This window comes from Nocardia sp. NPDC051030 (genome assembly GCF_040683015.1).
In the GTDB taxonomy this organism is placed as follows: Bacteria; Actinomycetota; Actinomycetes; order Mycobacteriales; family Mycobacteriaceae; genus Nocardia.
The window spans coordinates 784541-839460 of the sequence record NZ_JBFBCD010000003.1; the positions used below are offsets into that span (position 1 = coordinate 784541).

A 54920-nucleotide genomic window follows, 5' to 3' on the forward strand; every position below is an offset into this window, starting at 1 on the left:
ATCGGTTCGCGGCTTTCGTCATCGGCAACACCTGGGCATGGCCGAAATCCGACCTCGACACTCAGCTGTTCTCCCGGATTCTCGGCGGCCCGATCGGCGGCTACCTGATCCGCCGCCGCAACTTCTTCGTCGAGCGTATCGTCCCCAGCCTGGTCAAACGCAAAACGCTTCCCGAACAAGTCATGGACGCCTACCGCGGCCCGTTCCCCACCCCCGAATCCCGTCGGCCCATGCAGGTGCTGCCTCGCGAACTTCTTTCCAGCAGACCATTTCTCGCCGAGATCGCCACAGCGCTGCCCCGCGTGGCAGACCGGCCGGCACTGATCGTCTGGGCCGACCAAGACATCGCCTTCCGTGACACCGAACGCCGACGGTGGGAGGCCATCTTCCGCGAACACCGCACCGTCCCCCTCCACCGCACCGGTCACTACCTCCAGGAGGACGCGCCCGTCGACGTCGTCGCCGCGATCCGCGACTGGCGAACCGCAAACACCCCGACAATCGAAAGCTCACACGAACCGAGCGCACCAGATCAATAAGAGCAACGACCGACTTGCAGTGTGGTCCTCGTGCGCTATCGTTTGCGGCCGACTCCGCCGACTATGCAGTGGCGCACCGCGCTGAGCGTGCGTAGGCGCGGGCCGTCCTGCCGCCAGTCGTCGCACAGCACCAAGCCGGGTTCGATCATCTCCAGATCGCCGAACATGGCCTGGATTTCGTCGCGGGTGCGGAAACGACCGCTGCCCATCGGGCTGTGGATGAACTTATCTTCCATCTTCGCTGCGAGCTCGCTGAGCTCAGGCTCTTGCGGATCCTGCGGGTCGAAGAAGTGCGAGATCGCCACGAACGATCCGGCCGGCAGCGCGTCGATGTAGGTCTGCATCAGCGCGGCCGAGTCCTCGCCGAGGTAGTGGTGCAGCGTCCCGATTTGCAGCAGGGCCAGCGGGCGGGTGAAATCCAGGTGCTCGAGAATCGATGCGTCTTTGAGCACTTCCAATGGTTGGAAGATGTCGCAGGTGCAGATCGTGGCGTTCTTGTTCTCGGCCAGCAGCGCCCGGCCGTGCGCGAGGACCATCGGATCGTTGTCCACGTACACCACACGGGCGTCGGGGTTGATGCGCTGCACCACTTGGTGGGTGTTCTCGGCCGTTGGCAATCCGGAACCGAGGTCGAGGAACTGGTCGATTCCCGCGTCGCGCGCCAGAGAGCGGCACACTCGGATCAGAAACTCACGGTTGGCCCAGGCCAGGTCGGTAGCCTGCGGTGCGACGGTTTGCACCCGTGCGAGCACCTCGCGGTCGACCGCGAAGTTGTCCTTCCCGTTGAGAAAGGCGTCGTAGACCCGCGCGATGCTGGCGCGGGTGGTGTCCACCCCGACCGGCACCGAACTCGGGTAGTCGGACTCGGGCATCGCAGACTCCTGAGTGTGGTGTGTCCAGATCGCCACAAGTATGCAGCACGGAGACGGCAGATATCGTGCGAATGCGCTGATCACCAATGGCTTTGGATACGGGTGCGGACGCTGAACTCGTGCCCCACCTGGCAGGACCCCGATACCGGGCGGCGGGTCAGGGCCCGTCGACAGAATGTGCCAGGTGAGCCGCAGCACGCTCACGTCGTTCTTCTACCGAATTGCTGACGCGAGAACGGCTCACTTCTCGAGGGTGAGGCCGGCGGGGTCGGCGGTGATGCGCCCGGAATCGGTGTCGTAGTCGTAGAGTTCGCCGTAGCGGCCCCAGTCGACGGCTAGTTCCAGTTGGCGGTGGGCGTCTTCGTCGGAGAAGCCTCGTTCGAGGAGGTCTTGGAAGAAGTCGGCTCGGACGCTGCCGTCGGCGCTGCCTATGAGGGCGCTGCAGATGGTGCGGACCAAGGGGGCTCGGCGGCGGGCTTGGGTGGCGAAGATCTTTTTGCTGGATTGGATGTCGGCGTTGGTGAAGTTTGCGCCGACGTTGGTGAGGATGACGTCGCCGGAGTCGACGAGGAGGAAGCCGAGGAGGGCGGCGGCGTCGACCAGGGGCATGAGATCGTCGAGTTCGAAGTTGAGGTCGTCGGCGATTACCGGGAGGTCGGCGCGGCCGTCGCTGCCGTAGACCATTTCCAGCAGGCCCGCGATTCCGCCGACGGAGGCGTCCGGCAGGGGAGTGGCGAAGGGGGTGCTCGAATCCGGGTGTGCGGCAACGAGGGCGGTGTCGCGGCCGGTGAGCAGGCCGTAGATTTGATCGACCAGGGCGGCGAAGCCGGGGGCGCGGCGATTGCGTGGGCGCGGTTGATCGACCGTGATTTCGGCGATGATGCGGCCTGGATTCGCACCCAGCACCATCACGCGATCGGCGAGCTGGACCGCCTCTTCGATATTGTGGGTGACGATGCAGACGCATTTGGTGGGGAAATCGGCTGTGGCCCAGAGGGTTACGAGTTCGGTGCGCAGGTTTTCCGCGGTCAGTACGTCCAGGGCGGAGAAGGGTTCGTCCATCAGCAGCAGGTCCGGTTCCAGGACCAGGGCGCGGGCGAAGCCGACGCGCTGGCGCATGCCGCCGGAAAGCTCTTTGGGATAGGCGGTTTCGAAGCCGTCCAGGCCGATGCGGTCGATCGCGTCCAGGGCCTGGCGGCGGCGCTGGGCGGGGGCGACACCGCGTGCGGCCAGACCGAGCTCGACATTGTCCTGCACGGTCAGCCACGGCATCAGCGCGAAGGATTGAAATACCAGGGCCGCACCGGGATTGGTGCCGGTCAACGGTTCGCCGCGGTAGCTGACCTGGCCGCTGGTGGGGGCGAGCAGTCCGGCGATGGCGCGCAAGAGCGTCGACTTGCCGGAGCCGGAGCGGCCCAGCAACGCGACGATCTCCCCGTCGCGCAGTTGCAGATTCACGTTCTCCAGGACATTGAGCCGTTCCCCGGACGCGCCGGTGAAGGACATGCCGACATCCTCGAGGTCGATGAGAACCTCACCGGTGGACACCGTGTCGGTCATGGTTGCCTCCTGATCAGAGCGAGTAGCGGCGTTGGGCCAGCGCATAGAGCCGCCGCCAGAAGATTCGGTTGATGCCGACGACATAGGCGCTCATGACGAGCACGCCGACCAGGATTTCGGGACTGTTCCCGTCGCGGGTGGCCTCGGTGATGTAGGCGCCCAGACCGGTTGCCACGAGTGTGGTGTCACCGAAGCGCACGATCTCCGCGACGATCGAGGCATTCCACGCACCGCCCGCCGCGGTGATCGCGCCGGTGACGAAGCTGGGGAAGATGGCGGGCAGAATCAGCTTGCGCCACCACAGGATTCGCGGCAGCCGCAGGCTCGCCGCCGCCTCGCGCAGGTCATTGGGGACCGCCGACGCTCCGGCGATCACATTGAACAGGATGTACCACTGCGCGCCCAGGGCCATGAGCAGAATGCCCGCCCATTGCAGGCTCGCCCCGGTCGCCACCAGGACCGCGCCCACGAGCGGGAACAGGAAGTTGGCGGGGAAGCTCGCCAGGACCTGCACGACCGGCTGCGCGAGGCGAGAGACCTTGGGGTTCAACCCGATCCAGACGCCGATCGGCACCCAGATCACGCTGGCGAAGATCAACAGCACGATCACCCGCAGCAGCGTGAAGAAACCCAGGCCCGCCGCATGAGCGATCTCCTCGAACCCGACGGTGTCGTGGATATAGCGCAGCATGAGGAAACACCCCACCGCCAGCGCCACCGCGACCACGACCGCGAAGACCAGATCGGCGGCGCGCCGACGTGCGGGCGGGACGTAGAGCGGATGCTCGGCCAGCCCGAACACGCGCATGCCGCGATCGATCGGGTACACCAGCGGCCCGAACGCCCGCCCCAGCAGGCCCGGAATGTGTGAGCGGCGCAACAGATCCCGCACCAGACTGCGCGGCGCATCGGCGGATTCGGTGTCCTCCACCCGGAATCGTTCCGCCCACACCGTGATCGGCCGCCAGAACAGCACATTCAGCCCGACGACCATCACGATCATGACCACGATGGCCAGCAGCACCTTGCCGGTATCGCTGTCGGCGGTCGCGGTGGCGACGTAGGAACCGATGCCCGGCAGCGCGTATTCGCGATTGTTGACGCTGATCGCCTCGGCCGCGGTGAGGAAGAACCAGCCGCCGCCGAAGCTCATCATGGCGTTCCAGACCAGCGGGAACATGCCCGAGGGCACATCCATGCGCCAGAATCGCTGCCAGCGCGATAGGCGCAGATTGCGCGCGGCCTCGTCGAGTTCGCGCGGCTGCGAGACCAGGCTGTGGTGAAAGGCGAAGGTCATGTTCCAGGCCTGCGAGGTGAAGATCGCGAAGATGGACGCGCACTCCAGGCCCAGCGAGGAGCCCTGGAACAGGGCGATGAACCCGGTGATGGTCACCGACAGGAAGCCCAGGATCGGCACCGATTGCAGGATGTCCAGGGCCGGGAGCATGACCTTCTCCGCGCGCGGCAGCCGGGCCGCGGCGGTGGCGTAGACGAAGGTGAACAGGATCGAGAGCCCGAGCGCGGCGAACATGCGCAGCAGCGACCGTGCCGCGTAGTAGGGCAGTTCCAGCGGATCGGTGGAAACCGTTGACGGGGCGGTGCTTTGGTCGAAGGGCACGTTCATGCCCGCCGACACCCGTACCGCGATCCAGATCAACACCGCCGCGGCCAGGAATACCGCCACGTCCGCCCATCGCGAGCGCGGCCGATCCAGAACGCCGCGCGTGGGATACGAGCGCAGCGAGCCGGTCACTCCTCGGCCTCCGTCACCTGCACGGTGCGCCACGCGACGCTGGTCACCGACGGTTCCAGGCTCAACCGGCTCACCGCGGTCTCCATCTGCCGGTCGTCGCGGCGATCACCGGTGAGCTCGGCGCGCACCTGCACCTTGCCGGGCATGGTGTCGTGGCTCGAGATCGACACGAGACGGAAGTCCGTGCGGGTCAGCGACTGCACCAGCAATGCCCGCACATGCGCCTCGTGCGCGTCATCGGTGTCGGCGGTGAACGAGTACAGCGCTTCTTGCGCCGCGCCGTCGTGCAGCGGGCGATCCACCGCGCGCGCCGCGGTGCGCAGCGCGGTGTTCACGACCACCACCGCGACCGTGCCCGCCGCGGCGGTCGTGTACATCCCCGCACCGGCCAGGGACCCGACCGCCGCCGAACACCACAGCGTGGCAGCGGTATTGAGCCCGCGAATATTGAACCCGTCGCGCAGGATCACACCCGCGCCCAGGAATCCGATACCCGAAACGATCTGTGCCGCAACGCGGGTCGGGTCGGCATCGCTGCCGCTGAACCCGTGCGCGGACAGCAGCACGAACAGGGTGGCTCCGGCCGCGACGAGCGCGTTCGTGCGCAACCCGGCCATGCGGGCCCGGTACTGCCGTTCGAACCCGATCACCGCACCGAGCCCGACACCCGCGCCCAGGCGCAGCAACATCTCCAACGTGGTCATGACGCCCTCTCAATAGAGGTCGGCGCACTCGAAATCGCACGCTACATGCACACAAGTAGCTCGCAGTGGATTGCGGGAGTGTCGCCTGGTGAACGATTGGCTAACGGAACTCTGTCCGATCCATCGGGCACGACAACCACCTCCTCGAACCATGCGCACGCGCCAGGGGAGTGGTACCGGCAGACCCGCCGGATAGGTGACCACCCCTCGTAAGACCTTCAGCACTCCACGGCGTAAACCCACTTCAGGGTGGGAGCCGGTCGGGGTGTCCCCTTAACTCGGGGAGACCTGTCCTGACCCGGGGCGTCTCTCGACGTTCGGGGTCGCCGGCCTATATCCGTGAAGGAGCCTCAGCTAACGACGGCACCTTGCCCGAGCGAGTAAACACCTGTACTACCGATCTGGCAACCCGATGCACCGGCCGTCTCCTCGACCGCCTGCCGCGCCGAGGACTCGCCGACACTGCAATTGGGAGGCACGCCGTAAGCCGTAGACCAGACGCATCTGCGGACGTACGATCGGACGTATGGCGAAGATGACGGTCGTATTTCCGGACGAGCTAGTACCCATCTTGAAGGCCCATGCGGGCGAAGGGAAGGCGAGCGAGTACATCACCCGGGCTGTGCGCCGGGCCATCCTCGAGGAAGAGTTGAAGGTGCTCAACGAGTTCGAGAGACTGAACCCGCCCGATCCGGAGTTCTATCGCTACAGCGACGCCATCGCCGAGGAGGTTCTCTTCGGTGATGCCGAGTAGGCCGGTGCAGCAGGGCCAGGTATGGGTCTCGGAGAGCCGGATCTCCGGACGTAAGAGCCGAATAGTGGTCGTCGATGGCGATACGATCGCCAACCTCCGCCAACGGCTGATCGTGGCACCGATCCGTGAAGGGCGTGAGGTGCCGAACCAATTCCAACTGTTGTCGGTTCCGCTTCCCGGCACTTCGGAGATCATCGCGGTGTACGACCTGCTTCTGATCGACAAGGAGTCATTCACCGAATACGAGGGCTCGGTGTCATCCGAGACGCTCGAGCGGATCAAAACCAGCGGTCTTGGTGCACGTTTCGACCTTTAACGCACGTCACCCACTCTTCCTGGTCTTCACTCACGCGATTGCGGGGTGAAGACCGGGAAAAATGGGTGAAGTCAGGTGGTGGGGCGAACGGTCAGGCGTGGGTGGGGGACAAGGTATTTCGGAGGGAGTCGGTGTGGTGGTAGATGGAGGTGGGTGGGCCGTCTCCGGCGGGGTGGATTTCGAGTTTGCCGGTGTCGTCGAGCAGGATTCGGCGGCCGGGGTAGGTGCGTTGGGCCGCTTCCACGTCTCGGGGGGTGAAGGAGTCTCGGCCGATGAATACCAGGACGCCGTCGTGGAGTTCGGTGGCATAGACGCTCGCGGGCCAGCGGTGCAGCCAGTCGTCGAGGGTGAATGGTTTGTCCGGTTTGGGCAGGTCAGGGCCAGCCATCATGTCCGGGATGGTAGTCCGGGCCACAGCGCAGGGGAAGAGTAAACGCCGGAGGTAATACGGCTTTTGTTGCGAGGCAACGGTTAGCGGTACATCGAGCGGTAGGCGGCGATCGCCTGGACCAGGTGGTCGATGATCTGTTCTCGGGTGGCGCGCAGGGTGCCATTGAGCCAGGCGGAGAACATGCCCGCATTGCCGCTGGCCATGGTGACCGCGGCCAGGCGACGGCGGACCGGATCGTCGATGTGCGCGAACAGGTGGTCCTGCATGAGGCGGGTGAAGGCGGGCATGACCGCGATGGTGGTCTGGCCCAGGCCCGTCGAGGAGTAGGGCTCGACCAGGAACAACCGCGATTTGCGAGGGTCTTCGAGGACCTTGTCGACGAGTAGCTCCGACAGGGCGCGGTCGCGGCCGGGATCGTCGGCGACGGCGAAGGCGGTCATCGGGTCGAGAAATTCGTCGGCGATCTGGCGGTAGAGCACGTCGAGGAGTTCGTCTCGGCTGCTGAAGGATTCGTAGAAATAGCGGTCGGTGAGAGTGGCCCGCCGGCACACCGCCCGCATGGTGACCGCGCCCGCCCCGGATTCGCCGATCAGATCCAGCGCCGCCTCGAGCAGCGACGCGCGCCGCGCCTCACGGCGTTCGGTGAGGGTCGTGCCACCCCAGATGCGGGGTTCGGCGTCGGAGTTGGGCTGGTCGGTCTGCACCGCCTCAAGGGTAGTGCCCGGTGCCGGGGGATCGTGCACGCCCGGCACCGGGCCGTCGCCGGGGCGTCTGCTACCCGGTCACCACGCACGCGCTGCCGAGGTTGATGCCCGTGCCGACCTGGAAGGAGTCGGTGGCGGCCGCGCCGTAATAGGAGTCGGCGTAGATGCGGTGCCAGCCGCTGGCCTGCGGCGTCCAGCTGGTGGTGGCCTGACCGTTGGAGCCGATGGTCACGCTCTGCGGGCTGAAGGTGCCGTACGCGCCGGTGTCGTAGAACCAGGCGGTATCGCCCGAGCGGCCTTCGACGGTGACGGTGTAGGAGCAGCCGGACCCGTACTGCGAGCTGCCGAGTCCGATGGAGCTACCCGAGGCCACGCTCACGCGCCAGACCTGGGCGTCGGCGCTGGGTGCGATGAGCACCGCGGCGGCGGCCAGGGCGGCGAAGGTGGTGGCGGTGGTGGCGAGAGCAGATTTTCTGAACCGGATCATCAAGATCATCCCCTCGAGAAGTACCGGTTGGGTGGTATGTGCCGAATTCGGCCCATACACGCAGTCTTCGCCCCGATTTGTGGCGACACGCGAGTAACGAACTACTTGTTCGGTAATCCCTTGCCGCACCGGCAAACCCGAGGGATGAAAGCTACTGGACAGCTAACCCAGCGGTTCGTCTAACCCAGCAGTTCGTCGAGATAGCACCAGCGCCAGGATTCGCCGGGCTCCACACTGCGCATGACCGGATGGCCGGTGTTGTTGAAATGCTTGGTGGCGTGATTGCCGGGGGAGGAGTCGCAGCAGGCCACATGCCCGCAGTCCAGGCACATCCGCAGATGCACCCAGACCAGGCCCTCTTCGAGGCATTCGTCGCAGGCGTCGGGGTGATCGGGCACCACCACGCAGGGCGCGTCGCGCAGATGCTCGCAGCCGCCGGTGATGGCCGCCCGCAAGGGTTCTCCGCTGTTGTCGGCCTCGGCGATCCGGTCGATGGTGGATTCCTCCAGGTCGATGGTGGCCATGACGGCCTGCAACACCTCCTGATCGATCACCCCCGAATCCCGGACGTCCAGCACGGTGTCACGTTCGGCGGCCAGCATGGCCAGGCGCAATCGCCGGTATTCGCCACTCGGGGTGACGCGCTGGGATTCGGAGCGGCCCAGCAGCTCCCAGGCGGAGCTGGCCCGGCGCGTGACGCGCGTGCGCAGCGCGTCCACGATCTCGGGCGGGGTCTCCTCGGAGATATTGGCCTCCAGCGCGGCCAGCCCCGCCGCAGTGGCCTGCTGGAGCAGATTCGCTTCCTGCAGTAGGTCTTCGGCGTGACTGGGACCGCGCAACTTCAGTGTCCGCACCAGCCACGGCAGCGAGAGTCCTTGCAGCAGCAATGTTCCGGCCACCACCACGACCGCGAGCAGGGTGAGCGTCGCCAGTTCGGGCGTGTCGAGCGGCAGCAGCAGCGCCGCGGCGAGGGTCACCACCCCGCGCATCCCGGCCCAGGCCACCACGGCAGGTCCGGTCCAATGCGGTTTCGGTTTGCCGAGCCGCCGGCCCTCGACCTGCCAGGCGAAGTAGGTCGCCGGATACACCCAGATCGGCCGGACGACGATCACCGTGAGCAGCACCGCCGCACAGGCGATCAACAGCGTCGAATGCGGCAGATCGCTGTGCCAGGCCGCTTCCACGATATGACGGAACTGCAAACCGACCAGCAGGAAAACCGCACTCTCCAACAGGAATTGGATGGTGCGCCAGTTGGTGTGCTCGGAAATGCGCGAGGCCGCGCTCTGCCAGCGCGGCGCCCCGTGCCCGAGGATCAGGCCACAGGTGACCACCGCGATCACCCCGGAAGCATGCAACTTCTCGGCGGGCAGGTACGCGATCCACGGCACCAGCAATGACACGCTGGTGTCCAGCACCGGATCATTGATGCGCCGCCGCAGGACCGCCAGCACCATGGCCACGGCCCCGCCGATCAGCGCACCGCCACCGGCCGCGCCGACGAAATCCGCCCCCGCCTCCCACATGGTGATGCTGCCCGCCATGGCCGCCACGGCCGTACGCAGGGTGACCAGCGCGGTCGCATCATTGAACAGCGACTCCCCCTCGAGCAGCGTCACGATCCGTCGCGGCATCCCCACCCGCCGCGCCACCGCCGTCGCGGCCACCGCGTCCGGCGGTGCCACGATCGCCCCGATCGCCACCGCCGCCGAGAACGGCACCGGCAGCAGCCAATACACCACCCCGCCCACCGCGAACGCGGTGAACAGCACCAACCCCACCGACAACAGCGTGATCGACACCTTCTTGGGCCGGAAATCAACCAGCGAGGTCCGAATAGCGGTGGTGTACAGCAACGGTGGCAGCAACCCCAGCAACACCAGCTCGGGTTCGATATCGAACTCCGGCACAAACGGCAGATACGACGCAATGACCCCGGCAATGGTGAGCACAAACGGCTCACCCATCCCAACCCGCCGAGCCCCGGCCGCCAGCGCGACCGCCACCGCCAACAGCACCACCAGTCCCAACGCCCACTCCACGCTGCTCATCGTGCCAGCCCGGGCCCTCAGCCCACGCATCGGCTCGCGCACAGCGAACGGATCAGATTGCGGGCTGCCGTTAGGATCGCCCGGGTACTCGAGGATCTTTCATTAGGGGGACGGCATGATCCTTTCGATCTGCATCTTGGTCGGCGTCGCGGCACTGATCATCTTTCTGAGCCGCAATCAGCGAAAGGTCAATGCGGAGTTCAGGGAGGAACTCGAGCGCCGCTTGGGCGGGAATACAGGTTGGCCGACCGAGCTCTGGGAGCAGGAGCACCGAAAGCTGTTGCATCCGCATTTGGTTCGTGGCGACACCAGCTTTCCTGTCACTGGCACCGTCGCGGGCCATCCCGTCGTCAGCTTTCGCTGCGAGCACTCCAAGGAAAAGACTCGGCCGACGGTCACGCTAGGACTCAAGACCACCACCACAACATGGAGTTACACGGGCGCGGCCGTGCTCGATGTCGACCCCACGGTGCCCTACCTGGATATCTTCCGACCCGGCTCGATCTGGGAAGCCGGGTTCCAGGGCAAGTCGATCGAACCGCTGCAATTCCCTTGCGGTGACGCGAATATCGAGCAGTACTTCGCCACCTACTCCGACGAGACGGCCCGTGCGAGCCGCCTGATCACCCCGGCATTCAAAAGTGCCCTGTTCGATCTACACAACCTGGATCCGGAAGGACAGCCGTCGCCCCGTATCCGCATCAAGGATGGGGTTCTGATGTGCTGGGTCGGCGGTGTAGACACTCGCCAGGGAAAATTCTCCGAGCTTCTCGAACTCCTGGCAGCACTGACCGACGCCGTCAATGCTGCCGTGCGAGCTGACCGACGCACCGCTGGATGATTCGGCGTGGAACTGGATCCACGGTTCACCGGCGGGTTCACTCTCACTGGTCATTCACTGTTTGCTCACTGCGCAGCGCGGTAGATGGAAACGGTTGTGGGTCAGTTGTTCTCGCCAACGATCGTGATCGCCACCCAGCTTTTCCTCGCATGGAGCCCGACCGAACGATAGTGGTTCGCGCGCCAACGGTCCAAGATGTGATCGGGCCGTTAATCTTCGGGCATGGTTGAGGAGCTCGAGCGAATCACCGAACAGCAGGACCGGACAGCGACGTTCGAGTTGATTCAGAGGCTGACCGATCCCGGTATCGGCGCATCGGAGCGGGAGCGGATCGTTTATGGGCTCGCGCAGCTCGCAGACCCGCGCGCGGTGGTGCCGCTGGCCGAGATCGGGCGTGACCTCGGCCGCCCGACCGATGTGCGACAGGCGGCGCTGCGGGTGTTGGAGGACTCGTCGCTGTGCCCGGAGGGCGCCGATCTGCGCGCTTGGTGGGATACCGGGGATGGCCTGGTCCGCGCGTGCGTGCTGCGGCAGGCCACCCGCAGCGAGGCCGACCTGCTCGAACCGATTGCGCGCGCCCCGCATCACCCGCTACACCGGCACGCGCTGACCGGAATCGAGTTCACTTTCGAGGAACCACACTGGCAGCAGTACAAGATCACCGGACTCGCTCACCCAGACCCCGCGGTGCGGCGGATCGCGGCCGACGTCCTGTGCTGGGACGAACCGGTGGCCGCCGAATCAGCTCTGCATCGCGCCGCCACAGACAGCGCGACAGAGGTCGCCTGCGCCGCGATCGACACGCTGCGTTACTACCCGAGCCGCGCCACGCTGCGGCTGTTGCACGAGATCGCCCAGGGCGGCGGCGCGCGAGCGGAGGCGGCGCGCGCTGCCGAGGCCGATCTGCTCGTCGATTTCGCGGATGAGCAGTCGCGAATCGGGCATTGGCTCACACCGGTCGCCGATCTGCTCGGCCCGACCGAACACGACACCGCGCCGTCGCCGACACCGCCGGTACGATGCCGAGCCAAACCGCCGGTGCCAACGGCAGCGGAAGTCTTCGCCGTGTACTCCGATCTCGACGGCCCATGGGCGGAGAAACTGGCCGCACTGCGCGGCAACGACTGGAGTCGTGTGCCTGCCTCCGACCGCCCCGTTCTGACCGCGCTGCTGTCCGGTCATCCGGATCCGCAAGTCCGCGACCTGTGTTGCTCGGCGCTGGCGAGTTGGCATGAGGTCGATGCGTTGCTGTCGCTGGCCCATGATCCGGAATTCGGTGTGCGTAAATCCGCGGTCTACAGCCTGCGATTCGTGCCACCGTCACAGGAGATCGCGACGCTCACATGGAATCTGATTGCATCCGGCAAGGTCGCCAGTACCGGCGGATACGAGGCGCTGGCTACCTGCGCTGCCCACACGCCGCCTGGGGAACTCGACGACCGGTTGATCGATTTGGCGCGCAGCGATCTTCGAGAGAGCATCCGCGCCGAGGCGGTGTCGCTGCTGGGCGAACAGGTCGAACCGCTGCTGTTCCTGCTCTCCGAACCGCCCCTGCGGACCTGGGCGGTGCACATCCGATTACTGACGGCCTGCCGCGACTCGGGGGTGACATTGCCTGCCGCTACCGCCTTGTACACCGTCGACAACCTCCATGTAGCGGCTGCCCTCGCCGACCTATAACTCACCCTTTCGGCATCTGCTGCTCGAGCCGTCGAGCTCGGCGATGGTCGAGAGTTATTGGCGGGGGGCGGACTCCATGGGCTTGCCGCTGTCGCGCCAGGCTCCGATTCCGCCCGCAAGACTGGTTGCGTCGTAGCCGGAGCGGCGGGCCAGGGCGGCGAAACGCAGAGACAGCTCGCCGACCGGGCAGACGAAAACCAGTGGGCGCGAGCGGGAGAACGGGATGCCCTGGGTGAACATGTCGTCGAGTTGATCGTCTCGGATGTTCAGCGCGCCTGGGACGTGGGCTATGCGGTAGGCCATGGCGCCTCGGGTGTCGACGATGGTCGGGCGGGCGGTGCGGTCCAATTCCTCCAGTTCATCGGGTGAGAGGGTCGGGGTGGCGGCGAGTTCCTGTGTGGTGGGCGGGAGTGCGCGTGCGGCCTTGCCGAAGAGTTCGGGGCGGCGTTTGCGGATGTAGGACAGGTACGGTTCGATGCGGTCGCAGACGATGAATACCGCCACGATCGGGTGGTCGGGGTCGGTGGACGAAAGGTCCAGGGAGCCCAGGAATTCTCGGGCCGCGGCGTAGGTGGCTCCGCTGGTCGGACCGGCCAGGACTCCGTGGCCGGTGGCTAGTTCGAGGGTGGCGTCCACGGCGTGCCCGGCCTCCACGGGGATGATGCGGTCGTAGAAGTCGGGTTGGAACAGGCCCACATCCCACATTTCGGTTTCCGAGCGGATTCCGGGGATGAAGTCGGTGCGTTCGGATACCACGGCGATGGTTCGCAGTTCGGGGTTGTGTTTGCGCAGGAAAGTGGCTGTGCCGCGGGTGGATCCGGTGGTGCCGAGGCCGCCGATCAGGTAGTCGACGCGGGTGATGCCGTCGCGGGCGAGGTCCTCGTGGATTTCGCGGCCGGTGCCCTCGTAGTGGGCCTCGATGTTCTTCTCGCTCGTGTATTGCGAGGGGTGATGCCAGGCGCCGGGGGATTTGGCCATGGTCGATTCGATGACCGAGTACACGTCGTTGGGTGCGGTCGGGTCGGGGCATTCGGACAGGCCGGGTAGTTCCTCGATGTCGGTGCCGAAGAGCTGCAAGAGTTCCCGGACCTCGGCGACCTTGATGCGGTTGGTGACCGCCCGCAGGCCGATGCCGTGCATGGCCCCCAGAATGCGCAGGGCCTTGGCGGTATTGCCGCTGGACGCCTCGATCAGGGTCTGTTTGTTGGTGATGATGTCGTCGAGTTCCTCGCGGATCATGCCCCAGGCGACGCGGTCCTTGACCGAGCCGAAGGGGTTGTAGAACTCGAGTTTCGCGTACAGCTCCACGTGTGGCAGTGCGTGCACCGCCGGATCCAGGCGCAGCAGGGGCGTATTGCCGATGAGTTCGGTGATGTGGTCGTAGCGCATCATTGCACCCCGTGCCGTCCGGAGCCGTGGGCTCGTCGCAGGGTGTCCGCGGCGAGTCCCGGTTCGTAGTCGCCGTCCCGGCACACCTCGAAACCGCCCGGTTGGTGTGTGACAGCGAGTTTGGGTGGCACCGGGTGCATGGATGCACTCGCTGCCGACAAATCCATGTGGTACGCAGCGGTATTGGGGAACACCACCAGATCCCCGGGCCGCGGCCGATGCGGCAGCCACACCTTGTGATTGCTGATCAGATCCCGTTCCAGGCACAGCCGTCCGGCCAGGAACACCCCCACCGCGGCCGAATCCACGCCGCGATGCGCCGCGCTGGGCAGCAGCACCGGATCCACCATCACTTCCTGATCCGCGGGAGTGACGGTGTCGCGGCTGACATCCAGATTCACCAGCGTGCTGCCGTCGGAGGTCTCCTTCACGAATTCCACCCGCGCCGCGGTGATTCCGGCGTGATCGACCAGCGCCTTGCCCGGCTCGAGCCACACGTCCAGGAGGTTTTCCTCGGCGACATGCGCGAAGCTGCGTCCACCGTGCTGCTCGAGCCCGGTGTCCAGGAGATCGGCGAGCATGCGATCCGCGGACACCGTATTGGCGTATTTATGGAATACCGGCGTCCCGTGCACCGCGCCGCCGTCGATGTGGAAGCCGAAGGTATTGCCGCCCCAGGTCATCGGCTCGCCGCGCCCCAGCAGGGATTCGCGCAGCGCGAGCACGTAGGCGTCGAAGGCATCGGCGTCGGCGGTGAACACCTGCCGGAAGCCGCCGCCGATATTGAGCACGGTCGGCGCGAGCTCGTACGCGTAGGCGCGTTCGGTCAGCGCCAGGCAGCTTTCCACGGCCCGCACCCGTTCGGCGGGTTCTCCGGAATCGAGGTGGAAGGCGAACCCGCGGAAGGTGAGCCGCCCGCGGTGTGTCGAGAGCAGGTCCAGCACCTCGTCGATGCGGCGCAGCGGGACGCCGAACCGGCTCACCGGCGTCCCGGGAAACCCGCAGATCCGCACCAGCACCGGCACGCGCGCGCGTTCGCCCGCGAGTTCGGCGAGCCGTCGCAACTCCCACAGATTGTCGACATTGACGGTGGCCCCGGTGTCGACGAGTTCGCGCAGGAACCCTTCCCCCTTGGGGCCGGTCACCTCGATGCGCATGGACCCGAATCCCGCGCCGACCGCGCTGGCCAGCTCGGCCTCCGAGGCCACGTCGATGCCGATTCCGGCGTGCTCGGCGGTGCGCACGAAGGCCCGCGATTGATTCACCTTGTGCGCGTAGCAGATCCGATACCGCGACAGCTGCCCCGCCAAAACCTCCCGCAAGCGGTCCAAATTGTCGGTGAACACCTGCGGGAACAGCAGATGCGCGGGCGAGCCGAAGCGGATCAGCGCATCCTCCACCGCCCCGGGCTCATCCAGGAAGGCGCGCACCAGCGGATGGATTCGGCCCGGGAGTGCGGGCGGGGCGGGCGCGTTCATCAGGTCTCCTCGAGCCGGGCGGAGTGAGTCCGGGCGGGCAATCGTCTGCGAGGCAGGTGACCCCGCCCCCGGGGAATTACCTCTGCTGCGGGCGGGATCTCGTGCGGGGAGCCGTCACACAGCGGTTTCCGTGGTCGCGTGCGCGGGTAGCTCGACGGTCGGGTTGTAGCCGCTGTCGCGGAGCGATTCGAACGCGCGATGCCGATTGCGCGGACTGCGGAATTCGGCGACCACCCGTTTGCTGATCAGATCGATGTCCCGCACACCGATATTCATCGATTCCAGGACCCCGGTGATGGTGCGCACGCAGTGCTTGCAGTTCATGTCCGGCACATAGAAGACGTGATCCTCGGCGGCGAGTTCGCCTGTCGCGGCACCGGTGTCGGCGGGTACCTCGGCAATGGTCAGTCGCGTGACGATGGTGGTGAACAGCTCGGTGAACCGATCCACCACCAGGGGCAGCAGGCTGTAATGCGCGCCGTCGAGTTGGTGCGGCATGGCGGCCAGACAGGCCGGGCGGGTGCCCGGCGGCAGCAGCGCGTACTGGCGGGAGATCAGATCCAGCTCGTCGTGATATTTGGCGATCGCCTCGGGCACGCTCAGGCCCTCGACATTGGTGGCGCGCCGCATGATCCGGTGCGCGTCCTCGATGGTGGCGTCCTTCATCGCGCGCAGGGTGTGCACGGTTTCGGCGGTGTAGCGCAGCGTGCCGTCGGGCTGGGTGGCCAGGATGACCGCGATCATGCCGCGCCGATAGCTCGAGGCCTGCAATTCCCAATACCAGCGGGTGGCGACCGCCCCGTAGATGCCGGAATCGCGCATGCCGAGCGCGAATTCGACGGGCGTGCGATAGGGCGTCCAGCGCGCCAGCAGAGCATGCTGGGCCAGGGCCCGCCCGCACGCCTCGATCCCGACCCGGAAGATGTCGAGGGGTTCGTGATCGGTGGTGGTGCCTTCCAGGACCGCGGCATCACGTGCACTCAATGCCGAGATGCGTTGCGCGAAAGCGGTGTCGCTTTCGAGCGCATGCCACAGCGTCAGCACCGTCTCGCGCATGGCGATGGGCACCAGCGGCCCCAATCCGCCCGAGTGGAAGTGCCCGGTATTCGGTATGCCGTCGCTGTCGGTCCACGCGATGCGATGGGTCGCGCTGGTGACCTGCTCGGCCCGGCACGGCGACATGAACCGTTCCAGGTACAGCCGCTGCGAGAGCGTCAGATGCGAGCCGGGTTCGGGTCGCAGTGGCGCACAGGTGTATTCGATGCGCTGCGCCGGTGGCGCGGTGGCCCCGGTGCTTATTGCGGGCCGGGCCAAGACCGCCAGCACACGGGAGGCGGCGCGGCGTTCGTAGCGCGGTTCGGGTCCGTTCGTCATCAAGTGACCTCCTCGGCAATCGTGGCGACACACTCGGTGAACCGGTCGATCTCGTCGAAGGTGTTGTAGATGTGGGTGCTCACGCGCACCGAGTCCTCATCGGTCGGCGCATCATCGACGGGCACGCAGTGTGCGCCGGTGCGGACCAGGAAGCCCAGTTCGCTGAGCACGAAACCCAGATCGGTGGCGGTGATGCCGTGCACGGTGAACGAGAGGATGCCGTAACCGGTTTCGCAGGGCGCGTAGGCCGGGCCGGGCAGGAATTCCACGCCCGGCACGCGGCGCAGGCCGGTGATCATGCGCTGGGTCAGGGTGCGATTGTGGTCGTGGATGGCGTCGAGTCCGAGGTCGCCGAGCACTCCCACAGCCGCGCCGAGCGCGAGGATCCCCGGAATATTGTGGGTGCCGCCCTCGAGCAGGTGCGGCATCTCACCCGCGAGGAGCCCCGATCGGCCCAGTGACACAGCCGAATTACCGCCCGGCAGGAATGGCGTGAGCTCCGAATGTCGGCGGCGGCGGCAATACAGCACGCCGGTGCCGGGGGAGCCGAACATCTTGTGCGCGGCGAAGACCGCGAAATCGGCGTCCAGTTCGCGCACCCGCACCGGCAGATGCCCGCCGCTCTGGCTGCAGTCGAAGCACAGGGCGATGTCCGGATCGATGCGCCCGCGCAGCTCTTCCAGGGTGCTCAGCGAGCCGAACACGTGATGCAGGTGCGAGACGGTGATCATCCGGGTGCGCGGGGTGATCTTGCCGAGGATGTCGTCGATATCGGCCTCGCCGAGGGTGTTCACGCGATAGGGCACCAGGTGGATCGTGCGGCCGAAGGAGCCGAGCAGCCGGGCCAGTTGATGCCACGGATAGACATTCGATGCATGATCACGTGGGCTGTACAGGATTTCGTCGCCCTCGCGCAGGGCCGTCATCGCCCAGGACTGCGCGACCGCGTTCATCGCGGCCGTCGAACCCCCGGTGAACGCCACCTCGTCCGGATCGGCCCCGAGGAAATCGGCCATCTGCTCGCGGACGGTCTCGATTTCCCGGGTCAGGCTGCTGGCCCACGGATAGGTGCCGCGCCCGGCATTGGCGGTGTGCGAGCTGTGATAGCGATGCACGGCCCGGATCACCGGCAGCGGTTTCTGCGTGGTGGACGCGGAATCGAGGTAGACGTCGGTGGTTTCGGCCAATGCCGGAAAGAGCCCGCGCACCGCGGGCGACGCGGGTTCCCGGGCGGCGGCGGGCTCGGCGGAGGAGGCAGGGGCCGATGACCGCACTGTGCCGCTCCCTCCGAGGAGTACGCGCTGGACGTCACCAACGATACGCACTTTTCCTGGTGCGCCAGAAGGTTCTCGGCGGCAAGAGGTTTCGCCGCGACCGTCTCGTTATGCCACGTACTGGGCAAGTTGCCATGTCGCGGCGCGCCCGCTCAGCGCTCCGGCCCGCCCGGATTGCACAGCGCGTTGACCGTCGCCTGATAGCCGACGTCGGGTCGCCACGGCTCCAGATTCCAGCTGGTCTTATTGGGTGCGACGATGCGCGCCCAGTCCCAGTGACACAGGAATTGGTCCCGCATTCCGGGTGTGTCGGCGTCGGGGGCGAGGGTCAGCACTTCCTGCCAGGCGCGATCCCCGGCGGTGGGGAAGGTGTCCTGGCGTCCGGCCTGGGTGGGGAAGACCATGAGACGGCGGCCGTCGATGGCGTCGACCCATTCGGTGTTGTCGATGAGCGGTTGATCGGCGAACTGGTCGACCTGCGGGGTCGTCGAGGGCACCGGGCTGGAGATGGGCTGACCGGTCGCCATGGTGGGTGCCGCGGGAACCTGCGCCACCGATTGCGGGACCGAGGTGACCGAACCCACGATGACCGGTGAGGATTCCTCGGCGGCCCCGCAGCCGGTTAGTACCAGTGCCAGCGAGAATGCGATCAGGCCACCCGATAGTTTCCCGCATTGCCGCATGGGCATTCGCCCCTTTCGTTCCGCCTTGCCCCGTCCGGCCGACGCTACCAGCGATAACCTGGCGATCACGGATCGCTCACCGCCACTGAATGATCAGCTGCGAGGATTTGCCAGCGCTGGCACGTTGGCCCAGACAGCACCTACGATGTCACGCGCAGGGCGGTTCGGAAAAGTGGGACCGCCCGGCAACCGTGGTACCGGATGGTGGCTGAACGCTGGATGGACTTGTAGGGGCGCCGATATGGCAGCGACTGTGAAACTGCTGGTGTGGGAAGTGGACAACACCCTGTGGGATGGGGTGGTGTCCGACTCGACCGAGGGCGCGTTACGCCCGGACGCGGTGCGCGCCTTGCGCACCCTGGGTGAGCGCGGCGTCATGCATGCCGTCGCCAGCCGCGGCGAATGGGACTGGACGGTCGCGAACCTGCGCCGCCATGGACTGCGCGAGCACTTCGCCGTGGTCGAGGTCGGCTGGGGCCGCAAGTCGGCCGCGATCGCCCGCATGGCCCAAACCCTCGGCGTCGGCTTGGACCAGGTCGGCTATATCGACTCCGAACCCCTCGAGCGCAGCGAAGTCGCCCACGCTCTGCCCCAGGTGCGCGCCTACGCCGCCCGCCACGTGGATGTGCTCACCGCGCTCCAGGAATTCCGCGCACCCGTAGGCGACGTCCCCCCACCGACCTCCCCAATGGGCTTCCAGCACATCCACGCTCGCTGAATCCGCGACCGCCGCGCCTTCGACCAAGATCAAGGAGCGGTGGTGGCGGGAATTCGCTCGAATTCACACCACCACAGCTCCCTCGCGCGGCAGAGGTCCTTCAGTCGAGCTGCGCTAGGTGGGTTTCGGTGGCTTGCCAGGCCTCGGGGGAGAGGAGGTGTTTGGTGCGGGCGAACAATTCGTATAGGGCGGCACCGTGTTTGGCGGCCAATTCCGCATTGTGGGTCATGACGTCCAGCTCGTTCGCGACGGTGATCTCCATGAAGGCGCTCAGGTCCACGTCGGCCGGTTCGAATTCGTGGCCGGTGAACCTGTCGCGGAACAGGACCGGCGTGGTGTCGAGCCTGGGGTAGACGGCGGATCGGTCGCAGCTGGCGTACAGGTAGACCAATGCTTCGGCGCGCTCACCGATCAGGGCGATCAAGGTGTGGCGGTCGGACAGGCCGAGCAGGGAATGGTCGAAACCGTCGGTGCCGTAGGTGGCGTGACACAGGGCCGCGAATTGGATGTTCTCGTCCGCACCCCACGCGGTGAGCGCATCGGTGACTCGCCCGAGGTGGGCGAGCAGGGTGCCGCCGGGGTGCGGAATCCGGTCCGCGCCTTGATCTCGCAGGAATCGTTCGATCTTGTCGCGCGTGGCCACGGCGGCGACCAGGCGGGTGGTGATCGGCGCGGGAAGACTATGGTGTTCGGCCGCGCGCAGGACGGCTCCGCCGATGGCGTCGAGTTCCAAGGCCCGGCCCGCTTCGGCGTCGCGCTGCATGGAGGTCTTGGTGTCGGGCGGGAAGCTGTCGTAGCGGGCGAGAATCTGCGCGGCGTCGGTCCTCGCGCCGCAGGCATTGGCGATGGCGGTGGTCTCCTCGACCATGGCGGTCAGCTCGCCGCGCCGCTCGGACAGAATGACGCCGATCGGACTCCGATAGCGGGTGGTGAGCAGCGCGAACGGGGCCAGAAACGCCAATTTCGCCCACAGCGCGGCATTTCCGTCGTCGCGCAGCAGGGTGTTCACGCCGCTCGCGGTGAGCGCCTCGGCCAGTGCGGTCAGTCGTTCCGGCGACCCGGCCAGCTCGATCTCGACAAAGGGACTGCCGTGTTCGATGACACCCGGTGTGGTGCGGGTGGATTCGACGCGGATCACCGCCGGAATCGTGCGCGGCTCCCCGTACGCGGCGCGCAGAACATCAAGGTGTTCAATGCCATTGAGCAGCGGCACGACCACCGCGCTGTCCAGATACTCGGCGGGCACGCGCTCCAGCGCCGCCGCGAGGCTGGTGTGCTTGACCGTCACCAGGCACAGATCAACCGGTTCGCGCAGCACGGTATCGGCTTCGACTCGTGCGCTGAACTCGCCGAACTGCCGACTTCTCACGTGAATTCCATTGTCTCGCAGCGCCTGCACGGTGTCCTCACCGGCCAGGCAGATCACGCGATGCCCGGCGCGCGCCAGCAGCGCCGCGAGCAGTCCGCCCACCCCGCCGGGACCGAGCACGGCCACGGTCAAAGGCGATGAGGCGGAATCGTAAGCATTCATTCGATGCATGGGTATGGCTCCTCTCGGCTGCTGGGTCGACACCTGGCTCGCCTCCACCCGAATGTGGTGGGAGACGAGCCGGGTTGCCGCCCTGGGCCCATACCGATCATCGACGCATGTCGACGCACTGGTCAATCCAGCGGTCAGGAGGCGGCACCGATCCTGGTGCGGAGGTTCTCGGCGAAGGCGCGCGCGTCGGCCAGATCGGCGGCATTGGGCCGCCCCTTCCGGACCCCGCCGACAAGCTTGAAGGGTGCGAGCGTATCGAGCGCCCGGCACGAGAACGTGTCGACCACTTCAAACCCCTTCTGCCCGAGCAACCGCACGAGCGGCCGAGTGAACGGCCGGAACGGGAATTCGGGAAATCCACTGGTGGCAAACACGAATGCCTTGCGCTGCTGCCCGACAGGAAGCCCCTTCACGAACTCCCGCAACCCCACATGAAACGACCCATTGAAAATCCCCGACCCAAACCCCACCAGGTCATAATCGGCAAGCCCAGCCGGATCAACCTCCTCGGGCGCAACCACCCGAGCCCCCAACACCTCCCCGATCACCTCGGCAACCCGCTTGGTATTCCCATGCGACACCGATGTGCAAACAATGATGGCCTTCATGACAATTGCTCCCCTTGCTCTGTCGATGTACCCGAAACGCTAGGCCACCCCCATCAACAAGATCAAGCACGACGCCACGGCAAACCCCTTGCCCCGCAACAGCGTCAGGGACGGAGGTCCACCGCGTCGATGGCCTGCCCGTGGTAGCGCTTGGGCTCGTAGGTGAACACGACTGCACTCACTGCGCGCGCCTCGTGCACGACGGCCGCAGTCTCCACGCCGATGAGGGTTGCCTCCGGCGCGGCGGAACCGATGTCGAGCGCACTCAATCCCAGTGGCAGCACGGTAAGCGGGCTTTCCGGGTCGTGAAGCAGGAACGACAGCTCGCGTGTCTCGTGAGCGAGTTCCGCGGCAGCTGCAGTGACAGACAGGGCGGAGGTCAGCAGCAGACGGCCGTCGAGCACGGCGTCGATCACGATGGTCTGTGCTCGCCGGGTGAGGTCGCGTTCGTAGGCGGTGAGGACGGTGCTGTCGAGAATGATGATGCCCGCGGCAGCGCTCATGCAGTGTTACCTCGGCGCAGCTGGTCGGCGCGTGCCAGCACGGCGCGTGCCTCCACCTGGTTCTTCGCGAATTCGGGGGATTCGGGGTCGATGCCCAAACGGCGCATGGCGCGTTCGGCGAACTCATCACGGTGCTCGTAGGCATGACGGGCGCCAGGCAGGTCGGCGTCGAGGGCCGCACGCAGCCTGGTCAGCGCGTACTGGTTCTGCGACATCCCGGCCTGTGCGGCGGCGCGCTGCAATAGGTACCTGTCCGTCTCACTGAGACCCCGCAACGGAAAGTTTGATGTCATGACGTCACTTTACGTCAGGGGTAGCCGGGCCGCCGAAAAGTCGACTACATCGACGGCGAGGACGAGGACGAAGCCGGTGCGGATTTCGAGGCCGAGGAGATCTCGGCTGAGGAGTTCAAGGTCGAGTGGCTCATCGCGATCGGCGAGCTGTGGAGTGATGAGCCGTGGAGTATCGACTAGGCGGATTCGGTGCTGCCAGTGCGGATTTGCACGATGGGCAGGATCAGGGCGGCGGGGGCGGTGCGGGGGACTGCCGGGTGGTTCGGGGGGATGGGGGAGATGCGCTGGTAGCCGGAGGGTTGGGTGGGGCGGGTGTCGAGTTCGCCCTTGTTGGGCCACATGGCTGCGGCTCGTTCGGCCTGGGCGGTGATGGTGAGGGAGGGGTTGACTCCGAGGTTGGCCGACACCGCCGCGCCGTCTACGACGCTGAGGGTGGGGTAGCCGAAGACTCGGTGGTAGGGGTCGATTACGCCGGTTTCGGGGGTGGAGCCGATTACTGCGCCGCCTAGGAAGTGGGCGGTGAGGGGGATGTTGAAGACTTCGCCCCAGGAGCCGCCTGCTATGCCGCCGATTTTTTCGGCTACCGCGCGGGTTACCTGGTTGCCTGCGGGGATCCAGGTGGGGTTGGGTTCGCCGTGGCCCTGTTTGGAGGTGAGTTTGCGGCCGAAGAGGCCGCGTTTGGTGTAGGTGGTGATGGAGTTGTCGAGGTGCTGCATCACCAGGGAGATGATGGTGCGTTCGCTCCAGTTCTTGGTGGACATGAACTGGATGAGGGTGAGGGGGTGCAGGAGGGCGGTCCAGAGGAAGCGGAGCCAGCGGGGGGTGCGGCCGCCGCCGTCGACCATGAGGGTTTGCAGCAGGCCCATGGAGTTGGAGCCCTTGCCATAGCGGACGGGCTCGATGTGGGTGTCGGGGGTGGGGTGGATCGAGGAGGTGATGGCCACGCCGCGGGTGAAGTCGCGGTCGGGGTTCACCTTTCGGGTGGCCGCGCCGACGATGGATTCGGAGTTGGTGCGGGTCAGGAAGCCCAGGCGAGGGGACAAACCCGACAGGGTTCCCTTGTCTCGCATGGCGAACAGCAGCTGCTGGGTGCCGCGGGTTCCGGCGGCCAGGACCACATGCGCGGCGGTATAGGTCTTGGGCTGCTTGCGCACCCACGCGCCCGTGCGGTGGGTGGCGACATCCCAGGTGCCGTCGGCCTGCGGCTGCACCGCGGCGACCGTGGTCATCGGAATGACCTGCGCCCCGGCCTTTTCCGCGAGGTACAGGTAGTTCTTGACGAGCGTGTTCTTGGCATTGTGGCGGCACCCGGTCATGCATTCGCCGCATTCGGTGCAGCCGGTGCGTTCGGGGCCCGCGCCGCCGAAGTAGGGGTCCGGCACCGTCTTTCCGGCCTCACCGAAGAACACCCCGACCGGGGTCTGTACGAACGTGTCACCCACACCCATGTCCTCGGCGACCTGCTTGAACACCTCGTCGGCGGGAGTCATGTGCGGGTTCTTCACCACGCCGAGCATCTTCTGCGCCTGCTCGTAGTACGGCATGAGCTCGTCGTGCCAGTCGGTGATATCGCGCCACTGCGCGTCCCGGAAGAACGGCGTGGGCGGCACATACAGGGTGTTGGCGTAGTTCAGTGACCCGCCGCCGACACCCGCACCGGCCAGGATGAGCACATCGCGCAGTGGATGGATGCGCTGGATGCCATAGCAGCCCAGCTTGGGCGCCCACAGGAATTTGCGCAGGTCCCAGCTGGTGTCGGGGAGTTCGTTGTCGGCGTAGCGCATGCCCGCCTCCAGCACGCCCACCCGATAACCCTTCTCGGTCAGTCGCAGCGCGGTGACGCTGCCGCCGAAGCCGGACCCGACGATGAGTACATCGAAGTCGGTGTCGCGTTGGGTCATCGGAACTCCCTTTGTCGTCGTCGACAGTGTGGCGGCGGTTACGCTAACGCCGACAGTTGGAACTGTCAACGTTACCGGGTTGCGGTATCTATGCTGTTCGCGTGGACCGATACGACGCGGCGACCGACCTGCGCTACAGCCGCCCGCAACTGGCCGAACTCAGCGGCGTGCCCGCCCGCACCATCCGCTACTACCACTCGCTCGGCGTGCTGCCCAAGCCCGGACGCGTGGGCAAGGAGGCGGTCTACACCGGCGAGCATGTGGAACGACTGCGCGCGATCACGGCCATGCAGGCACGCGGACTGCGACTGGACGCCATCCGCGAGGTCTTCGACGGCGACGGCCCGCGCGATGGCGATTGGCGCGCGGTCTTCGATCCGCGCTACGGCGACTCCGCCGATCCGGGCAAGCCCGGCGAGCCCGGGCACGTGGTCGACGACGACGGACTGTCCGAACTGCTCGGGGATCGGCGCGGCGACGTCCTCGAGGAACTGCTCGCCAATGGCTATGTGCTCGCCTGCGACGGCGGCTGGCGTATTCCGGAGCCCGCCATGCTCACCGGCGCACTGGTTCTGTACGACCTCGGCACCGATATCGCGCTGTCCGGCGTGCTGCGCACCTTGATCCGCACCCGCATCGCCGCGCTCGCCGAGGAAATGGTGCAGGCCTTCAAGGATGCCGCCGCCACGAGCTACGGCGGTGACGATTTCCCCATCGATCTGGACCGCTTCCGTGACCGTTTCCGCGCCGCCGCCCGCGAGGTGGGTGGTGCGACCCTGGCGGCGGAAATCGAGCGCGCCGCACGCGAACTCGAGGTGTGAGCCCACCTAGGGCACCGTCACCGGCGTCTCACAGCTGGCCGGAGGATCGACCAGACGGCATTCCGACGGCCCGCGCACCGGCATATAGCCGCTGGGCAGCCCGCCGGTGTGAATGATCTGCCGGTAGGTGTCCACGGCGTCGGTGGCATGGCGGGCCAGGTTCGGATCGGTTTCGACATCCACGGTGTAGAGCCCGAATCGCGGTGTGTAGGAACCCCATTCGTAATTGTCGGTGAGGCTCCAGTAGTTGTAGCCGACCACATTCATGCCATCGATCTTGGCGCGCTGCAACCAGTAGACGGTGTCGCGCAGATGATCGGAGCGGGTGTAGCCGTCGGCGCGCGGTTTCCCGTTCTCGGTGGGCATGCCGTTCTCCACCACCCACAGCGGCTTGCCCGGGAACATGCGCGAATAGTGTTGCAGCGCATAGTAGATTCCCTCGGGCCGCACCGGCAGATCCCACATGCCCGCGGGCGGGGCGGCCGAGCCGTCGGGCATGTTCACCGCATTGGACTTGGGTGGCTCATAGCCGAAGTAGTAATCCACCCCGATGAAGTCCAGCTTCTCGCTGATGCGCTCCACGAGCGGTCCGTTGACCTGCGCCTCGGCCCCGGCGACATAGCCGACATTGCTGGTCACCAGCGCATTGGGTTGCACCTGGTGGATGTAGTCGTAGATATCGTTGTGCGCCTGCGTGACTCGGTCCAGCATGGTGTCGGCGTCGGTGCCGTTCTGGCGCACCTCGTGCATGATGTACGCGACCGGCTCGTTGACGGTCACCCACACCGGATTCCGTGCGGCATACCGGTCGACCACCGTCTTCGCATTGGCCAGCCAGTCCTCGACCATCCCGGCGTTCTTCCACCCGCCGCGATCGGCCTCCCACCCCGGATACACCCAGTGATCCAGGGTCAGCATGGGCTGCATGCCCGCGTCGTAGATGTTCTGGATCACCGAGTCGTAGAACGCGAACGCGTCCTCGTCCCACGCGCCCGGTTGCGGCTGCACCCGCGCCCACTCGATGCCGATCCGGAACACCTTCACACCCAGACCCGCGGCCAGGGCGATGTCATTGGGGTAGCGGGACCGGAAGTCGATCGAGTTGGCGAAGCTGTCCCAGTCCGGGTTCGCGGAGATGTAGCGCTGCCAGTTGCTGTCGGTGGAATGGCCCTCGGATTGAAATCCCGACGCCGCCACGCCCCAGAGGAAGTTCTCCCCGAGCACCCCGTGCGCCGAACCCATCGGGGCTCCGGGCGTGGCCGGTGTCGCATGCGCGGCCGCCGCGACCGGGAGCAGGGTCGAGGCCGCGGCCAGCCCGGCCACGATGAGCCGGTGCAACCGATTGCGCATCGGAACTCCTCCTCGGGACGGCGGGTCAGCAGGGTCCGATACGGCTCGGCCCAGTCAAGAAATGTCCCGATCGGAGCGTAACCGTTGAATAGCTGAATGCCTGTCCAGGAGCAGGCGTGTCGCGCCCGAAACCCCAGCGTGCGGCGTCCCTTCGAACGGGCGCCCGGTGGTTCGCCCTAGCCCGGTACGGTGACCGGATCCGCGCAGCTGGCTGCCGCGTCCACCAGGGAACAGGCGGCCGGTGCGCGGGTCGGCCGATAGTCGGCCGGGACCCCATCGTCGCGGGTGATCGCCCGGTAGGCATCGACGGCATCGGTGGGACGGCGGGCCAGACTCGGATCGGTCAGAGCGTCCACCGTGTACATGCCGAATCGCGGTGTGTAATAACCCCACTCATAGTTGTCGGTGAGGCTCCAGTAGTTGTAGCCCATGATGTTCATGCCATCGGCCTTGGCGCGCTGGATCCAGTAGATGGTGTCGCGCAGGTCGTCGGCGCGGGTATAGCCGTCCGCGCGGGGTGCGCCATTGTCGGTGGGCATGCCGTTCTCGACGATGTAGAGCGGTTTGCCGGGGAACTGCTGGGAGAAGTGCCGCAGCGTGTAATAGATGCCGTCGGCCTGCAAGGGCAGCTGCCATAATGCCCCGGACGGGTACGCGGTGTACTGCGCCGCGGTGCCGGGGGACATGCCGTAGTAGTAGTCGATGCCGATGTAGTCCAGCTTGGCGGCAATGAGGTTGATCATCGGGCCGTTCACGAGCGGGTCGGCGGCCGGGACATAGGCGATATTGCTGGTCACCATCGCGCCCGACTGCGCCCGGTGGATGTAGTCGTAGATGCTGTTGTGCGCGTTCGCGAGTCGATCCTGCATGGTGAGCGCGTCGGTCAGGGGCAGCCCGCCATTGCGGACCTCGTTCATGATGTAGGCGAAGGGCTCGTTGATGGTCACCCACAGCGGGTCGTCGGCGGCGTAGCGGTCGACCACCTTGCGCATATTGGTCAGCCAGTCCGTCACCATGGCGGGATTGGCCCAGCCGCCGCGATCGGCGGCCCAGCCCGGATACACCCAGTGGTCGAGGGTCAGCATGGGCCGCATGCCCGCCCCGCGGATCGCCCCGATCACCTTGTCGTAGAAGGCGAATCCGTCCTCATCCCACACGCCCGGCTGCGGTTGTACGCGCGCCCACTCGATGCTGATCCGGTAGACATTCACGCCCAGGTTCTTGGCCAGCGCGATATCGGAGGCATACCGGTTGTAGAAGTCGACGCTCTCCCCGTAGCGATCGTATTCCGGGTGGGTGGCCACGTAGCGCAGCCAATTGCTGTCCGGCGCATGCCCTTCGGACTGGAATCCGGAGGAGGCCACGCCCCAGTAGAAGTCACTGCCGAGGGCGGGTACCCGCGCCGGTGCGGGCGTCGCGTGGCTCGGTGCGGCGGTCGCGAGGAGGGCGGTCGCCGCGGCGAGCACGGCGAGCGCGTGGCGGCGGGTATGCGGTCGGCGCATCGAACTCCCTCATTCGGCGGAAAGCGAACTGGGCGGCCGTCCCGCATTATTCGCGACCCGTGCCCGAATCACACGAGGTTCGGCCGAATGCGTGTCGTACTCAGGAAGATCGAGATAGTGGGCGGCCAGTGTCGCGGAGTCTAGATCCTCGAGCAGCTCCCATCCGGTATTCCGTAGCCGTTCGGCCAGGGCGCACTCGCGCACTGTGTCGGCGAGGTAGTCGAAGACGATCTCGGTGCCGCTTACGAGGCCGCGGGCATCCGCCACGGGTATCGCCCCCGGCCGATCCGGGTATCCGAGCCGGATCACGAACACCGGCGCATCGGGGTCGAATTCGCTTGCGGTCAAGTCGATGTCGAGGCATCCGTCCGCTTGTTCGAGCTGGAACACCCGCAGATCACGATAGGGATTATGGGCAGCGAAGGTATCGAGTGCGGTCCCGATCAGCACCGCCTGCCGGGTGCCGCCCGATACGGCGTCCGCGAGCCGGTCCTCGGCGAACCGGCCCCGCGCCGCGCTGAGGAGTCGCCGCCGCAACCGGCAGTCCCGCTGCGGCGTGCGGTAGATGATCGGTCCCATCGCTCGACCTTTCGCCCGTCACGGAGTCAGTCGCGCGGCGGATGCGGCCACCCCGGAATGGGCGGCATGGGCGGTAGTTTCCAGCCGAACGGCAGGTCAGGCATGTCGGGCAGCTCCGGCATGGGCGGCAGCTTGGGCATGGGCGGCAGGGGTGGAATCGGAATCCCACTCTGCGCACCGCCGAAGCGCTGATACGCCGCCTGCCTGGAAGTTCCGAACACCTCGCCGATCTCGGCCCAGGTGCGTCCTTCGTCGCGGGCCTGCCGAACGAGCGAGCGCAGGACGTCATCGACGACATTGTCGAGACTGCGTGCGGCCTGAAGTGCCGCCATCACCGACGGTGTCGGCTTACCCTCGGCGGGGTGCAGTACCTCGGCCACGAATTCGGCGTTGGTGGACAACAGTTTTGCCAGGACCGCGTGCTCGTCGGCGGGGTCTCTGTGTGGTGAATCCGTCATATGTAAATGCTGCCTTTACATGAAAAAGGTTGTCAAGGATCGATTTACAAACCGGGAGTACTGATCGTTTGCTGAACGGGGGTCCATGAGTTAGCCACCGCTATAACGTCTTCGATAGCGAGCAGGAGGTGCACGGGTGAGGATGTCATCGCCATGACCGAACCGGATAGACAATCGGTGGACCATGAGCTGTTCGAGCTGGTCTGTAAGGCGGGCTTCGAGGGCCGGGCCTGGAATCTGCTGGCGGACAGGCTGGTCCGGCATGGACTCGCGATTCTCGCGCCATGGATACGGACCGGTTGGATCTTCCAGGTTGCCCAGCAGAAGGGCATGGCGCTCAACCCGACGGCCCAGGAACGCGAGCTCGTGTCCACCCGCCTCGGCGAGGACTTCGTCCAGGAGACGGTCACCACCGCCCTGGAGAAATTCCGGCGCAAGGCCCTCGACGGAAACGGCTGGTGTCCCGACGGAGGCACCAGTCTCGCAACGTATTTCATCACCGGCTGCGTGATCGCGTTCGTCGAGCACTTCCGGCGCAGCCGCCGCACGGGGGACCTGTATCAACTGCACGTCGGCGTCGAACTGCCGACTGCCGAGGAGGGCGGCCCGGCCCTGGTCGAATTGCTGGCCTCGGCCGAGGATCTGGCGGGCTCGGTGGTGGACCGGCTGGCATTCCAGAGCCGGTTGGCGCGACTCGGGGAACGAGATCGCGGATTGGTGTGGGGTAAGGCGATGGGCTTGCGCGGCAATGAGATCGCGCGCCTGTTCGGCTGGCCATCGGTGAAAGCGGTCGAGCAGCGGTGGTCCAGGTTGAAGCGCGACACCGCCTGGGTGCGCGGCCTCGACGGGAAGGTGGAGTGATGCGCGACAACGATCGTGACGACCTGACGGCCCGAGTTGCCGAACTGCTCGAATACTCCTCGCTCAATGATCGTGCGCTGCAACGGTTGTGCGCGCGAATCCCGCAGGAGCTGGTCGACATCATCATGGAACGGACCGGTGTCGGCCCCCAGCGCATCGGCCCCGCCGATTTCGCGACCCGGCTCAACCAACTCTTCGCCATGGTGCACGCCCCCGGCAGCCGCCCGCGCACCAATGCCGAGGTCGCCTCCGCACTGACCGCCGCCGGTCACCCCATCTCCAAGCCCTACCTGAGTCAGCTGCGCGCCGGCACCCGCACCAGTCCCTCCGACGAGACGGTCATCGCCCTGGCGCGCTTCTTCCGCGTGAAACCGGATTACTTCTTCAATGACGCCTACGCCGCCAAAATCGACAACGACTACGCCGTCCTCACCCGCCTGCAAGCCTACGGCCTGCGCCGATTGTCCTCGCGCGCATTCGATCTGAGCGAGGAGTCCCAAAATCTGCTCACCAGCATGGCCGAAAAGCTGCGCCTGAGCGAAGGCCTCCCCGAGGTCCCATTCGCCCTGCGCAATGAGGAGGTGGACTGACCGATCGCATGCTCGTCGGTCACGGCCGCAGCTGTTGGACCCACTCGCGGACTTCGGGGGCGGTGCGCAATCGGACCACGGTGAGGTGCGGGAATTGCGGGATGCGGTATTCCATATCGAGCCGCCGGTTCGCGTGCTGTGACCAGGCCCAGCGCATCGGATGACCGGGTTCGATCCAGTTGCGCACCGATTCGCGATTGCCATTCCACAGCTCGCGACGCGAAACCGCCCGCGCGACCGAGCGGCGGATGACCCGCGGCATGATGGTCGAGCGCGGCAGATCGAGCCAGACCAGGGTGTCGGCCCGAGACCACAGCACGGACCCCACCAGCTGCTTGTACTGATCCTCGGTAACCCACCGCTCCCCATCCGAGAACTCCGCCACCTCATCCTCGAACGCGTCCCGCTTCACCCACCCCGGCCCGTGATGCAGCGCATCCAGCTCATACCGGGGCATGCGCAGCAATTCCGCCAGCCGCACCGCCAACGTCGTCTTCCCTGCCCCTGAAATGCCCGACACAAGGATCCGCTCCATCACCCGAATCTACCGAGTCGGCCAGATCTCATCGCCGCGCGGTGAGCATGCCGTGGTGCAGGGGGTTCTTGGCGAATGCCTGCACCACAGCATGGTGATCTTGGCTTGGGTGGGAGTACCTGGGAGTCAGGCGGTTTGGGGGAACATTTGGGCGGCCATTTGGAGGGAGCGGTCTACCGTGTCGAAGCCTCGGGGAAGCATGACGGCTTCGTAGGCGGCGATCGCGTGGGGGTAGGACTGTTCGCCTCGGGCGGCCGTGAGGAGTTCGGTGGCCAGGGTTGCTGCGTCCTGGAGGGCGGTGTTGGCTCCTACGCCGCCGGTGGGTGGCATGGTGTGGATGGCATCGCCCAGGAGGGTGACCGGGCCGGATTGCCAGGGGTCGATGCGGCGGCCCGCGCGGAGGGTGATGGGGAAGAAGGTTTCGGGGTCGGCGTGGGCGAAGATTTCTCGCACGGCGGGGTGCCAGTCGGCGGTGGCCTCGACGGCGATTTTCCAGAGTTGCTCGGGGGGGAGGGCGAAGAGTTCGTCGTCGGAGAGGGCCAGGCGCTCGGTGGTGGCTACGACGGTGGTCATGAGGTAGTCCTCGGTGCCTGCGGGGTGGGAGCGGAAGCGCTGGGGGGCGAAGCCCGCGCCGCAGCCGGATTCGTCTGCGACCCAGCAGAACCCGCGGTGGAAGTCCTCGGGGATGAGGGGTTCGGTGGCCTCGGTGATGGTCATGCGGCCGTAGATGCAGCGCAGGCCCAGGTTCAGGACGGTGGCGTGGGGGAGAAGCTGGCGGCGGATGGCTGAGCCGACACCGTCCGCGCCGATGAGCAGATCACCCTCGTCGGTGCCGCCCTCGGTGAATTCGACTCGGACGCGGCCGGATTCGGTGACCTCGTACGCGGAGACGGTGTGGCCGAAGTGGACCACCTCGCTCAGGCCGGTGAGCAAGCCCCGGCGGAAGGTATTGCGGTCGACATTGGTGATCTCCGCGTCGGAGGTATTCGGAAAGGTCAGCGCCATAGTCTGATTCAGCTGGTGCGTGTACATGGCGACCAGGTCGCCATTGATTCCGGCGGTATCGCGGACCACGCCGAGCACGTCCGGGGGGAGGCAGGTGCGCAGTGCGGCATTGCCGTCCGGGTCGATGTGAATGCGGTAGCCCTGATTGCGGATCTGCGGTGTCGGGTCCTGCTCGTAGACGGCGACATCGAGGCCGCCGTGGCGCAGGGCCTGCGCGAGGGCGAGGCCACCGAGGCCGCCACCGGCAATGAGGATTTTCGGGTTGTCTGACATGTCGGTGCTCTTCCTGCTTCAGAACCAGGCCGCCGAGGTGCGGCACCCCTCCATGGTCAAACGCTCGCATGCTTCTGTCAATCAACTGTTTGATTAATTCATTTTCATGCCTGACAAAGCTGATCATGGTTACAATCCGGTGGTGCCCTCATCGAAACCTCGCAGGTCGCCCGCGCCTCAGGAGCGCCAGCGTGATCCGGAGCGCACCCGCAAGCTGATCCTGGACGCGGCCGAGGCCGAGTTCGGTGCGCACGGCTACGCGGGCGCGCGGATCAGCGCCATCGCGGCCCGCGCGGGCGTCAATCAGCAGCTCATCTCGTACTACTTCGATGGCAAAGAGGGCCTGTACCAAGCCATTTCGGAACAGTGGCAAAAGCGGCAGCGCGAGCTGGTGCCGCCGGGCACACCCCTTCCGGAGGCGGTGCGCCGGTACGCGCTCGAGGCGGTGGAGAACCCGCTGGGCCCGCGCCTGCTCGCCTGGGCCGGACTCGAATACACCGGTCCGGCCAGCGATGTCGACCACGAACCGCGCTCTCGCATGCTCGCCGACAGCGTCGCGGATTTGCGTGCGCTGCAAGAATCCGGCCACTTGCCCGCCGACCTCGATCCAGCCTGCCTGCTGGTCATCTTGATGGCGGCCACCATGGCACCGACCACTCTGCCGCACGTCATCGAGGGCATCACCGGCACCGACCCGCGCTCACCCGATTTCATCCGGTACTTCGCGGATCAGATCGCGGTCCTCGCCCGGCATATCGGCCTCGAATCAGCCTGAACTCCCTGGTGATTCAGGCCCGCGTGATCAGTGCGGCGGTGTGCTTCCCTGGCCGATGAACTCCCCGGCCAGCTTCGAGAGGCTGGTGCGGAGCAATCGCACGGACGGATCCTGATCGCGCCGGGGATGCCAGAGTTGGTTCACCCGCAAGGGCCGCAGCGGGATCGGCGCTGTGATCGGCATGAGCCCCAGCGACTCCCGTAACTCGCGGACGAGATCGACCGGTGCAATCGACACCAGGTCCGTACTGCTCGTGAGATGCAGGCTCGCAATGTAATTCGGGACGACGCAGCGCACGGTCCGCGGCTGCCCCGCCTCGCGGAGCGCACGGTCGACCTCATCGCCGGTGCGGCCGCTGCGGGATACCAGGACGTGTGTGGCGGCGGCGAATCGCTCGCTGGTCATCGTGCCCCGCGCGAGACCGTGCCCGGCCCGGACCACCGCGGTGAGCTCGGCCCGCGCCAAGCCCTCGTCTCGCAGATCCGCATGCTTGGACGCATTGACCATGATTGCGAGATCCACGGTCCCATCACGCACCGCATCGGCTCCATCGCGGCCGCCATCGGTGGCGAGAAAACGGACCTCGGCCGCCGGTGCCGCCTCGGCGAGTTCCGCGAGCAGCGCCACGCCTCGGGTCAGGATCAAATCCTGCGGCGCGAGGACGGTCAGACTGCGTGTGAGCGGCCGTGATTCGCGGTCGAGCAGCTGTTCGGCCTGTTCGAGTAGCCCCCGGAGTTGCGGCTTGAGGTCGACGGCCGTGGCGGTGAGTTGCAACCCGCGCCCGGATCGGACCAAGAGCGGGTCCTGGAAAGCCCGCCGCAGTCGCCCGAGCGCCCGGCTCGTCGCGGGCACCGAGAGGTTGAGGCGTTGCGCGGTCCTGGTCACCGAGCTCTCCTCGAGCAGGGTGTCCAGGACGACCAGCAGGTTGAGATCGACCGACGATAGTTGCACTCAGTGAAACTATCAGTTATCGATTTAACGATTGATGCAACTATGGCTGCGGCCTACCTTCGAAATCGCGGTGACCCGCAACTTTTCGAAAGGGGCCAATCATGGCGCTGCTACGAAGCGCATTCTCGACATTCGGCCCGCTCGGTGTGACCTTGGTCTGCGGTTCGGCCATGTTCATCACCAGTCTGGACTCGACCGTCGTGAACGTCGCGCTACCCACCCTGCGCAGCGAGCTGTCGGCGAGCCCGGCTCAGCTGCAATGGATCATCGACGCCTACACCCTGACCCTCGCGGTGCTGCTCCTGCTCGCCGGAGCCCTGGGCGATCGGCTCGGCCGCCGCACCCTGTTCCGCGTCGGACTCGTGGTCTTCGGTCTGGCCTCCCTGGGCTGCGCCCTCGCCACCGGACCTGGCCAGCTCATAGCCGTACGAGTGCTGCAGGCTTGCGGTGCGGCCCTGCTCGCGCCGAATTCGCTGTCCACGGTGACCACCGCGATCACCGATCCGGTCAAACGCGCCCGGGCAATCGGCGTGTGGGCGGGCATCTTCGGCCTCGCGGCGGCGGTCGGACCACTGGTCGGCGGGGTTCTCATCGATACGTTGGGCTGGCGGTGGATCTTCTTGATCAACCTCCCGATCGTCGCCCTAGCCCTGATCGGTTCGCTGCGCATCCCGGAGACGCGCAGCGGCACCCCGCGCCCGCTCGATCCCGCCGGAATCGCGCTCGCGGGACTCGCCATCTTCGGTATCACCGAATTCCTGATCTCCGGTGCGCATCACGGGTACGGCGGACCGGCGTCAATCCTATGTGCTGCCTTGGCAATCGGCGGAGTCGCGGGATTCCTCGTGGTCGAACGCCGACGCGCCGACCCGGTCTTCCCCCTCGCACTGGTCAAACGGCGCACCTTCACCGCGGCGACCGCCACGGCGGTGCTGGCCTTCGCGATTCTCGCCGGATTCCTCTTCATCTCGAGCGTCTACTGGCAGCGTGACCGGGGCTTCTCGGCCCTGGAGACCGGACTGGCCCTGCTCCCGGCCACTCTCGCCATCGCGCTGGTCTCGCCCCTGAGCGGTCGCCTCATCCATGTGGTGGGCGCACGCACGCTGCTCATCGCCTCCGGGCTGCTGCTGACCGTGGGTGCCGTCATCGTGGCCGCCGCCACCGGAAGTGACGGCTACTTGCCTTATGCCGTTGGATATCTGGCCCTCGGCCTGGGATTCGGCTTGGTCAACCCGCCCATCACGAATATCGCGGTAGCGGGCCTGCCGCCGCACCAGTCAGGCGTCGCGTCGGCGCTGGCGACCACATCCCGGCAGCTCGGCAATACCCTCGGCGTGGCGGTCCTGGCCGCCTTCGTCACTGCGGCGCAAGCGGATTCGACGGCCAGCCTGCGTCAGGCGTGGATCGTCATCATCGGCCTGGCCCTCGCGATCACGGCCATCAATACCTTCGCGGTGAATCGTCCGGCACGAGAACCGATTCCGATTCCCGTCAAGGCGTGACAGCGTGGGCGCTGATATCCCGGGGATTGAACACCCGGATATCCGCGCCCAACTCCGCGACGGCGATCATGGCGCGCCCGATCTCCCGATTGTCATTGAACGCGTTCGGCGCGAGCCGCCGGAGGATCGGGATCAGCGGTCCGGTGAGGGTGTAGGCGGCGCGGTAGAGCAGGGTCTTGGAGACCACACCATCCCTCGGCTGCACGAACCCGGGCCGGAACATGTACGCCTGGAAGGGAAGCGCGAGCAGGTCGTTCTCCGTCTTGCCCTTCACCCGCGCCCACATCGTGCGCCCCTGCTCGCTGCTGTCGGTGCCCTGCCCGGAGACATAGATGAAGACCAGCTCCGGATTGGTGGCGAGCGTGCGTGCGACGGACATGGTCAGGTCATAGGTGATCCGCCGATACTCGTCCTCCTTCATCCCCACCGAGGAGACGCCGAGGCAGAAGAAGCACGCGTCGTATTGCGGCAGCTCCCCGGCGATCGCGGAGAGATCCGCCGGATCGGCCTGTACCAGCTCACGCAGCTTGGGATGTTCGACGCCGAGCGCCTTCCGTCCGATCGCGAGGACCTGCTCGACCCGGTCGTCGGTGAGGCACTCCTTGAGGACGCCTTGCCCGATCATGCCGGTACCGCCATACAGGATGACCTTCATGTCAGGCATCCTGCCTCAGCGACAAGGGGATTGCCGGGAGGACTGCCGGTACTCTCGAAAGTGTGACCGAGCGTAAACCGCCCGATCTCTCCTTCGAATCCTGGATCGACAAACAGGTTCGCGAGGCGCACGAACGGGGCGAATTCGACAATCTGCCGGGTGCCGGCCAACCGATTCCGCCGGGCGCGGCGGACGAGGACTGGTGGCTGCGCGGCCTCCTCAAACGTGAGGGCGCGAACGCCGACGCGCTGCTCCCCGAATCCATAGTCCTGCGCCGCCAGCGCGAGCGCATCCAGGACACCGTCCGCGACCTGCCCACCGAACGCGAAGTCCGGGAAACCGTCGCCGCACTCAATGACCGCATCGTGCAATGGCTCCGCATGCCCACCGGCCCCGCCGTCCCGATCGGCCCCGCGCGAGTCGAAGACGTAGTCCACACCTGGCGCGCCGAACGAGAAGCCAAGCGCGCGGCCAACCGCCCCGGCGTCACAAGATCAGGGAGCGCTCAGGGCGCTCTCGACCCCGATTCCACACCACCAGAGCTCCCTCGGCGTTGGGGACGACGGTGGTGGGGGTGGATTGTCAGGAAGTAGAAGGGATTGGGGAACGCGGGAGGGAGGAGGTCGGACGGCCAGGGGGTGACGGGTAGGGGTGGTTCGGCCGGGAATGGTCGTTTGGTGGTGGTCGCGGGGTGTAGGAGTGCGGCCACTGCGAGGAGGGTTGTGGCGGCCATGGTGTCGAGCCAGTAGTGGTTGCCGGTGCCGATGACGACTATGAGGGTGATGGCGGGGTGGGCCAGTAGTAGCCAGCGCCAGGGGGTTCGGGTCGCGGCGATCAGGGCCACGGCGAGCAGCATCGCCCAGCCGACGTGCAGGGACGGCATGGCGGCGAATTGGTTGGAGAGATGGTCGGTTTCGGGTGGGCCGTAGACCGAGGGGCCGTATCGGGCCGCGAGATCGACGAATCCGTCTTCGGGGAGCATGCGCGGGGGAGCGATCGGCATCAGGACGTGCAGGAGCAGTGCGGCCGCCGTGATCGCCACCATGAGATTGCGGGTCAGGCGGTAATAGCTCGGCCGATAGGCCCACAACCAGATCAGGGCGACAACCGCGACGGTGAAATGCGCGGTGGCGTAATAGATATTGGCCGATTTCGCCAGGAATTCATGGTCGACGAACACCGCCTGGACTCTGGTCTCGTCGACCATCTGGAAAGTGTTCTCCCAGGACACGAGTTCGTGCGCGTTGTCGAGTGCGCGCGTCTCCTCACCGGCCGCGAGAATCCGCCCGATGCGATAGATCATGTAGAGGACCGTGATCAATGCCAGTTGGCCGAGTGCTTCCCACCCGCGGCCACGCACCGCCATCCACGTGCGCTGGATCACTCCGGCACTCGGCAATCCCGTTGCCGTGCTTGCCCCGTCGAGGTCCAATGCCACCATTGCCCGCGGCCTCCCTCCTCATCGAACGGGCCGCTCCGCCGTAAGCGGAGATTCATACTCCGTTTAACTTAGCATCACCCGACACTCGCCTCGACCACTGTGACCGGGGAGACAATGCGCGCCCGTAGGCGCTGCTGCGGGATGCAGGATTCGGATTGCCGACCTCGAGGGCAGCCAATGGGTTGCTGTTCGCAATGGCCCGGACTCGCGAGGCATCGGCGCCGGAAATCGGGGGTAAACGCCGACCCTTGCGCGGCCGCGCAGTCGCGTTCTGACGGGCACTCGGCGTGACGTCGCCCGAAATGCTGTGAGGTGCAGTGCGTCCGGTCGGGGGTTTGCCGGGAGATACCGAAACCTTTGGTGACATAGACGATTCTGCTACTGTGGCCACGCCGATCTTGGGATCGTCCGGACGACAAGAGAATTGATGAATCAAGACAACGCTGTGGTGCTTATCTGGGTGCTCGCCGCCGCGCTGGTCGTCGCCGTTGGTGCGGCGGGGTTCGCGTGGTGGTCCGCGCGAAAGCAGCGGGCGCGTGCCGACGCGCTCGTTCGTGAGCAGCGCGTTCGCGACGAGGCCGTCGAGAAAATGATCGAGAATCTGACCGGCACCATCGTGCCCGCGATCGGTGAGGCGGTGCGGCGCTCGGATTCCGAGTCGCCGACGGTCGCGCTCCCGACCGTGCTGGAGCAGACGCGGATCGCCGAACTGGTGTGGCGCTGGGCCGCCCGCTGCGGTGATGAACTGCGTTTGGTGCAGGTCGAGACGCGCGAACGGGTGCAGCGGGAGGCCGATACGGCCACCGGGCTCGCGGTGGCGCAGGCCACGGCGGCCGCGCGCGCTCAGGCGGAGGCGGCGGCCCGCGAGGCCACCCGCGCCGCGGTGCGCGCGTTCGGTACCTCGGTGGTCAGCCTCGGCGCGGATGTCAGCCAGGTGCTCAGCGGTTCGCTGCGCAAGCATCGCGGTGACGAGGTGTATGAAACCCTCACCCGCATCGACCATTCGGTGCAGCAGATGATCCGCCAGGCGCAGTCCTTCGTGATCGTCTGTGGCGGCCTACCCGGGCGGCGCTGGCCGCAACAGAGCCTCACCGATGTGGTCGGCGGCGCGGTCGGCCGCGTGCGCGACTACACCCGGGTGCGGCCCGCCCAGCTCGATCGCGTGGTGCTCAGCCGCGTGGTGGAACCGCTGGTGCACACCATCGCCACCCTGCTCGACAATGCGCTGCGGTATTCGCCGCCCACGTCGTTCGTGGACATCTCCTTCCAGGAGGGCCACCACGGCGTCACGGTCATCATCGATGACGCCGGCGTGCGAATGAATGCCGAGCAGCTCGATGAGACCCGCCAGATCCTCAATGGTGATCAGGTGGTGGACATCCACCAGCTGGGTCCCTCACCGCGCGTGGGCTTCCCGGGCGTCGCCGCCCTGGCCCGGCGCTACGGCTACACCATCTACATCGACGGCCCCAATACCTATGGCGGCATGCGGGCGATGGTCTTCATCCCCGACACCCTGCTGGCCCCGATCACCGCGCCGGACTTCTCCTCCCTCGCGCCGCTCGCGCCCGAGCCGGAGGTCGTCGAGCAGCTGGTCGCGCCGCAGCCGGTGGCCGAACCGGCCGTGCTGCTCGCCGAACCGAAACAGATTATGGTGGAAGAGCCTTCACCGCCCGATCATGATCTGACCCCGGGCGGTCTGCCGAAACGGCGACGCCGGTCGGCAATAGCAGCGGCGGCGCCCAAGGTGAGCGAAGCCGAATCCGGTTCGGCGCGACCGGATATCGCCGCGGCATGGCATAGCGGTTCCCAGCGCGGCCGGGCGGCCGCGATCGATCACTCGAAGGGATGACATCTTGACGGGCACACCGGGCATGACAGTGACCGACAGCAATAAACTGGCGTGGCTTCTCGATGATCTCGAGATTCCCGGCGTCCGGTTCGCGGTGCTGCTCTCCGACGATGGTCTGCGCATCGCTCACACCAGTGGAATCACGGTCGATGATGCCGAGCGGTTCTCGGCGGCGGCCTCCGGGCTGCGCGCGCTCGGCAAGGCGCTCGGCGAATTCTGTGGCGGCACCGTCGATAACGGCATCCGGCAGAACATGACCGAGTACGACGGCGGCATGATCTTCATCACCGCGGCCGGGGCCGGTGCGCTGCTGGGTGTTTCGACCACCCAGGACGTCGACGTCAGCCTGATCGCGCATCGCATGAACGAACTGGCCATTCGCGTCGGCTTCGAATTGGGCAGCATGTCGCGGACGAGAGCGGATCTCGGTCGGCCATGAGCCGCCCGCGACGGGACCCTGATCTGGTCCGTGCGTATGTGCGCACGGGCGGGAGATCGCGTCCGTCGCGAGCACTGGATCTGGTGACTCTGGTTGTCGCCGCGAAGGATCTGGAGCCCGGGGCGTCGTCGGATGCGCGGCGGATCATGCAGGTGTGTCGCGGAGGCGCGCTCACCCTGGCCGAAGTCGCCGCGTATCTCGACCTGCCACCATCCGTCGTGAAGATCCTCGCGGCGGACCTGTTGGATACCGGCCATCTGGTCGACCCCACTCCGCCGGACATGCTGTCGGAGCAAGCCTTGTTGGAAGAGGTACTGAATGGGCTCCGCGCTCTACCCGTCTGAGCGCGTGGTCGACTATGTCCCGCGCACCGTGACCCGCGCCGTAAAACTGTTGGTGGCAGGCAATTTCGGTGTCGGCAAGACGACCTTCGTGGGCAGCGTGTCGGAAATCCGGCCGCTGCGCACCGAGGAGACGATCACCGAGGCCAGCGTCGGCGTGGACGATATGGCCGGGCTACCGGGCAAGACCACGACCACGGTCGCCATGGATTTCGGGCGCATCACCCTCAATCCGCGTCTGGCCCTGTACCTGTTCGGCACGCCCGGTCAGCGCCGGTTCGTCCCCATGTGGGAGGACCTCGCGGTGGGTGCGCTCGGGGCGATGGTGCTGGTCGATACCCGGCGCATCGAGAAGGCCGATGAGGCGCTCTCGGTGCTGGAGGAGCGGGGCGTCCCGTATGCGGTGGCCGTGAACGAATTCGACGGTGCCGCACGGTTTCCGCTCGAGGAAGTGCGCGACGCCCTGGACCTCGACCCCGGCACGCCGCTGCTCTCCCTCGACGCGCGCGACCGGCCCAGCTGCGTTCGCTCCCTGATCACCCTCGTCGAATACCTGCTCCAACCGAAGACCTGACCGGACGGGCTAGTCCCACTTCTCGCCGACGATGTCGATCCGCGAAATCGTCGAGCCGGTGACCGTGAACATCATCAGCGAATACGACTCCCGGTCCGTGGCCACAAGCGCGCCCGCCCTGCCGTTCACCACAATCGGATGCAGGTAGTCGTTCACGCGGCCGAACCCGATGGCCTGCCGCGCAATACGCTCGGCTCCCTGGATTCGGACCGCCGCGCCGGTCGGGCTGGCCACGGCATCGGCATACGCGACGACCTCCGGATCGAGGATGTTCAGCAGCGCCTCGAAGTCTCCGGCGCGGGATGCGGCGTAGAAGGCCGTGACAATATCGCGGTGGCGCACCAGCTCCGGATCGGTCGCGGGGGAGTCGTCGGCAATCCGGTGGCGGGCGCGGGTGGCAAGCAGCCTGGCCGCATTGGGTGTCCGTCGCAGAATCGCCGCGATCTCATCGAACGGCATCCGGAACATATCGTGCAGGACGAAGGCGACTCGTTCGGCGGGCCGCAGCCGATTCAGTACGACCAGCATCGCGCGTTCGACCGACTCACCCAGCACTGCTTCGTCTTCAGGCCCCAGCCCTGTCTCCTGCTGCGAAATACCCTCGGGCACATGCACCCCGAGCGGGTCTTCCCGCCGTCGCTGCCGGGTACGTAGCGCATCCAGGCAAATTCGTGTCACGACGGTGGTCAGCCATCCTTCGAGATTGTCGATCCCGGCAAGCTCCGCACGGTCGAATCGCAGCCAGGCCTCCTGTACGGCGTCCTCCGCCTCGGCCATCGACCCGACCATCCGATAGGCCACGGCCCGCAGCCGACGCCGCTGCGACTCGAACGCCTCGGCCTTCTCCTGCACATCTGTCATCGACATATCCCCGGTCCCCATTCCGTCAAACCGGTATGAACACCTCAACCAACTTCCCCGACGCCGCGACCACAGCGTCCCCGCGTCACATCCCCTATCGTGCCCTCGCCTATTGGATCGCGACACTCCTGGTCATCGCCGAACTCGTGGTGGGCGGCATCTGGGACATCCTCCGCATTCCCTATGTCCGCGACCTCATGCCGCACCTCGGCTACCCGACCTATTTCCTGGTCCTGCTGGGCATATGGAAGCTCTTGGGCGCGGTAGCACTGCTTCTACCCGGTCGCCCCGTCGTGAAGGAATGGGCCTACGCAGGCGTCTTCTTCGTCTACTCGGGTGCGATCGTCTCCCACCTCACCGCCGGATACGCGCGCGGCACAGTGGGAGTCCTTGTCGTCCTGATCGCCCTGACCATCACCTCCTGGGTCACGGGTCGGCCGTCACGTTGAACGGCGCCTGGTTCGGACCCTGATCCAGAGGCATGCTCCACCCCGGATTGCCGCCGTGCAAGATCGGATAGTCCGGCCACACCTGTCCGGGCCCCAATGCCGGACTGTCACACAACATCACACATCCGGCGGGCAGCCCGTTCCCCGGCTGCGGATAACTCGGATCCTGATACCCGGCCAGACCGATGGCAGGAACCGACACCGCAGCCATCACACCGAACCCGATCGCAACCAGAACAGCCATCGCGCCGATTCCCTTCCGACGGGATGTATCTCATCCCGCTACGGCGCGCGATAGCCCGACACCCCCGGCCGCAAACCCGGACTCGCCGAACCAATTCATCCCGGCCAGCACGAGACCGCCGAGACCCATTGACGTCTACGAAGGGGTAGCTGCCTCCAGCTCAGAGGAAGACGCGGGCGATTTCGAGCCACTTCCGGGCGTCCGCACCGGTGGCCTGCAAGGCAGTGTCGGATAGCGGTCTGCGTTGGGTGACTCGGAGGCAGAAGTCCAGAGCGGGGCCTTGGACTTGTTGCTCGGCATCCTCTGGCCCCCACACCCAGGTTTGACCCTCGGGCCCGGTCAGTTCGACGCGGAAAGGCACTGTGGGAATGGGCAATTGGGCTGCGTAGAACGACAGGGGTATCCCGGCGACTCCCAGTGAGGCCACATGCCGGAGCCTGGTCGTCGGGGGGTGTGGGACGCCGAGGGTGTCGTAGATGTCCTGGCCGTGAGCCCATGTCTCCATCAATCGGAGTGCAACCGTCAGGGTTGCGGTCACGTCTGAGCCGAACCATGGAAACGGTCGGTCCAGTGGGATGTCACGCAAGGCCGCGGCCAGTTCGGTTCGACCCTCGCGCCATTGTTCGAGCAGGACCGAGCGGGGTTTGGCGGCGCCGGCGTCGGCTTCGAGATCAGCGGAGTGCGGACCTGCGGCTTCCCGCTGCTTCAGGACCGTGTCGAATGCCTCGGGGGTGCGGATTGCTATGAGCGCATTTGCATCAGCTGCGGCGAGATGAGCGATTTGGTGAGCGATGGTCCATCCCTGCGCCGGTGTGGGCTGGGTCCAGTCGGCTTCCGCGGAGACGAGAGCGTCGAGCTCTTCTCCTTCCGCCACCAAGTCGGGCAGAGCGAGGTCGCGCTCCACAGCGGATATGTCGAGGCTGTAATCCAACATCCTGTATCACCTTCACCCGGGTGGTCGGACATGATCACCCACCAACATAGGCGCGGAACGATGCGGGTGGTGGCGGGATATTCGGTGTTGCTTTTGGTGTGGGCGACGGATACTCGGGGGGATTCGGAGGAGGTTTCGCGATGGTTGGGCAGGGTGATCTGCTGTTGGAGGGGGTTGTCGGCTCCCATGCGTATGGGCTGAATACGGCGCACAGCGATGTGGATTACCTCGGGGTCTATGTGGAGCCGACGAGGACGTTTCTGGGGCTGCATCCGCCGACTCGCGATCGGGGGACCCGGCAGGGGCGCGACGGCGCGGATGCCACCTACCACGAGGTCGGTAAGGCGATCGGCTTGATCCTGTCGTGCAATCCGACGGCTTCGGAGATCCTGTGGCTCGATGAGTACATCGTCGCTACCGATTTCGGAAAAGAGCTGGTGGGGCTGCGGTCCTGCTTCCTGTCGGCGTCACGAGTCCGGCACTCCTACTTCGGATATGCGATGGCGCAATTCCGGCGCATGCTGCATCGACGGGAAACCCAGGGTCTGCAGGACCCGCGCCTGGCCAAGCACGCCCGCCACACCATGCGACTGCTCTGGCAGGGCTATGAGCTCTACTCGACCGGTGTGCTGCCGATCCGATTGCCCGACCCCGAACCGTTTTTCGAGTTCGGCCGCCAGATGATGGAGGAATCAGGCGAGGCCGCCGCCAAGGCGCTGATCGCGGAGTACGAGGAGAAGTTCGACACCGCCACCACGGCGCTGCCGAAGCACCCGGACGAGGCCCCGCTGGAGGATTTCCTGCAACGCCTGCGCCGCGCGCACCTGGACGACTGGAAAGCGCCGCCCCGGAAATGATTTCAGCCTGATCCGCTGCCGAAACGGTGTCGCAGATCGCGACTCGCGAACACCGCACTCACGCCGGTCTCCCGTTCGAGTTCCGTCCGCACCGCGGCGATCTCATCGAATGCTCGACGCCGCTCGATCTCCCGCTGCTCGCGCCGTCGTTCGAATTCGCGGTGCTGACGGGTCAACGCGTTGGTCAGAGCGCGGATTTCGGTTGCCCGCGTGATGACGTACTCGGCCTCGGCCGGACCCGACGGGGTCCGGCCGTCGAGCAGCGTGCAGCATTCGAGAACCATGAGGTGGCCGACACCGGCGGCCTCCCCGGGCAACTTCACCCCTTCCAGGGTTGTGGTGTAGACGAGGTCGTCATACGCGTCGGCAAGCTGCACGAGTTCCGGGGATGCCAGGTCAAGGGCGTCGTGCGTGGCGATGAAATGCTGCCAGCGCCTGGCTTGCCGACGGGCCCGCCAGCGCGGTGTCAGCGTCCAGCACGGCCCATAGAACGTCAGCACGCATCCGACCGCACCGATCACCCCGAGCGGTATGTTCTGCATCGCGATACCCGCCCCCGCGGTAGCGATGCCGCCGATGAGCGGCCCCTTGCTCTGCGGCCGACAGGCATCCGGATCGGCAGCGGCATAGGGCATTTCGACCCGCTCCAGCCTCATCCCGGAGTGGTCCGGCAGCACTGCGACGTGCATACGACCCTGCACTACTCCAGGTTAACCCCGCCATGCGCACATCGGCTGAATTCTGTCGCGCCGCTTATCCGCTCTCAGAGGCTCCCGAGCGGTGGGGCGATGATCTCCTCGAGCACGGCGCGGGTCTGTTCGCGCAGCCAGCGCTGTTCGGTGCGCCGCAATCGGTGTACGAGCCTGATTTGGGGTCGGGATGTCGGTGGTGGGGGATACCGTGGGCGCGTGAATCGTACGGATCGGTTGTATGCGATTGTCGAGGAATTGCGCGCTGTGTCGCCGCGGTTGCGGACTGCTCGGCAGTTGGCCGACCGGTATGAGGTCAGCGTGCGAACCATCGAGCGAGATATCGGGGCGTTGCAGCAGGCCGGGGTGCCCATCTATGCCGATGTCGGTCGCCGGGGCGGGTATGCGCTGGAGAAGACGATGTCTTTGCCGCCGTTGAATTTCACCCCGGCGGAGGCGGTGGCCATCGCGATCGCGTTGGAGCGCAGTCAGGGCGCGCCGTTCGATCGGGCCGGGCGCAGCGCGCTGGCGAAGATCCTGGCGGTGATGCCGGAGCGCAATGCCAGTGGGGCCAGGGAGCTGGCGGCGCGGGTACAGGTGATGGAGAGCCCGGATGTGGAACCGGCGCAGGAGATTCCGGCGGTGATCGGGCATGCCATCGAGGTCGGGCGAACGCTGTGGATGACCTATAAGGACGCCGTGGGGGAGTACACCGAGCGCGAGGTGGAGCCGTCGATGCTGATGGTGGGTGCGGGCGGGTGGTATTTGATCGGTTGGTGCAAGCTGCGCCGTGATTCACGGGTCTTCCGGCTCGATCGCATCGGGGATGTGTCGATCACCGATATGCCGGTGCTGGAACGACAGGCGCGGGAGATCAGCATTCCGCAGGATTGTTCGATGCGGGCCGTATCGCTCTGAAAACACCGACAGGGGGTTGTCGCCGGGCCGCGCGAAAGTAGTGGAGCACCACGACGACATCCACTTTTCGGGAGGCAGACAGATGAGTACAGCATTCAACACCGTGACTTGGTTCCAGGTCGGAAGCACCGATCCGGAGCAGGCGAAGTCGTTCTACGGCAACCTGTTCGGGTGGAGCTTCGCCGCTGATCCGACCGAGGACGGCAACTACGACGTGATCACCTACGCCGGTGGCGAGGCGCCGGTCGGAGGCATCGCGCGCACCGCGGACGCCGCGGACAACCATGCGGTCTTCTATGTGCAGGTGGCCGATGTGGCCGCGACTGTCGCCGAGGCGGAGCGCTTGGGCGCGAAGATCTCGGTACCGGTGACGCCGAACCCGAAGACCGGTCTGGTCCTCGCGCACCTGCTGGACACCTCGGGTAACCGCTTCGCCGTCTTCTCCGTGCCGGAGGCCTGAGCCGAAACGCTCGATACCGCAGGTGGATTCGCCCGGCCCCGGTCTATACCGGGCCGGGCGAGGCATCGTGCGGCTCACCGATCCCGGTGCGAGACGATCCGTGCCAGCGCCACCAGATCCTCGGCCGCGGCGAGATCCGGCAGTTCGGCGATCGCGGCGTCGATCCGCTGATCGGCGTGATACTGGGTGGTCTCCCGTCCGCCCGCCGCCTCGATGAGATGAGTGGCCCGCGCGATATCGGCCGGGGACATCGGCATGTCCGACTGATACAGCGCGGTCAGCTCCCGCGCGGCGGGCGTCCCCGATCTCAGTGCGGCGACAACCGGAAGCGACTTCTTGCGGCGCTTCAAGTCGCTGACCGGTTTTCCGGTGACCTTCGGATCACCCCAGATGCCGATCAGATCATCGGTGTACTGAAACGCCAGCCCCAACTCCCGGCCGAATCGGTCCAGGGCGGACACCTCCGCCTTCGACGCTCCCGCGCACAGTGCACCGAGCGCGCAGGCCGCACCCATCAACGCCCCGGTCTTGCCCATCGCCATCCGCTCGTAGTCGAGCACGCCGGTGACGTGGCGGCCATCGAAGGAACAATCCTCCTGCTGCCCCCGGCACATCTCGATGACCGAGGACTCCATCCGATCGACCGCGGCACCCACCGCCGCCGAAGGCACATGCGCCACCAGCACTCTCACCGCCAGCGCATGCAGCGCGTCGCCGAGCAGCACGGCATCGGCCATGCCCCACACCGCCCACACGGCGGGTATGCCGCGGCGTGTCAGATCGCCATCGATGACGTCATCGTGGATGAGCGCGAAATTATGCACCAGTTCGATGGCGGCCGCGGCGGGGGCGACCAGGGCCGGACCGGTGTCGAACAGCGCCGCGGTGCAGAACGCCAGCGCTGGGCGCAAGGCCTTCCCCGAACCGGCCCGCGACGGCGAACCATCGGGATTCCACCAGCCGAAATGGTATCCGGCCATGCGGCGCAAGGGATCCGGCAGCGAGTCCACCGATTCCCGCAGGATCGGCCCGCACATATCCCGAGCCTGCGCCAGGATCTCCACGGCGCGATCCACGCCGGTATCGAGTCGATCGGGAACCGCGGTCGTGGGCCCGAAAGGTAATGCGGGTCCGTCTAGTTCGGGCTCAGTGGTCATGAGGATGCCCCCTTCATTGCGATGATGGTTGGAGCGGTGCTGACCGTCTGGTGGTTCAGGTGGTGGCCCGCTGGGAGCGGGACAGTTCGCTCAATCGTGCTGCGCTGGTGCCCAATCCGGTCGGGCGCAGGAATGACATCCGGTCGGGGATGGCTTCTTCGAGCTGCCGTGCCGACTCGGGGCGATAGCGTTCGATGAGCTGCGCTTCCTGGTATCGCCCGCAGTTGATGTGCCAGTGGAGAATTCCGGCCATCCAGTCCTGCAATTCGCAGGCCCGCCGGTCCAGGATCTCGCGTGCCGTTTCGTCGAGGCCGTATTCCTCATAGAGTGTGGGCAGCTCCTGCGCGACCACGCGCTCGAACTGCTGCATGCGCTGGGTCATCAAGTCATTGACCATGGTGACGGCCCGGTCCCGGTCGCAGTCGAAGAAGTTCTGCATCACGCGCACCGCATTGTGGAAGTCACCCTCGAACTGTGTCTCCTTCTGATAGGAGAACAGGTCGTTGAGCATGACCGCGTAGTCGGCGGCGGTGTTCTCCAAATTCGCGAGGGTCTGCGTGCGATACACCTGCGGCGGAACCAGATTGCCGTGCGAGAGCCGAGAGAGCGCCTTGGTCATATCCGAACCGAAGGTGTCGCGGCGCATCTCGACATAGTCGACCGGATCGGGGATCCGGTGCAGGTTGTGGTTGACCATCTCCCACAGGCACGCCTCGATGAATCGCTCGACGGCAGTGCGGAATTCGCGGCGCTGCCCGTCGTCCATCAGCGTGGTCGTGCGTGCCCACAGGTCGGCCAGCCCCCGCTCGATGGGATTGACGGGTGCCTCGGTCTCTTCGGAGTCGAGCGGCATGAATTCCGACAGTCTGCGGCCTTGCAGCTTCGCGGCGGCGAAGTTCTTGCTGGGGAAGAAGACTGCCGGGAAGTAGTCATCCACATAGGTGCCCCAGGTCAGCCATTCGGTCGACAGATCCAGTTCGGGCTCGGTGGCGTCCGGGTCCAGTCCCGCCGCACACAGGGCGAAGTCGAACTCGCGCAGATCATGTTCGCTCCACAGGCCTGTATCCAGCACTCCGGCAACGGGATCCAGCATTTCCATCTGGCGCGCCCACTCGATTCCGTTCTCGCGTGAGGCATCCAGCCACGGATTCAATTGGAGTGTGAAGGGCATATAGATCTCGGGCAGCGGAGTGGGGCCGACCTCCTCGTAGGGGGCGTGCACGAAGGTCTTGACCCGGATCGCTCCCACGGCGGCGGGGGAGAGCGGTATCCGAAACGCCGAGGTGCCCAGACCGGTCGGTTCCAACACCGCGGCGAGTGGACGAGCGGCATTCGCCCCGCCATTGTTCATGTACCGGCTCGACCGCATATGCCATTCGTGCCCACCTGACTGCCAATCCTGCAACCCCTTGGCATAGGCCGTCACCGCCGCCTGCTCTGCCGGTCCCGCCCCGAATTCGGCGAACAGCAGCGGCAATTCGGTCAGCGCGGTGGTCTCGAACTGCTGCAACCTCGAGGTCAGCACATTGTTGACATGGTCCGCCGCGGTCTGGGTGTCGCAGCCCAGGAAGCGTTCGAGCACCAGAATCCCATTGGCGTTCTCGCCCTCCTCCCGGACCTCCCGCTCATAGGAGAAGATGTCATTGCGCAGGTGCACGGCGTCGGAGAAGGTATCGCGCAGCACTCGCAGCGGCCGGGTCTCGGCGAGCGGCGCGGGCACCTCCGCGTTCGCGGCATGCTCGACCAGATTGGCCGACCAGGGCGCACCGCCCACCTTGCGCCGCATCTCGATGTACTCGATCGGATTGGCGACCCGATCCTCGGTGATATTGGCCAGCTCCCACCGCGATTCCTCCAGCAGCGCCTGCGTGGCGGTCGCGAACCGCCGCCGCCACTCGGTGGACATGGCGGGCACCGTGCGCGGCCACAGATCGGCCAGCCCGCGTTCGACCGGATTGGTCGGCTCCGGCATGTCGAGGCCCTCGATCGGCATGAAATCGCGCAGCCGCTCCAGGTATTCGCGTGCTCCGATGGTGTCCCCGGTGCGCTTGTAGAGCTCGAGGAAGTGATCGTCGAAGTAGAAGACCCAGACGTACCAGTCGGTAATCAGATTGAGTTCCGGCCCATCGCATTCCGGGTGCGTGTAGGCGCACAGCAGCCCGTAATCATGCCGGTCCAGATCCCGCAGGTCCCAGATGTGGTGTCCCTGTTGGGGTTCGAACAGGCCCATCTCGGCGGCCCACTCCCGGGCATGCGCGCGAGCCTCGTCCACGTGCGGATTCAGCCTCGCCGGATAGGGCATATAGAAGTCGGGCAGTTCGAACGGCTGCATGGCGATTCCTAAGTCCTGGGCACAGCACTGACGGGCGGGGAGCGGGCCCTCCGAGGCGCCGTCGGCCATAGGCGACGCCTCGCACACTCCAACTCACATTCGTTGCCGATCCGCCGATCGGCGTTGCGCGGATGTTGCCGCCTCAGTCCGATTGCCGGGCAACCTGCACATTGTCGAGAATGCCGAGCGCGTCCGGAACCAGCACTGCCGCCGAGTAATAGCAGCTGACCAGGTACGAGATGATCGATTGATCGTCGATGCCCTTGAACCGGACATTGAGGCCCGGCTCGTATTCATCCGGTATGCCGGTGGCGTGCAGGCCGATCACGCCCTGGTTCTTCTCGCCGGTCCGCAGGGCGAGCACGGACGTGATGCCGGCCGGGCTGATCGGAATCTTGCTGCACGGGAAGATCGGCACGCCCCGCCAGGCGGGCACCCCATTGCCGTCGATATCGGCGTGCGCCGGATATAGCCCGCGCGCATTGCATTGGCGACCGAAGGCGGCAATTGCCTTGGGATGAGCCAGGAACAGCGCGGTGCTGCGGCGCATGGCGAGTAGATCGTCGAAGTCGTCCGGGGTGGGCGGGCCGGAATAGGTGTCGATGCGGTACTTGTGGTCGGCATTGTGCAGTAGGCCGAACTCGGGATTGTTGACCAGGTCGTGTTCCTGGCGTTCACGCAATGCCGAGATGGTCAGGCGCAGCTGCTGTTCGAGCTGGTTCATCGGTTCGTTGAACAGGTCCGCGACGCGGGTGTGGATCCGCAGCACGCTCTGCGCCAGGCTCAGCTCGTATTCGCGCGGCTCCAGCTCGTAGTCGACGAAGGTACCCGGCAGTTGCGGCTCCCCGGCGTGGCCGGATTGCACATCGATGCTGGCCTCGCCGTATTTGTTCTGCGGCTGCTGGGGCGCGGCGGCGTGCCGATCGAAATGGTCGCGCAGTTCCGGAGTGTGATCGAGCACCTGGTGCAGGGCGGCACGCGGCAGCACCAGCGCGGTCGTGGCGGTGAGCGTCTTGACGGTGACCGGCCAGATCGCGGTGGACTCGGTGAGCGAGTCATCCCCGAAATAATCTCCGCCGGACAGTATTCCGACGATCTGCTGATCCCCGTACTCCCCGGCCCCGATCTTGTTCAACTTCCCGTGCACGATCAGGAACACCTGATCCATCGGATTCCCGAACTCGGCCAGCACCTCACCCGGCTCGAACTCCCGGTGCTCGAACTGTTCGGCCAGCCCTTGCAACACGACCTCATCCTCGAAGTCCCGCAGGGCAGGCAACTCCCGCAACTCCTGCGGAATCACCCGTACCTTCCCATTATCGGAAACGAACTCCACCTCCCCATTCCCCAGCGTGTAGGTCAACCGCCGGTTCACCCGATACACACCCCCATGCACATCCACCCAGGGCAACATCCGCGTCAACCACCGCGAAGTGATTCCCTGCATCTGCGGCTCAGACTTGGTGGTGGACGCCAGATTCCGGGCGGCCGCGGTACTCAAACTCTGCTGAGCCCGGCTCTCGATCTCAGCGGGCGTTTCGATCGACATGCGTCCTACCTCTTCCCACAAGGTGCGCACGTTCCCACTCGCGGCCCGCCGCCGTGAATCAGGTTCTGCCGGGCAGCGAAAGAGCCTGTGCGGCAATGCATTCTGGCGGAATCAACGGTACGTCCCAATCCGCCCACCCCGTAGCGGAATCGCCGAATACCAACCAACCCCACATACCGTGTGCCGTTGCCGCACTGGACATTTCAGACGCATAGGTCTGTTACGAAGCATCCCCGAAGTACGTCCCGAGCCGCTCCGCCAACGCCCCCAAACCCACCTCATCGATCCGCGGCCCCTCCGCCCAAGAATCGACATCGAACCAGTGCGTAGCAGCCGGAGTGCCGTGCGGCCGCCCGAAAACATGCTGATGAAAATGCCCGACACTACGCCCGGTCACCGCCGAGAACACGAACTCCGGCCCAAGCTCACTCCGCACCGCAAGCGCCGCCCGCCGCACAGCCCACCCCACCGCCGCAGCCTCGCCATCAGTCAAATCAGCCAAAGTCCCCGCATGCCGCCTGGTCTCGACAAACAGATACCCCGGCCGGGGCGAACCCTCGGTCAGCGGCCGATGACTGACCACCACAAGGTCGTCACTGAACAGCACCGGCCCAACCAGCCGACCGACGCCACGATGTTTATCGCAGATAAGGCACACACTGCAATCCTGCACATCGGGTCGATATCAAGCCATACTTCGAATCTGCGTTATTCCTGAGCTTCGAGCATCCTTGTTGTTGCCGTGAAGCATTCGGGCTCATCGGGTGCCCCGCTCGTCAGGTAGTCGGCCGCTGCCCGCTTCCGTGGACATGGAGGCGTACACGTCTTATGGATGGCCAAGATTCCCTCCGCCCGCTTGCGGCTAATCGGGTAGACGTAGCCCTTCTCGCAGTCATCATGAACCCAGGTGCTTTTGCCGCCCTTCGGTGACATCTCCCGCCCCTCTCGTCGTAGGTGGGCTACTCGGGAAGGCAACTGGACCGGTCCCGAATCTCCATCCACGACGCTACAAACCGAGCCACGGACTCGAACAGGGCTATGCGTCAGAATGCTCGAGTTGGTTGATTCCTGCTTGAAGGCTTCTGCTGCGAGGGATGATTGGAAGGTGTAAGCATGAGCACGCATATCACCGATTGGAGCTCGACCATGCGGTTGTGTTTCCTCGGCAAAGGCGGAACCACCGGCGGAGGCTGTCCGAGCTTGTACGCCACCGACAGGGAAACCTACGTCGTCCAGGGATGGCGGACGAACACTCCTGAACAGGTCGAAATCCCACACCTGCTCACAGGATTCGCGCTGCCGGACACCTATATCGGCGCCGGGATGATCGACACCGGGCGAGGCACATTCACCCTGACCGGTGCGCCGGTCACCGATCTCGACACGCTCGCGCAGATGGACATCTATCCCGACGAGACCTGTGTGGAAGTGCCGAAGCTTGAAAGGACGTTCTACGGTGCTACTCGTGCAGGGTGATGACTTCCTGCACCTCTTTCGGGAGGCGAAGCGGGAAGCATTCCATCTCGAGGTGCAAGACACATACGAGACGCCTGAAGAGTCCGAACCGTTCCGGAAGTTCATCGAGAACGAACCGGACGATTACGGGTGGTTTCGGCCTTGGCTCGACCACGTCCGAGACACCACGGCACGGGGAGTGTCCGTGAACCGGGCACGGGTGGTCACCGTGCCACACAGCGACTACACCCGGTTCGCAAAGTCCGCCGCTCGCTTCAATGTCGAAGCAGGGGAGGACGTTCGATACCTGTCCCGCTATCTCATCGACCCCGACGAGCTGACCGCCGATGACTGGTGGCTTTTCGATGACGAGGTTCTCGGGTTCACCGTGTTCGAACCTTCCGGGCAGTGGGCAGGTGCTGCCGTCACCACGGACCGCCGGATGGTCGAGTACGCCCAGAAGGTGAAGAGTCGGGTCTGGTCCTTGGCCGTCCCGCTGTCGGAGTACAGCGATCGGTGACCGATTCTGTTCACCAGGCTAAAGAAGCTCTCGGGCAAAGACTCCGAGAGCTTCGCCTTGATGCCGGCCTGACCGGAACCGATCTGGCGAGGCGGGCTGGGTGGCACCAAACCAAAGTCCCGAAGATCGAGTACGGAAAGCAGACACCCACCGACGCCGACATACGCGCCTGGTGCGCCATCACGGACGCTGAGTCGCAGATGCCGGACCTCATCGCGTCGGTCCGCAATATCGAAGCCGCCTACATGGAGTGGCGGCGGATCCTCGGCACCGGCACCAAACGACGGCAACAAGCTTCGGTCAAATTGGAGGCCGACACGGAGTCGATGCGGTGGTTCGAGCCGTTCCTGATACCGGGACTGCTCCAAACCGCGGAGTATGCCGAAGAGATCTTGCGGAATGTCATCGAGTTCTATCGCACCTCCAATGACTTGGACGAGGGCGTCTCGAAAAGGATGGAGCGGCAACAGATTCTGTACCGGCGTAATCATCGATTCCACTTCGTCATCGCCGAGCAGGCCCTGAACACGACGGTCGGCGATGATCACGTGATGATCGGGCAGCTCGACCGTCTGCTAGCCGTGGCGACCATGGCCCGAGTCACGCTCGGTATCGTGCCCGCCAAAGCCCTTTACCGCGTGCCGATCTCGAACTTCATCATGTTCGATAACCGTCTCGTCATGGTCGAGACCGTGACAGCGGAGATGGCCATCACCCAGCCACGTGAGATCGTGCTCTACGGCCGCACATTCGACACCCTGGCCAATCAATCGGTTACGGGTGAGGCGGCACGGGCGTTGATTCGCAACGCACTGGAATTGCGGGCCGAACACCAGGTGATTTCACCGGATCGGGGATCGGAGGAGCAGGGTGGCGGGGATGGAGAGTACTGCTAGGGAGATGGCTGCGAGGAGGGTGTAGCAAGGCATTCAGCTCGGCGCAGGTCACTGTCAGAGCGTGACGACGATCTTGCCTCGGCCGTGGCGACTGACCTGAAGGGTCACCGCCTCGCGGATTTTCTCGATGGGATACGTGGCAGCGATCGGAACCTCGAGCGTCCCCTTCGCTATCAACGCGGCGACGTGTTCGAGCGTGCCCGGAACGGCGTGAAAACCCGCGACCGTCGTGATACCGGGGAGCTGTCCCGCGATCATCGAGATGCGCGCCGGCGGAACGCCGAGTTCGAGCGCGACGTTGGCAGTCTCGGTCCCGAACAAATCCGTGGCGGCCGTGATACCGGTCGGGGCGAGCGCTCGTACCCGCGCGTCCAAGCCCTCCCCGTACTGCACGGGCTCGGCACCGAGAGTCCGCAGATAGTCGAACGACCCCTCCGATGCGGTCCCGATGACCCTTGCCCCGGCGATGCGTGCGAGCTGGACGGCGAACACGCCGACACCGCCGGCCGCACCGCCAACCAAGATCGTGTCATCAGCTCCGGGCTCGATGACGGCGAGTGCGGCCGAAGCCGTGCGCGCAGCGACATCGAGTGTGGCGGCGGTGATGTCGTCGACGCCGTCCGGCGTGTGATGGACCTCGTCGGGAACGACGACCGCGTAGTCGGCCACCGCCCGGGAAAGC

Annotated in this window: 58 protein-coding genes, 1 pseudogene and 1 riboswitch (2 of these 60 running past the window's edge); of the genes and pseudogenes, 24 read left to right on the forward strand and 35 right to left on the reverse strand. The window is 65.9% G+C overall.

Annotated elements, in window-relative coordinates; translation table 11 throughout:
- Window positions 1-539: the 3' portion of an alpha/beta fold hydrolase gene (locus AB0N05_RS13050; protein ID WP_364691881.1), read on the forward strand. Its footprint begins 385 nt before the window's first position; 539 of the gene's 924 nt are visible here — the last part of the coding sequence; its start codon lies off the left edge, out of view; the stop codon is at window positions 537-539.
- A gap of 35 nt (window positions 540-574) precedes the next feature.
- On the opposite strand, the gene AB0N05_RS13055 is transcribed toward AB0N05_RS13050, so the two are convergent.
- The 4 genes from AB0N05_RS13055 to AB0N05_RS13070 form a co-directional block, all read right to left on the reverse strand.
- Complete coding sequence (locus AB0N05_RS13055) at window positions 575-1411, reverse strand: SAM-dependent methyltransferase (protein ID WP_364691884.1); 837 nt, start codon at window positions 1409-1411, stop codon at window positions 575-577.
- 240 nt (window positions 1412-1651) lie between these two features.
- Entirely contained in the window at window positions 1652-2971 is a 1320-nt protein-coding gene (locus AB0N05_RS13060; RefSeq protein WP_364691887.1) for a nitrate/sulfonate/bicarbonate ABC transporter ATP-binding protein, read from the reverse strand.
- A 13-nt stretch (window positions 2972-2984) separates the two neighbouring features.
- Window positions 2985-4724 (reverse strand): ABC transporter permease subunit, encoded by a 1740-nt coding sequence (locus tag AB0N05_RS13065; protein ID WP_364691890.1) that lies wholly within the window; start codon window positions 4722-4724, stop codon window positions 2985-2987.
- The gene (locus tag AB0N05_RS13070; protein ID WP_364691893.1) at window positions 4721-5428 is read right to left on the reverse strand and encodes an MgtC/SapB family protein; all 708 of its coding nucleotides are present in this window, start codon (window positions 5426-5428) and stop codon (window positions 4721-4723) included. Before AB0N05_RS13070 ends, AB0N05_RS13065 begins: the two co-directional genes overlap by 4 nt.
- Before the next feature lie 195 nt (window positions 5429-5623).
- A riboswitch (M-box (ykoK) riboswitch) is annotated at window positions 5624-5797 on the reverse strand.
- 157 nt (window positions 5798-5954) lie between these two features.
- On the opposite strand from AB0N05_RS13070, the gene AB0N05_RS13075 reads away from it, so the two are divergent.
- Together AB0N05_RS13075 and AB0N05_RS13080 are read left to right on the forward strand one after the other, a co-directional pair.
- Window positions 5955-6182, forward strand: coding sequence for a hypothetical protein (locus AB0N05_RS13075; protein ID WP_364691896.1), 228 nt, complete (start codon window positions 5955-5957; stop codon window positions 6180-6182).
- A 4-nt stretch (window positions 6183-6186) separates the two neighbouring features.
- Window positions 6187-6498: a hypothetical protein gene (locus AB0N05_RS13080; protein WP_364691899.1), complete on the forward strand. Its 312-nt coding sequence runs from the start codon at window positions 6187-6189 to the stop codon at window positions 6496-6498.
- Between the two features lie 91 nt (window positions 6499-6589).
- Here the strand turns inward: AB0N05_RS13080 and AB0N05_RS13085 are convergent, their stop codons facing one another.
- From AB0N05_RS13085 to AB0N05_RS13100, 4 genes are all read right to left on the reverse strand, one after another.
- Complete coding sequence (locus tag AB0N05_RS13085) at window positions 6590-6889, reverse strand: hypothetical protein (RefSeq protein WP_364691902.1); 300 nt, start codon at window positions 6887-6889, stop codon at window positions 6590-6592.
- An 80-nt stretch (window positions 6890-6969) separates the two neighbouring features.
- Window positions 6970-7593, reverse strand: a complete 624-nt coding sequence (locus AB0N05_RS13090; RefSeq protein ID WP_364691905.1) for a TetR/AcrR family transcriptional regulator — start codon at window positions 7591-7593, stop codon at window positions 6970-6972.
- 70 nt (window positions 7594-7663) lie between these two features.
- Window positions 7664-8080, reverse strand: coding sequence for a hypothetical protein (locus tag AB0N05_RS13095; protein WP_364691908.1), 417 nt, complete (start codon window positions 8078-8080; stop codon window positions 7664-7666).
- 179 nt (window positions 8081-8259) lie between these two features.
- Window positions 8260-10131, reverse strand: a complete 1872-nt coding sequence (locus AB0N05_RS13100; protein ID WP_364691911.1) for a Na+/H+ antiporter — start codon at window positions 10129-10131, stop codon at window positions 8260-8262.
- A gap of 115 nt (window positions 10132-10246) precedes the next feature.
- Between AB0N05_RS13100 and AB0N05_RS13105 the strand changes: the two genes are divergently transcribed.
- Window positions 10247-10972: a hypothetical protein gene (locus AB0N05_RS13105; protein WP_364691914.1), complete on the forward strand. Its 726-nt coding sequence runs from the start codon at window positions 10247-10249 to the stop codon at window positions 10970-10972.
- Window positions 10973-11194: 222 nt separating this feature from the next.
- Window positions 11195-12652, forward strand: a complete 1458-nt coding sequence (locus AB0N05_RS13110) for a HEAT repeat domain-containing protein (protein WP_364691917.1) — start codon at window positions 11195-11197, stop codon at window positions 12650-12652.
- A gap of 54 nt (window positions 12653-12706) precedes the next feature.
- Here the strand turns inward: AB0N05_RS13110 and AB0N05_RS13115 are convergent, their stop codons facing one another.
- The 5 genes from AB0N05_RS13115 to AB0N05_RS13135 form a co-directional block, all read right to left on the reverse strand.
- Window positions 12707-14044: a pyridoxal-phosphate dependent enzyme gene (locus tag AB0N05_RS13115; protein WP_364691920.1), complete on the reverse strand. Its 1338-nt coding sequence runs from the start codon at window positions 14042-14044 to the stop codon at window positions 12707-12709.
- Window positions 14041-15519, reverse strand: coding sequence for a decarboxylase (locus AB0N05_RS13120; RefSeq protein ID WP_364691923.1), 1479 nt, complete (start codon window positions 15517-15519; stop codon window positions 14041-14043). The genes AB0N05_RS13115 and AB0N05_RS13120 overlap by 4 nt, the downstream gene beginning before the upstream one ends.
- Before the next feature lie 114 nt (window positions 15520-15633).
- Window positions 15634-16893: a heavy-metal-associated domain-containing protein gene (locus AB0N05_RS13125; RefSeq protein WP_364691925.1), complete on the reverse strand. Its 1260-nt coding sequence runs from the start codon at window positions 16891-16893 to the stop codon at window positions 15634-15636.
- Window positions 16893-18167: an aminotransferase class V-fold PLP-dependent enzyme gene (locus tag AB0N05_RS13130; RefSeq protein WP_364691928.1), complete on the reverse strand. Its 1275-nt coding sequence runs from the start codon at window positions 18165-18167 to the stop codon at window positions 16893-16895. The genes AB0N05_RS13125 and AB0N05_RS13130 overlap by 1 nt, the downstream gene beginning before the upstream one ends.
- Window positions 18168-18319: 152 nt before the next feature.
- A complete protein-coding gene (locus tag AB0N05_RS13135; protein WP_364691931.1) occupies window positions 18320-18856 on the reverse strand; it encodes a DUF2599 domain-containing protein in 537 nt (178 codons plus the stop codon).
- 235 nt (window positions 18857-19091) lie between these two features.
- On the opposite strand from AB0N05_RS13135, the gene AB0N05_RS13140 reads away from it, so the two are divergent.
- Window positions 19092-19568: an HAD-IIIC family phosphatase gene (locus tag AB0N05_RS13140; RefSeq protein ID WP_364691934.1), complete on the forward strand. Its 477-nt coding sequence runs from the start codon at window positions 19092-19094 to the stop codon at window positions 19566-19568.
- A gap of 100 nt (window positions 19569-19668) precedes the next feature.
- Here the strand turns inward: AB0N05_RS13140 and AB0N05_RS13145 are convergent, their stop codons facing one another.
- The 5 genes from AB0N05_RS13145 to AB0N05_RS13165 all read right to left on the reverse strand — a co-directional run bounded on the left by AB0N05_RS13145 (window position 19669) and on the right by AB0N05_RS13165 (window position 24413).
- Entirely contained in the window at window positions 19669-21108 is a 1440-nt protein-coding gene (locus AB0N05_RS13145) for a 2-dehydropantoate 2-reductase (protein ID WP_364691936.1), read from the reverse strand.
- A 134-nt stretch (window positions 21109-21242) separates the two neighbouring features.
- Window positions 21243-21716 carry a flavodoxin family protein gene (locus AB0N05_RS13150; RefSeq protein WP_364691939.1) on the reverse strand — a complete coding sequence of 158 codons (474 nt, stop codon included), beginning with the start codon at window positions 21714-21716 and terminating at the stop codon, window positions 21243-21245.
- A gap of 104 nt (window positions 21717-21820) precedes the next feature.
- Complete coding sequence (locus AB0N05_RS13155) at window positions 21821-22219, reverse strand: hypothetical protein (RefSeq protein WP_364691942.1); 399 nt, start codon at window positions 22217-22219, stop codon at window positions 21821-21823.
- Window positions 22216-22512, reverse strand: coding sequence for a hypothetical protein (locus AB0N05_RS13160; protein WP_364691945.1), 297 nt, complete (start codon window positions 22510-22512; stop codon window positions 22216-22218). The genes AB0N05_RS13155 and AB0N05_RS13160 overlap by 4 nt, the downstream gene beginning before the upstream one ends.
- Before the next feature lie 176 nt (window positions 22513-22688).
- A complete protein-coding gene (locus AB0N05_RS13165; protein WP_364691947.1) occupies window positions 22689-24413 on the reverse strand; it encodes a GMC family oxidoreductase in 1725 nt (574 codons plus the stop codon).
- Between the two features lie 101 nt (window positions 24414-24514).
- Between AB0N05_RS13165 and AB0N05_RS13170 the strand changes: the two genes are divergently transcribed.
- The gene (locus AB0N05_RS13170) at window positions 24515-25234 is read left to right on the forward strand and encodes a MerR family transcriptional regulator (protein ID WP_364691949.1); all 720 of its coding nucleotides are present in this window, start codon (window positions 24515-24517) and stop codon (window positions 25232-25234) included.
- Window positions 25235-25240: 6 nt separating this feature from the next.
- Here AB0N05_RS13170 and AB0N05_RS13175 read toward each other — a convergent pair whose 3' ends face one another.
- The 4 genes from AB0N05_RS13175 to AB0N05_RS13190 all read right to left on the reverse strand — a co-directional run bounded on the left by AB0N05_RS13175 (window position 25241) and on the right by AB0N05_RS13190 (window position 29123).
- Window positions 25241-26584, reverse strand: a complete 1344-nt coding sequence (locus tag AB0N05_RS13175; protein ID WP_364691952.1) for a family 1 glycosylhydrolase — start codon at window positions 26582-26584, stop codon at window positions 25241-25243.
- A gap of 176 nt (window positions 26585-26760) precedes the next feature.
- Window positions 26761-28086, reverse strand: a complete 1326-nt coding sequence (locus AB0N05_RS13180) for a family 1 glycosylhydrolase (protein ID WP_364691955.1) — start codon at window positions 28084-28086, stop codon at window positions 26761-26763.
- Between the two features lie 9 nt (window positions 28087-28095).
- Window positions 28096-28665, reverse strand: coding sequence for a class I SAM-dependent methyltransferase (locus AB0N05_RS13185; protein WP_364691957.1), 570 nt, complete (start codon window positions 28663-28665; stop codon window positions 28096-28098).
- Window positions 28666-28691: 26 nt separating this feature from the next.
- Window positions 28692-29123, reverse strand: a complete 432-nt coding sequence (locus AB0N05_RS13190) for a hypothetical protein (protein ID WP_364691960.1) — start codon at window positions 29121-29123, stop codon at window positions 28692-28694.
- Between the two features lie 153 nt (window positions 29124-29276).
- On the opposite strand from AB0N05_RS13190, the gene AB0N05_RS13195 reads away from it, so the two are divergent.
- Both AB0N05_RS13195 and AB0N05_RS13200 read left to right on the forward strand, forming a co-directional pair.
- Entirely contained in the window at window positions 29277-29984 is a 708-nt protein-coding gene (locus AB0N05_RS13195) for a hypothetical protein (protein WP_364691963.1), read from the forward strand.
- Window positions 29985-30109: 125 nt separating this feature from the next.
- The gene (locus AB0N05_RS13200; RefSeq protein WP_364692350.1) at window positions 30110-30574 is read left to right on the forward strand and encodes a helix-turn-helix transcriptional regulator; all 465 of its coding nucleotides are present in this window, start codon (window positions 30110-30112) and stop codon (window positions 30572-30574) included.
- A gap of 19 nt (window positions 30575-30593) precedes the next feature.
- On the opposite strand, the gene AB0N05_RS13205 is transcribed toward AB0N05_RS13200, so the two are convergent.
- Together AB0N05_RS13205 and AB0N05_RS13210 are read right to left on the reverse strand one after the other, a co-directional pair.
- Window positions 30594-31109, reverse strand: a complete 516-nt coding sequence (locus AB0N05_RS13205; RefSeq protein ID WP_364691966.1) for an AAA family ATPase — start codon at window positions 31107-31109, stop codon at window positions 30594-30596.
- A gap of 126 nt (window positions 31110-31235) precedes the next feature.
- Entirely contained in the window at window positions 31236-32387 is a 1152-nt protein-coding gene (locus AB0N05_RS13210; protein WP_364691969.1) for an NAD(P)/FAD-dependent oxidoreductase, read from the reverse strand.
- A gap of 142 nt (window positions 32388-32529) precedes the next feature.
- On the opposite strand from AB0N05_RS13210, the gene AB0N05_RS13215 reads away from it, so the two are divergent.
- Window positions 32530-33162 carry a TetR family transcriptional regulator gene (locus AB0N05_RS13215; RefSeq protein ID WP_364691971.1) on the forward strand — a complete coding sequence of 211 codons (633 nt, stop codon included), beginning with the start codon at window positions 32530-32532 and terminating at the stop codon, window positions 33160-33162.
- Between the two features lie 27 nt (window positions 33163-33189).
- Here the strand turns inward: AB0N05_RS13215 and AB0N05_RS13220 are convergent, their stop codons facing one another.
- Window positions 33190-34113: a LysR family transcriptional regulator gene (locus AB0N05_RS13220; protein ID WP_364691973.1), complete on the reverse strand. Its 924-nt coding sequence runs from the start codon at window positions 34111-34113 to the stop codon at window positions 33190-33192.
- Window positions 34114-34214: 101 nt separating this feature from the next.
- Between AB0N05_RS13220 and AB0N05_RS13225 the strand changes: the two genes are divergently transcribed.
- Window positions 34215-35615, forward strand: coding sequence for an MFS transporter (locus AB0N05_RS13225; protein ID WP_364691976.1), 1401 nt, complete (start codon window positions 34215-34217; stop codon window positions 35613-35615).
- Here the strand turns inward: AB0N05_RS13225 and AB0N05_RS13230 are convergent.
- Window positions 35605-36270 carry an epimerase gene (locus AB0N05_RS13230; protein WP_364691979.1) on the reverse strand — a complete coding sequence of 222 codons (666 nt, stop codon included), beginning with the start codon at window positions 36268-36270 and terminating at the stop codon, window positions 35605-35607. The two genes, AB0N05_RS13225 and AB0N05_RS13230, sit on opposite strands and share 11 nt — an antisense overlap.
- Before the next feature lie 62 nt (window positions 36271-36332).
- Here AB0N05_RS13230 and AB0N05_RS13235 point away from each other — a divergent pair, with 62 nt between their 5' ends.
- Entirely contained in the window at window positions 36333-36863 is a 531-nt protein-coding gene (locus tag AB0N05_RS13235; protein WP_364691982.1) for a DUF1992 domain-containing protein, read from the forward strand.
- Here AB0N05_RS13235 and AB0N05_RS13240 read toward each other — a convergent pair.
- Window positions 36776-37711: a phosphatase PAP2 family protein gene (locus tag AB0N05_RS13240; protein ID WP_364691985.1), complete on the reverse strand. Its 936-nt coding sequence runs from the start codon at window positions 37709-37711 to the stop codon at window positions 36776-36778. The genes AB0N05_RS13235 and AB0N05_RS13240 overlap by 88 nt on opposite strands.
- Before the next feature lie 427 nt (window positions 37712-38138).
- Between AB0N05_RS13240 and AB0N05_RS13245 the strand changes: the two genes are divergently transcribed.
- Genes AB0N05_RS13245 through AB0N05_RS13260 form a run of 4 tightly spaced genes read left to right on the forward strand, consistent with a single transcriptional unit; the run spans window position 38139 to window position 40917 of the window.
- Window positions 38139-39563 (forward strand): ATP-binding protein, encoded by a 1425-nt coding sequence (locus AB0N05_RS13245; RefSeq protein WP_364691988.1) that lies wholly within the window; start codon window positions 38139-38141, stop codon window positions 39561-39563.
- Between the two features lie 22 nt (window positions 39564-39585).
- Complete coding sequence (locus AB0N05_RS13250) at window positions 39586-40002, forward strand: roadblock/LC7 domain-containing protein (RefSeq protein ID WP_364692353.1); 417 nt, start codon at window positions 39586-39588, stop codon at window positions 40000-40002.
- Window positions 39999-40346, forward strand: a complete 348-nt coding sequence (locus AB0N05_RS13255) for a DUF742 domain-containing protein (RefSeq protein WP_364691991.1) — start codon at window positions 39999-40001, stop codon at window positions 40344-40346. Before AB0N05_RS13250 ends, AB0N05_RS13255 begins: the two co-directional genes overlap by 4 nt.
- Window positions 40321-40917 carry an ATP/GTP-binding protein gene (locus tag AB0N05_RS13260; RefSeq protein ID WP_364691994.1) on the forward strand — a complete coding sequence of 199 codons (597 nt, stop codon included), beginning with the start codon at window positions 40321-40323 and terminating at the stop codon, window positions 40915-40917. Before AB0N05_RS13255 ends, AB0N05_RS13260 begins: the two co-directional genes overlap by 26 nt.
- Window positions 40918-40926: 9 nt before the next feature.
- Here the strand turns inward: AB0N05_RS13260 and AB0N05_RS13265 are convergent, their stop codons facing one another.
- Complete coding sequence (locus AB0N05_RS13265) at window positions 40927-41778, reverse strand: sigma-70 family RNA polymerase sigma factor (RefSeq protein WP_364691997.1); 852 nt, start codon at window positions 41776-41778, stop codon at window positions 40927-40929.
- 35 nt (window positions 41779-41813) lie between these two features.
- On the opposite strand from AB0N05_RS13265, the gene AB0N05_RS13270 reads away from it, so the two are divergent.
- On the forward strand, window positions 41814-42227 hold the full coding sequence (locus AB0N05_RS13270) for a DoxX family protein (protein WP_364692000.1): 414 nt from the start codon (window positions 41814-41816) through the stop codon (window positions 42225-42227).
- Here AB0N05_RS13270 and AB0N05_RS13275 read toward each other — a convergent pair.
- Both AB0N05_RS13275 and AB0N05_RS13280 read right to left on the reverse strand, forming a co-directional pair.
- Entirely contained in the window at window positions 42205-42471 is a 267-nt protein-coding gene (locus AB0N05_RS13275) for a hypothetical protein (RefSeq protein ID WP_364692003.1), read from the reverse strand. The two genes, AB0N05_RS13270 and AB0N05_RS13275, sit on opposite strands and share 23 nt — an antisense overlap.
- Window positions 42472-42631: 160 nt before the next feature.
- Complete coding sequence (locus AB0N05_RS13280) at window positions 42632-43405, reverse strand: TIGR03084 family metal-binding protein (RefSeq protein WP_364692006.1); 774 nt, start codon at window positions 43403-43405, stop codon at window positions 42632-42634.
- Window positions 43406-43545: 140 nt separating this feature from the next.
- On the opposite strand from AB0N05_RS13280, the gene AB0N05_RS13285 reads away from it, so the two are divergent.
- Entirely contained in the window at window positions 43546-44262 is a 717-nt protein-coding gene (locus tag AB0N05_RS13285; protein ID WP_364692009.1) for a nucleotidyltransferase domain-containing protein, read from the forward strand.
- A 2-nt stretch (window positions 44263-44264) separates the two neighbouring features.
- On the opposite strand, the gene AB0N05_RS13290 is transcribed toward AB0N05_RS13285, so the two are convergent.
- A complete protein-coding gene (locus AB0N05_RS13290; protein WP_364692012.1) occupies window positions 44265-44963 on the reverse strand; it encodes a hypothetical protein in 699 nt (232 codons plus the stop codon).
- A 207-nt stretch (window positions 44964-45170) separates the two neighbouring features.
- Here AB0N05_RS13290 and AB0N05_RS13295 point away from each other — a divergent pair, with 207 nt between their 5' ends.
- Entirely contained in the window at window positions 45171-45869 is a 699-nt protein-coding gene (locus tag AB0N05_RS13295; RefSeq protein ID WP_364692015.1) for a YafY family protein, read from the forward strand.
- An 82-nt stretch (window positions 45870-45951) separates the two neighbouring features.
- A complete protein-coding gene (locus tag AB0N05_RS13300; RefSeq protein WP_364692018.1) occupies window positions 45952-46329 on the forward strand; it encodes a VOC family protein in 378 nt (125 codons plus the stop codon).
- A gap of 74 nt (window positions 46330-46403) precedes the next feature.
- On the opposite strand, the gene AB0N05_RS13305 is transcribed toward AB0N05_RS13300, so the two are convergent.
- The 3 genes from AB0N05_RS13305 to AB0N05_RS13315 form a co-directional block, all read right to left on the reverse strand.
- Window positions 46404-47486, reverse strand: a complete 1083-nt coding sequence (locus AB0N05_RS13305; RefSeq protein ID WP_364692021.1) for a polyprenyl synthetase family protein — start codon at window positions 47484-47486, stop codon at window positions 46404-46406.
- A gap of 55 nt (window positions 47487-47541) precedes the next feature.
- Window positions 47542-49818 (reverse strand): germacradienol/geosmin synthase, encoded by a 2277-nt coding sequence (locus AB0N05_RS13310; protein ID WP_364692024.1) that lies wholly within the window; start codon window positions 49816-49818, stop codon window positions 47542-47544.
- Between the two features lie 142 nt (window positions 49819-49960).
- Window positions 49961-51367: a family 2B encapsulin nanocompartment shell protein gene (locus AB0N05_RS13315; RefSeq protein WP_364692027.1), complete on the reverse strand. Its 1407-nt coding sequence runs from the start codon at window positions 51365-51367 to the stop codon at window positions 49961-49963.
- A 1113-nt stretch (window positions 51368-52480) separates the two neighbouring features.
- Between AB0N05_RS13315 and AB0N05_RS13320 the strand changes: the two genes are divergently transcribed.
- The 4 genes and pseudogenes from AB0N05_RS13320 to AB0N05_RS13335 all read left to right on the forward strand — a co-directional run bounded on the left by AB0N05_RS13320 (window position 52481) and on the right by AB0N05_RS13335 (window position 54238).
- A complete protein-coding gene (locus tag AB0N05_RS13320) occupies window positions 52481-52843 on the forward strand; it encodes a hypothetical protein (RefSeq protein WP_364692030.1) in 363 nt (120 codons plus the stop codon).
- A complete protein-coding gene (locus tag AB0N05_RS13325; RefSeq protein ID WP_364692033.1) occupies window positions 52833-53342 on the forward strand; it encodes a DUF6879 family protein in 510 nt (169 codons plus the stop codon). Before AB0N05_RS13320 ends, AB0N05_RS13325 begins: the two co-directional genes overlap by 11 nt.
- Window positions 53339-53521, forward strand: a pseudogene (locus AB0N05_RS13330) (helix-turn-helix transcriptional regulator); the annotation flags it as partial. The gene AB0N05_RS13325 and the pseudogene AB0N05_RS13330, both read left to right, overlap by 4 nt.
- Before the next feature lie 21 nt (window positions 53522-53542).
- Complete coding sequence (locus AB0N05_RS13335) at window positions 53543-54238, forward strand: DUF5753 domain-containing protein (protein ID WP_364692355.1); 696 nt, start codon at window positions 53543-53545, stop codon at window positions 54236-54238.
- 54 nt (window positions 54239-54292) lie between these two features.
- On the opposite strand, the gene AB0N05_RS13340 is transcribed toward AB0N05_RS13335, so the two are convergent.
- Window positions 54293-54920, reverse strand: partial view of an NADP-dependent oxidoreductase gene (locus AB0N05_RS13340; protein WP_364692036.1) — the 3' portion only. It continues 305 nt past the right edge of the window; 628 of the gene's 933 nt are visible here — the last part of the coding sequence; its start codon lies off the right edge, out of view; the stop codon is at window positions 54293-54295.

Coding starts and splice junctions, on each gene's coding strand:
- AB0N05_RS13230 (WP_364691979.1), bottom strand. CDS start 36,270: ATGAAGGTCATCCTGTATGGCGGTACCGGCATGATCGGGCAAGGCGTC.
- AB0N05_RS13280 (WP_364692006.1), bottom strand. CDS start 43,405: ATGTTGGATTACAGCCTCGACATATCCGCTGTGGAGCGCGACCTCGCT.
- AB0N05_RS13250 (WP_364692353.1), top strand. CDS start 39,586: ATGACAGTGACCGACAGCAATAAACTGGCGTGGCTTCTCGATGATCTC.
- AB0N05_RS13195 (WP_364691963.1), top strand. CDS start 29,277: ATGACCGAACCGGATAGACAATCGGTGGACCATGAGCTGTTCGAGCTG.
- AB0N05_RS13135 (WP_364691931.1), bottom strand. CDS start 18,856: ATGCCCATGCGGCAATGCGGGAAACTATCGGGTGGCCTGATCGCATTC.
- AB0N05_RS13060 (WP_364691887.1), bottom strand. CDS start 2,971: ATGACCGACACGGTGTCCACCGGTGAGGTTCTCATCGACCTCGAGGAT.
- AB0N05_RS13320 (WP_364692030.1), top strand. CDS start 52,481: ATGAGCACGCATATCACCGATTGGAGCTCGACCATGCGGTTGTGTTTC.
- AB0N05_RS13085 (WP_364691902.1), bottom strand. CDS start 6,889: ATGATGGCTGGCCCTGACCTGCCCAAACCGGACAAACCATTCACCCTC.
- AB0N05_RS13245 (WP_364691988.1), top strand. CDS start 38,139: ATGAATCAAGACAACGCTGTGGTGCTTATCTGGGTGCTCGCCGCCGCG.
- AB0N05_RS13270 (WP_364692000.1), top strand. CDS start 41,814: ATGAACACCTCAACCAACTTCCCCGACGCCGCGACCACAGCGTCCCCG.
- AB0N05_RS13100 (WP_364691911.1), bottom strand. CDS start 10,131: ATGAGCAGCGTGGAGTGGGCGTTGGGACTGGTGGTGCTGTTGGCGGTG.
- AB0N05_RS13070 (WP_364691893.1), bottom strand. CDS start 5,428: ATGACCACGTTGGAGATGTTGCTGCGCCTGGGCGCGGGTGTCGGGCTC.
- AB0N05_RS13300 (WP_364692018.1), top strand. CDS start 45,952: ATGAGTACAGCATTCAACACCGTGACTTGGTTCCAGGTCGGAAGCACC.
- AB0N05_RS13145 (WP_364691936.1), bottom strand. CDS start 21,108: ATGCATCGAATGAATGCTTACGATTCCGCCTCATCGCCTTTGACCGTG.
- AB0N05_RS13075 (WP_364691896.1), top strand. CDS start 5,955: ATGGCGAAGATGACGGTCGTATTTCCGGACGAGCTAGTACCCATCTTG.
- AB0N05_RS13200 (WP_364692350.1), top strand. CDS start 30,110: ATGGAACGGACCGGTGTCGGCCCCCAGCGCATCGGCCCCGCCGATTTC.
- AB0N05_RS13265 (WP_364691997.1), bottom strand. CDS start 41,778: ATGACAGATGTGCAGGAGAAGGCCGAGGCGTTCGAGTCGCAGCGGCGT.
- AB0N05_RS13160 (WP_364691945.1), bottom strand. CDS start 22,512: ATGACATCAAACTTTCCGTTGCGGGGTCTCAGTGAGACGGACAGGTAC.
- AB0N05_RS13115 (WP_364691920.1), bottom strand. CDS start 14,044: ATGATGCGCTACGACCACATCACCGAACTCATCGGCAATACGCCCCTG.
- AB0N05_RS13260 (WP_364691994.1), top strand. CDS start 40,321: ATGGGCTCCGCGCTCTACCCGTCTGAGCGCGTGGTCGACTATGTCCCG.
- AB0N05_RS13285 (WP_364692009.1), top strand. CDS start 43,546: ATGGTTGGGCAGGGTGATCTGCTGTTGGAGGGGGTTGTCGGCTCCCAT.
- AB0N05_RS13120 (WP_364691923.1), bottom strand. CDS start 15,519: ATGAACGCGCCCGCCCCGCCCGCACTCCCGGGCCGAATCCATCCGCTG.
- AB0N05_RS13205 (WP_364691966.1), bottom strand. CDS start 31,109: ATGGAGCGGATCCTTGTGTCGGGCATTTCAGGGGCAGGGAAGACGACG.
- AB0N05_RS13165 (WP_364691947.1), bottom strand. CDS start 24,413: ATGACCCAACGCGACACCGACTTCGATGTACTCATCGTCGGGTCCGGC.
- AB0N05_RS13310 (WP_364692024.1), bottom strand. CDS start 49,818: ATGCAGCCGTTCGAACTGCCCGACTTCTATATGCCCTATCCGGCGAGG.
- AB0N05_RS13155 (WP_364691942.1), bottom strand. CDS start 22,219: ATGAGCGCTGCCGCGGGCATCATCATTCTCGACAGCACCGTCCTCACC.
- AB0N05_RS13225 (WP_364691976.1), top strand. CDS start 34,215: ATGGCGCTGCTACGAAGCGCATTCTCGACATTCGGCCCGCTCGGTGTG.
- AB0N05_RS13335 (WP_364692355.1), top strand. CDS start 53,543: ATGCCGGACCTCATCGCGTCGGTCCGCAATATCGAAGCCGCCTACATG.
- AB0N05_RS13055 (WP_364691884.1), bottom strand. CDS start 1,411: ATGCCCGAGTCCGACTACCCGAGTTCGGTGCCGGTCGGGGTGGACACC.
- AB0N05_RS13275 (WP_364692003.1), bottom strand. CDS start 42,471: ATGGCTGTTCTGGTTGCGATCGGGTTCGGTGTGATGGCTGCGGTGTCG.
- AB0N05_RS13105 (WP_364691914.1), top strand. CDS start 10,247: ATGATCCTTTCGATCTGCATCTTGGTCGGCGTCGCGGCACTGATCATC.
- AB0N05_RS13150 (WP_364691939.1), bottom strand. CDS start 21,716: ATGAAGGCCATCATTGTTTGCACATCGGTGTCGCATGGGAATACCAAG.
- AB0N05_RS13305 (WP_364692021.1), bottom strand. CDS start 47,486: ATGACCACTGAGCCCGAACTAGACGGACCCGCATTACCTTTCGGGCCC.
- AB0N05_RS13140 (WP_364691934.1), top strand. CDS start 19,092: ATGGCAGCGACTGTGAAACTGCTGGTGTGGGAAGTGGACAACACCCTG.
- AB0N05_RS13255 (WP_364691991.1), top strand. CDS start 39,999: ATGAGCCGCCCGCGACGGGACCCTGATCTGGTCCGTGCGTATGTGCGC.
- AB0N05_RS13190 (WP_364691960.1), bottom strand. CDS start 29,123: ATGACGGATTCACCACACAGAGACCCCGCCGACGAGCACGCGGTCCTG.
- AB0N05_RS13240 (WP_364691985.1), bottom strand. CDS start 37,711: ATGGTGGCATTGGACCTCGACGGGGCAAGCACGGCAACGGGATTGCCG.
- AB0N05_RS13185 (WP_364691957.1), bottom strand. CDS start 28,665: ATGGGACCGATCATCTACCGCACGCCGCAGCGGGACTGCCGGTTGCGG.
- AB0N05_RS13095 (WP_364691908.1), bottom strand. CDS start 8,080: ATGATCCGGTTCAGAAAATCTGCTCTCGCCACCACCGCCACCACCTTC.
- AB0N05_RS13180 (WP_364691955.1), bottom strand. CDS start 28,086: ATGCGCCGACCGCATACCCGCCGCCACGCGCTCGCCGTGCTCGCCGCG.
- AB0N05_RS13175 (WP_364691952.1), bottom strand. CDS start 26,584: ATGCGCAATCGGTTGCACCGGCTCATCGTGGCCGGGCTGGCCGCGGCC.
- AB0N05_RS13125 (WP_364691925.1), bottom strand. CDS start 16,893: ATGACGAACGGACCCGAACCGCGCTACGAACGCCGCGCCGCCTCCCGT.
- AB0N05_RS13110 (WP_364691917.1), top strand. CDS start 11,195: ATGGTTGAGGAGCTCGAGCGAATCACCGAACAGCAGGACCGGACAGCG.
- AB0N05_RS13210 (WP_364691969.1), bottom strand. CDS start 32,387: ATGTCAGACAACCCGAAAATCCTCATTGCCGGTGGCGGCCTCGGTGGC.
- AB0N05_RS13315 (WP_364692027.1), bottom strand. CDS start 51,367: ATGTCGATCGAAACGCCCGCTGAGATCGAGAGCCGGGCTCAGCAGAGT.